This is a genomic window from Mycolicibacterium iranicum, from assembly GCF_002101705.1.
GTDB lineage: Bacteria > Actinomycetota > Actinomycetes > Mycobacteriales > Mycobacteriaceae > Mycobacterium > Mycobacterium iranicum.
Map to the genome: position 1 here is coordinate 339,933 of NZ_LQPC01000026.1, position 54,614 is coordinate 394,546.

Annotated in this window: 61 protein-coding genes (2 of these 61 cut by a window edge); 36 read left to right on the plus strand and 25 right to left on the minus strand. The window is 66.9% G+C overall.

Going from position 1 to position 54,614, the window contains the following annotated elements:
• From AWC12_RS09135 to AWC12_RS09175, 9 genes are all read left to right on the plus strand, one after another.
• Positions 1 to 169, plus strand: the final stretch of a protein-coding gene (locus AWC12_RS09135) for a prolyl oligopeptidase family serine peptidase (RefSeq protein ID WP_085173720.1). 1,859 nt of this gene lie to the left of the window's left edge; the window shows 169 of its 2,028 coding nt (coding positions 1,860-2,028); its start codon lies off the left edge, out of view; its stop codon occupies positions 167 to 169.
• Between the two features lies 1 nt (position 170).
• On the plus strand, positions 171 to 824 hold the full coding sequence (locus tag AWC12_RS09140; RefSeq protein WP_085173722.1) for an LpqN/LpqT family lipoprotein: 654 nt from the start codon (positions 171 to 173) through the stop codon (positions 822 to 824).
• The gene (locus AWC12_RS09145) at positions 821 to 1,141 is read left to right on the plus strand and encodes a hypothetical protein (protein WP_024446121.1); all 321 of its coding nucleotides are present in this window, start codon (positions 821 to 823) and stop codon (positions 1,139 to 1,141) included. Before AWC12_RS09140 ends, AWC12_RS09145 begins: the two co-directional genes overlap by 4 nt.
• 73 nt (positions 1,142 to 1,214) lie before the next feature.
• The gene (locus AWC12_RS09150) at positions 1,215 to 1,697 is read left to right on the plus strand and encodes a YkgB family protein (RefSeq protein WP_085173863.1); all 483 of its coding nucleotides are present in this window, start codon (positions 1,215 to 1,217) and stop codon (positions 1,695 to 1,697) included.
• A gap of 1 nt (position 1,698) precedes the next feature.
• A complete protein-coding gene (locus tag AWC12_RS09155; protein ID WP_085173724.1) occupies positions 1,699 to 2,334 on the plus strand; it encodes an RNA polymerase sigma factor in 636 nt (211 codons plus the stop codon).
• On the plus strand, positions 2,331 to 2,573 hold the full coding sequence (locus tag AWC12_RS09160) for an anti-sigma factor family protein (RefSeq protein WP_024446124.1): 243 nt from the start codon (positions 2,331 to 2,333) through the stop codon (positions 2,571 to 2,573). The genes AWC12_RS09155 and AWC12_RS09160 overlap by 4 nt, the downstream gene beginning before the upstream one ends.
• Positions 2,574 to 2,625: 52 nt before the next feature.
• Entirely contained in the window at positions 2,626 to 3,537 is a 912-nt protein-coding gene (locus tag AWC12_RS09165; RefSeq protein ID WP_085173726.1) for a crotonase/enoyl-CoA hydratase family protein, read from the plus strand.
• A gap of 40 nt (positions 3,538 to 3,577) precedes the next feature.
• The gene (locus tag AWC12_RS09170) at positions 3,578 to 5,089 is read left to right on the plus strand and encodes an FAD-dependent monooxygenase (RefSeq protein ID WP_085173728.1); all 1,512 of its coding nucleotides are present in this window, start codon (positions 3,578 to 3,580) and stop codon (positions 5,087 to 5,089) included.
• Complete coding sequence (locus tag AWC12_RS09175) at positions 5,086 to 5,682, plus strand: TetR/AcrR family transcriptional regulator (RefSeq protein ID WP_085173730.1); 597 nt, start codon at positions 5,086 to 5,088, stop codon at positions 5,680 to 5,682. Before AWC12_RS09170 ends, AWC12_RS09175 begins: the two co-directional genes overlap by 4 nt.
• 4 nt (positions 5,683 to 5,686) lie before the next feature.
• On the opposite strand, the gene AWC12_RS09180 is transcribed toward AWC12_RS09175, so the two are convergent.
• The 8 genes from AWC12_RS09180 to AWC12_RS09215 form a co-directional block, all read right to left on the minus strand.
• The gene (locus AWC12_RS09180; RefSeq protein ID WP_085173732.1) at positions 5,687 to 6,328 is read right to left on the minus strand and encodes a DedA family protein; all 642 of its coding nucleotides are present in this window, start codon (positions 6,326 to 6,328) and stop codon (positions 5,687 to 5,689) included.
• 45 nt (positions 6,329 to 6,373) lie between these two features.
• A complete protein-coding gene (locus AWC12_RS09185) occupies positions 6,374 to 7,228 on the minus strand; it encodes a hypothetical protein (protein ID WP_085173734.1) in 855 nt (284 codons plus the stop codon).
• A 35-nt stretch (positions 7,229 to 7,263) separates the two neighbouring features.
• A complete protein-coding gene (gene ppk2 / locus AWC12_RS09190; RefSeq protein ID WP_085173865.1) occupies positions 7,264 to 8,142 on the minus strand; it encodes a polyphosphate kinase 2 in 879 nt (292 codons plus the stop codon).
• 66 nt (positions 8,143 to 8,208) lie between these two features.
• A complete protein-coding gene (locus AWC12_RS09195) occupies positions 8,209 to 9,738 on the minus strand; it encodes an aldehyde dehydrogenase family protein (RefSeq protein ID WP_085173735.1) in 1,530 nt (509 codons plus the stop codon).
• Between the two features lie 9 nt (positions 9,739 to 9,747).
• Positions 9,748 to 10,236 carry a phosphatase PAP2 family protein gene (locus tag AWC12_RS09200; RefSeq protein WP_234813898.1) on the minus strand — a complete coding sequence of 163 codons (489 nt, stop codon included), beginning with the start codon at positions 10,234 to 10,236 and terminating at the stop codon, positions 9,748 to 9,750.
• A gap of 83 nt (positions 10,237 to 10,319) precedes the next feature.
• Positions 10,320 to 10,823 carry a mycothiol transferase gene (locus tag AWC12_RS09205; protein ID WP_272937878.1) on the minus strand — a complete coding sequence of 168 codons (504 nt, stop codon included), beginning with the start codon at positions 10,821 to 10,823 and terminating at the stop codon, positions 10,320 to 10,322.
• A gap of 10 nt (positions 10,824 to 10,833) precedes the next feature.
• Positions 10,834 to 11,808 (minus strand): hypothetical protein, encoded by a 975-nt coding sequence (locus tag AWC12_RS09210; protein WP_085173739.1) that lies wholly within the window; start codon positions 11,806 to 11,808, stop codon positions 10,834 to 10,836.
• A gap of 3 nt (positions 11,809 to 11,811) precedes the next feature.
• Entirely contained in the window at positions 11,812 to 12,201 is a 390-nt protein-coding gene (locus AWC12_RS09215) for a VOC family protein (protein WP_085173869.1), read from the minus strand.
• A gap of 22 nt (positions 12,202 to 12,223) precedes the next feature.
• On the opposite strand from AWC12_RS09215, the gene AWC12_RS09220 reads away from it, so the two are divergent.
• Entirely contained in the window at positions 12,224 to 13,948 is a 1,725-nt protein-coding gene (locus tag AWC12_RS09220; protein WP_085173741.1) for an N-acyl-D-amino-acid deacylase family protein, read from the plus strand.
• Positions 13,945 to 14,499, plus strand: a complete 555-nt coding sequence (locus tag AWC12_RS09225; RefSeq protein ID WP_085173743.1) for a carboxymuconolactone decarboxylase family protein — start codon at positions 13,945 to 13,947, stop codon at positions 14,497 to 14,499. Before AWC12_RS09220 ends, AWC12_RS09225 begins: the two co-directional genes overlap by 4 nt.
• Here AWC12_RS09225 and AWC12_RS09230 read toward each other — a convergent pair.
• A complete protein-coding gene (locus tag AWC12_RS09230) occupies positions 14,491 to 15,303 on the minus strand; it encodes an SDR family NAD(P)-dependent oxidoreductase (RefSeq protein WP_085173745.1) in 813 nt (270 codons plus the stop codon). The two genes, AWC12_RS09225 and AWC12_RS09230, sit on opposite strands and share 9 nt — an antisense overlap.
• Positions 15,304 to 15,335: 32 nt before the next feature.
• Between AWC12_RS09230 and AWC12_RS09235 the strand changes: the two genes are divergently transcribed.
• Positions 15,336 to 15,707 (plus strand): hypothetical protein, encoded by a 372-nt coding sequence (locus AWC12_RS09235; RefSeq protein WP_024446138.1) that lies wholly within the window; start codon positions 15,336 to 15,338, stop codon positions 15,705 to 15,707.
• Here the strand turns inward: AWC12_RS09235 and AWC12_RS09240 are convergent.
• The gene (locus AWC12_RS09240; protein ID WP_234813899.1) at positions 15,697 to 16,698 is read right to left on the minus strand and encodes a zinc-binding alcohol dehydrogenase family protein; all 1,002 of its coding nucleotides are present in this window, start codon (positions 16,696 to 16,698) and stop codon (positions 15,697 to 15,699) included. The two genes, AWC12_RS09235 and AWC12_RS09240, sit on opposite strands and share 11 nt — an antisense overlap.
• A 103-nt stretch (positions 16,699 to 16,801) precedes the next feature.
• On the opposite strand from AWC12_RS09240, the gene AWC12_RS09245 reads away from it, so the two are divergent.
• Positions 16,802 to 18,121, plus strand: coding sequence for an MFS transporter (locus AWC12_RS09245; protein WP_085173871.1), 1,320 nt, complete (start codon positions 16,802 to 16,804; stop codon positions 18,119 to 18,121).
• A 116-nt stretch (positions 18,122 to 18,237) separates the two neighbouring features.
• Here the strand turns inward: AWC12_RS09245 and groL are convergent, their stop codons facing one another.
• Both groL and AWC12_RS09255 read right to left on the minus strand, forming a co-directional pair.
• A complete protein-coding gene (groL, locus tag AWC12_RS09250; RefSeq protein ID WP_024446141.1) occupies positions 18,238 to 19,863 on the minus strand; it encodes a chaperonin GroEL in 1,626 nt (541 codons plus the stop codon).
• A 195-nt stretch (positions 19,864 to 20,058) separates the two neighbouring features.
• Positions 20,059 to 20,625 carry a TetR/AcrR family transcriptional regulator gene (locus AWC12_RS09255; protein ID WP_085173749.1) on the minus strand — a complete coding sequence of 189 codons (567 nt, stop codon included), beginning with the start codon at positions 20,623 to 20,625 and terminating at the stop codon, positions 20,059 to 20,061.
• Positions 20,626 to 20,727: 102 nt separating this feature from the next.
• Between AWC12_RS09255 and AWC12_RS09260 the strand changes: the two genes are divergently transcribed.
• A complete protein-coding gene (locus AWC12_RS09260) occupies positions 20,728 to 21,639 on the plus strand; it encodes an SDR family NAD(P)-dependent oxidoreductase (protein ID WP_085173750.1) in 912 nt (303 codons plus the stop codon).
• A 10-nt stretch (positions 21,640 to 21,649) separates the two neighbouring features.
• Here the strand turns inward: AWC12_RS09260 and AWC12_RS09265 are convergent, their stop codons facing one another.
• Positions 21,650 to 22,783, minus strand: a complete 1,134-nt coding sequence (locus tag AWC12_RS09265; protein WP_085173752.1) for a PE-PPE domain-containing protein — start codon at positions 22,781 to 22,783, stop codon at positions 21,650 to 21,652.
• A gap of 101 nt (positions 22,784 to 22,884) precedes the next feature.
• Between AWC12_RS09265 and AWC12_RS09270 the strand changes: the two genes are divergently transcribed.
• The 3 genes from AWC12_RS09270 to AWC12_RS09280 all read left to right on the plus strand — a co-directional run bounded on the left by AWC12_RS09270 (position 22,885) and on the right by AWC12_RS09280 (position 26,373).
• Positions 22,885 to 23,394, plus strand: a complete 510-nt coding sequence (locus AWC12_RS09270) for a cupin domain-containing protein (protein WP_024446145.1) — start codon at positions 22,885 to 22,887, stop codon at positions 23,392 to 23,394.
• Between the two features lie 91 nt (positions 23,395 to 23,485).
• Complete coding sequence (locus AWC12_RS09275) at positions 23,486 to 25,189, plus strand: DEAD/DEAH box helicase (RefSeq protein WP_085173754.1); 1,704 nt, start codon at positions 23,486 to 23,488, stop codon at positions 25,187 to 25,189.
• Between the two features lie 110 nt (positions 25,190 to 25,299).
• Positions 25,300 to 26,373 (plus strand): helix-turn-helix transcriptional regulator, encoded by a 1,074-nt coding sequence (locus AWC12_RS09280; protein ID WP_085173757.1) that lies wholly within the window; start codon positions 25,300 to 25,302, stop codon positions 26,371 to 26,373.
• Here AWC12_RS09280 and AWC12_RS09285 read toward each other — a convergent pair.
• The 4 genes from AWC12_RS09285 to AWC12_RS09300 form a co-directional block, all read right to left on the minus strand.
• A complete protein-coding gene (locus tag AWC12_RS09285) occupies positions 26,363 to 27,700 on the minus strand; it encodes an NAD(P)/FAD-dependent oxidoreductase (RefSeq protein WP_234813901.1) in 1,338 nt (445 codons plus the stop codon). The two genes, AWC12_RS09280 and AWC12_RS09285, sit on opposite strands and share 11 nt — an antisense overlap.
• Positions 27,701 to 27,776: 76 nt before the next feature.
• Positions 27,777 to 28,268, minus strand: a complete 492-nt coding sequence (locus AWC12_RS09290; protein ID WP_085173761.1) for an SRPBCC family protein — start codon at positions 28,266 to 28,268, stop codon at positions 27,777 to 27,779.
• Positions 28,269 to 28,298: 30 nt separating this feature from the next.
• Positions 28,299 to 29,231, minus strand: coding sequence for a TIGR03621 family F420-dependent LLM class oxidoreductase (locus tag AWC12_RS09295; protein WP_024446150.1), 933 nt, complete (start codon positions 29,229 to 29,231; stop codon positions 28,299 to 28,301).
• Positions 29,232 to 29,234: 3 nt separating this feature from the next.
• Entirely contained in the window at positions 29,235 to 30,050 is an 816-nt protein-coding gene (locus AWC12_RS09300; RefSeq protein ID WP_085173763.1) for an HAD-IIA family hydrolase, read from the minus strand.
• Between the two features lie 106 nt (positions 30,051 to 30,156).
• Here AWC12_RS09300 and AWC12_RS09305 point away from each other — a divergent pair, with 106 nt between their 5' ends.
• Positions 30,157 to 30,927: a MerR family transcriptional regulator gene (locus AWC12_RS09305; RefSeq protein ID WP_085173873.1), complete on the plus strand. Its 771-nt coding sequence runs from the start codon at positions 30,157 to 30,159 to the stop codon at positions 30,925 to 30,927.
• Here the strand turns inward: AWC12_RS09305 and AWC12_RS09310 are convergent.
• Together AWC12_RS09310 and AWC12_RS09315 are read right to left on the minus strand one after the other, a co-directional pair.
• Entirely contained in the window at positions 30,909 to 32,312 is a 1,404-nt protein-coding gene (locus tag AWC12_RS09310; protein ID WP_207576405.1) for a PH domain-containing protein, read from the minus strand. The two genes, AWC12_RS09305 and AWC12_RS09310, sit on opposite strands and share 19 nt — an antisense overlap.
• Before the next feature lie 29 nt (positions 32,313 to 32,341).
• A complete protein-coding gene (locus AWC12_RS09315; RefSeq protein WP_024446154.1) occupies positions 32,342 to 32,824 on the minus strand; it encodes a PH domain-containing protein in 483 nt (160 codons plus the stop codon).
• A 36-nt stretch (positions 32,825 to 32,860) separates the two neighbouring features.
• Here AWC12_RS09315 and AWC12_RS09320 point away from each other — a divergent pair, with 36 nt between their 5' ends.
• The 6 genes from AWC12_RS09320 to AWC12_RS09345 all read left to right on the plus strand — a co-directional run bounded on the left by AWC12_RS09320 (position 32,861) and on the right by AWC12_RS09345 (position 39,339).
• Positions 32,861 to 33,778, plus strand: a complete 918-nt coding sequence (locus tag AWC12_RS09320; protein WP_024446155.1) for an SDR family NAD(P)-dependent oxidoreductase — start codon at positions 32,861 to 32,863, stop codon at positions 33,776 to 33,778.
• 8 nt (positions 33,779 to 33,786) lie between these two features.
• Positions 33,787 to 34,983 carry a molybdopterin molybdotransferase MoeA gene (gene moeA / locus AWC12_RS09325; RefSeq protein WP_165762789.1) on the plus strand — a complete coding sequence of 399 codons (1,197 nt, stop codon included), beginning with the start codon at positions 33,787 to 33,789 and terminating at the stop codon, positions 34,981 to 34,983.
• 19 nt (positions 34,984 to 35,002) lie between these two features.
• On the plus strand, positions 35,003 to 35,701 hold the full coding sequence (locus tag AWC12_RS09330; RefSeq protein WP_085173771.1) for a phosphatidylserine decarboxylase: 699 nt from the start codon (positions 35,003 to 35,005) through the stop codon (positions 35,699 to 35,701).
• Positions 35,701 to 36,567: a CDP-alcohol phosphatidyltransferase family protein gene (locus tag AWC12_RS09335; protein WP_036464870.1), complete on the plus strand. Its 867-nt coding sequence runs from the start codon at positions 35,701 to 35,703 to the stop codon at positions 36,565 to 36,567. Before AWC12_RS09330 ends, AWC12_RS09335 begins: the two co-directional genes overlap by 1 nt.
• A 1-nt stretch (position 36,568) precedes the next feature.
• A complete protein-coding gene (locus AWC12_RS09340; protein ID WP_085173773.1) occupies positions 36,569 to 38,737 on the plus strand; it encodes an AAA family ATPase in 2,169 nt (722 codons plus the stop codon).
• A gap of 158 nt (positions 38,738 to 38,895) precedes the next feature.
• Positions 38,896 to 39,339, plus strand: coding sequence for a DUF1707 domain-containing protein (locus AWC12_RS09345; RefSeq protein WP_085173775.1), 444 nt, complete (start codon positions 38,896 to 38,898; stop codon positions 39,337 to 39,339).
• A 34-nt stretch (positions 39,340 to 39,373) separates the two neighbouring features.
• Here AWC12_RS09345 and AWC12_RS09350 read toward each other — a convergent pair whose 3' ends face one another.
• Positions 39,374 to 40,870: a potassium/proton antiporter gene (locus AWC12_RS09350; protein WP_085173777.1), complete on the minus strand. Its 1,497-nt coding sequence runs from the start codon at positions 40,868 to 40,870 to the stop codon at positions 39,374 to 39,376.
• A gap of 31 nt (positions 40,871 to 40,901) precedes the next feature.
• Between AWC12_RS09350 and AWC12_RS09355 the strand changes: the two genes are divergently transcribed.
• From AWC12_RS09355 to AWC12_RS09395, 9 genes are all read left to right on the plus strand, one after another.
• Positions 40,902 to 41,597 (plus strand): potassium channel family protein, encoded by a 696-nt coding sequence (locus tag AWC12_RS09355; RefSeq protein ID WP_024446161.1) that lies wholly within the window; start codon positions 40,902 to 40,904, stop codon positions 41,595 to 41,597.
• Positions 41,598 to 41,643: 46 nt separating this feature from the next.
• Positions 41,644 to 44,514 (plus strand): Na+/H+ antiporter subunit A, encoded by a 2,871-nt coding sequence (locus AWC12_RS09360; protein WP_024446162.1) that lies wholly within the window; start codon positions 41,644 to 41,646, stop codon positions 44,512 to 44,514.
• Positions 44,511 to 44,981, plus strand: a complete 471-nt coding sequence (locus AWC12_RS09365; protein ID WP_024446163.1) for a Na(+)/H(+) antiporter subunit C — start codon at positions 44,511 to 44,513, stop codon at positions 44,979 to 44,981. The genes AWC12_RS09360 and AWC12_RS09365 overlap by 4 nt, the downstream gene beginning before the upstream one ends.
• Positions 44,978 to 46,585, plus strand: a complete 1,608-nt coding sequence (locus AWC12_RS09370) for a Na+/H+ antiporter subunit D (RefSeq protein WP_024446164.1) — start codon at positions 44,978 to 44,980, stop codon at positions 46,583 to 46,585. Before AWC12_RS09365 ends, AWC12_RS09370 begins: the two co-directional genes overlap by 4 nt.
• Positions 46,586 to 46,671: 86 nt before the next feature.
• Positions 46,672 to 47,208: a Na+/H+ antiporter subunit E gene (locus AWC12_RS09375; protein ID WP_024446165.1), complete on the plus strand. Its 537-nt coding sequence runs from the start codon at positions 46,672 to 46,674 to the stop codon at positions 47,206 to 47,208.
• Complete coding sequence (locus AWC12_RS09380) at positions 47,205 to 47,492, plus strand: monovalent cation/H+ antiporter complex subunit F (RefSeq protein WP_085173779.1); 288 nt, start codon at positions 47,205 to 47,207, stop codon at positions 47,490 to 47,492. Before AWC12_RS09375 ends, AWC12_RS09380 begins: the two co-directional genes overlap by 4 nt.
• A complete protein-coding gene (mnhG, locus tag AWC12_RS09385) occupies positions 47,489 to 47,857 on the plus strand; it encodes a monovalent cation/H(+) antiporter subunit G (RefSeq protein WP_085173781.1) in 369 nt (122 codons plus the stop codon). Before AWC12_RS09380 ends, mnhG begins: the two co-directional genes overlap by 4 nt.
• Positions 47,838 to 48,578 (plus strand): SAM-dependent methyltransferase, encoded by a 741-nt coding sequence (locus AWC12_RS09390; protein WP_024446168.1) that lies wholly within the window; start codon positions 47,838 to 47,840, stop codon positions 48,576 to 48,578. Before mnhG ends, AWC12_RS09390 begins: the two co-directional genes overlap by 20 nt.
• 81 nt (positions 48,579 to 48,659) lie before the next feature.
• Positions 48,660 to 48,950, plus strand: coding sequence for a type VII secretion target (locus AWC12_RS09395; protein WP_036464873.1), 291 nt, complete (start codon positions 48,660 to 48,662; stop codon positions 48,948 to 48,950).
• 6 nt (positions 48,951 to 48,956) lie between these two features.
• On the opposite strand, the gene AWC12_RS09400 is transcribed toward AWC12_RS09395, so the two are convergent.
• Genes AWC12_RS09400 through AWC12_RS09420 form a run of 5 tightly spaced genes read right to left on the minus strand, consistent with a single transcriptional unit; the run spans position 48,957 to position 52,219 of the window.
• Complete coding sequence (locus AWC12_RS09400) at positions 48,957 to 49,589, minus strand: LON peptidase substrate-binding domain-containing protein (protein WP_085173783.1); 633 nt, start codon at positions 49,587 to 49,589, stop codon at positions 48,957 to 48,959.
• A gap of 3 nt (positions 49,590 to 49,592) precedes the next feature.
• The gene (locus AWC12_RS09405) at positions 49,593 to 50,723 is read right to left on the minus strand and encodes a glutamate--cysteine ligase (protein ID WP_110808604.1); all 1,131 of its coding nucleotides are present in this window, start codon (positions 50,721 to 50,723) and stop codon (positions 49,593 to 49,595) included.
• A complete protein-coding gene (sodC, locus tag AWC12_RS09410; protein WP_024446172.1) occupies positions 50,704 to 51,402 on the minus strand; it encodes a superoxide dismutase[Cu-Zn] in 699 nt (232 codons plus the stop codon). The genes AWC12_RS09405 and sodC overlap by 20 nt, the downstream gene beginning before the upstream one ends.
• A 10-nt stretch (positions 51,403 to 51,412) precedes the next feature.
• Positions 51,413 to 51,868: a LytR C-terminal domain-containing protein gene (locus AWC12_RS09415; protein ID WP_085173787.1), complete on the minus strand. Its 456-nt coding sequence runs from the start codon at positions 51,866 to 51,868 to the stop codon at positions 51,413 to 51,415.
• A 42-nt stretch (positions 51,869 to 51,910) separates the two neighbouring features.
• On the minus strand, positions 51,911 to 52,219 hold the full coding sequence (locus AWC12_RS09420; protein ID WP_024446174.1) for a nucleoid-associated protein NapA: 309 nt from the start codon (positions 52,217 to 52,219) through the stop codon (positions 51,911 to 51,913).
• Between the two features lie 148 nt (positions 52,220 to 52,367).
• On the opposite strand from AWC12_RS09420, the gene AWC12_RS09425 reads away from it, so the two are divergent.
• The 3 genes in view from AWC12_RS09425 to AWC12_RS09435 are tightly spaced (at most 4 nt apart) and all read left to right on the plus strand, a layout consistent with a single transcriptional unit that may run on beyond the window.
• Entirely contained in the window at positions 52,368 to 52,961 is a 594-nt protein-coding gene (locus tag AWC12_RS09425; RefSeq protein ID WP_024446175.1) for a peptide deformylase, read from the plus strand.
• Positions 52,962 to 52,964: 3 nt separating this feature from the next.
• Positions 52,965 to 53,864, plus strand: coding sequence for an N-acetylglutamate synthase, CG3035 family (locus AWC12_RS09430; protein ID WP_085173789.1), 900 nt, complete (start codon positions 52,965 to 52,967; stop codon positions 53,862 to 53,864).
• 4 nt (positions 53,865 to 53,868) lie between these two features.
• A protein-coding gene (locus tag AWC12_RS09435; RefSeq protein WP_024446177.1) for an exodeoxyribonuclease III crosses the window boundary here: on the plus strand, positions 53,869 to 54,614 show its 5' portion. 79 nt of this gene lie beyond the right edge of the window; only the first 746 of its 825 coding nucleotides appear in the window; its start codon is at positions 53,869 to 53,871; its stop codon lies off the right edge, out of view.

Below are 54,614 nucleotides of genomic sequence, written 5' to 3' on the forward strand. Positions count from 1 at the left end.
TCCCGGCCATGCGAGGAAGATGACCGCCGCTCTCGAGGCGGCCGGGCACCCGGTCAGCTACTACGAGAACATCGAGGGCGGTCACGCCGGCGCGTCGGACAATCCGCAGATCGCCTTCCGGTCCGCCCTCGTCTTCGAGTACCTGCTGCGCACCCTGAACGGACACTGACATGACCAACTGGACAACGCTTTTCGGCGCCACTGCCGCGTCAGCTCTGCTGCTGACCGGATGCTCCCAGAACATCACCGGAACCGCCGTGACAGCGGTGGCCGGCGCCGGCGATATCAGTGCGGCCGGGGGCGACGAAGCGCAGTGCACCACCGTCGATGCACCGCTCGACGACATTCCCAGCGAGGACGACAGTGAACCACTGCTGCGCATCCCGGTGCCCGACGGTTGGGAACGCAACTCGATGATGGACAGCGAAATCATCCGCTACACCATCGTTTCGACCGATCTCATCAGCAACGACTTCGCCCCCAACGCCGTCGTCACCCTCGAGTCGGTGCGCGGTATCGAGGCACCCGAGGACGTGTTCGAAGAAAACCGGGCAAACTTGGAGAACGGCCTCGGCGCATTCGATCTGAAACCCGTCAGCAACACCACCTGCGGATTGCCCTCCGAGACAACTCATTACGTTGCTCCGCCGATGGGTCCGGCACCGGAGCGGCCGATCATCATGCATGCCGTGGTCGCCGAGGACAGAGGGTCCACCTTCCTCGCCACACTCACCATCCAGACCACCAATCCCACCGATCCGAGGTACGTCGCCGACTCACAGGAAATCATCGACGGGTTCCAAATGCTGGTGCCGGGATCATGAGCACGTGGTCGTACGCACTGCTCGGCGCGGGCGCACTCGCGCTCGTCCTGGGAGCCGCCCTACCCGGATGGGACACTCCCACCCTGCCCAAGCGTGCGGTCAAGCGGCGCATCTACTGGGCGGGGACCGCTACCGGGGTCGTTCTGGTGTTCCTGGGCGGCCTGCCGGACCTTCAGAGTTCGGTCGCATTCGTGGTCGCCGCGCTCATTCTGATGGTGGGCTCGGCGTATTTCCGGACCCCGAACATCAAAATCGGCGGCACGATCTATTCGGCATACGAACCGCATCGGCAACCCGACCCGCCGCCGGCGGTGTAACGCTCGGCGCGCTTCTCGGCACTACCCGGTGATGGCTTCGCTGCCCGGCGGGGCCCGCTCCGAGAGGATCGCCATGACCGCCACCACCAGAACCTCGCTCCCCACTCGCCTCTCCCAACTGGAGGGCGTCAGCGGCGCGCTCGCCCGCTACGGACTCGTCGTCGTCCTCGCCTGGATCGGCGCGCTGAAGTTCACCGACTACGAGGCGCAGGGCATCGCACCGCTTGTCTCCAACAGCCCATTCATGAGCTGGGTTTACGAGATCTTCTCCGTCGGCACGTTCTCGGCGTTGCTCGGCGTTCTTGAGCTCGCCACCGCCGCGCTGATCGCCGTCAAGCCGTGGTGGCCCCGGCTGTCGGCGGTCGGCAGCGCGATCGCGATCGGCCTGTTCGTCGCGACGCTGAGCTTCCTGTTCACCACCCCCGGCGTTTTCGAGGCCTCCGCAGGCGGCTTCCCCGCCCTGTCCTCGACCGGCCAGTTCCTCATCAAGGACGTCGCGCTCCTGGGAATCGCGGCATGGACTTTCGCCGACGCGCTGCGGAGTTCACACTTCTGACATGACGAGCACGTCGACCGACGAGGCCGACCTCATCGCCGCACTCCGAGCGCGCGATGAGGTCGCCTTCGCGACTCTGGTCGATACTCACACGCCGGCGATGCTTCGGCTCGCGCGCGGCTACGTGCCCAATCACGCGATCGCCGAGGAGGTCGTCCAAGAGGCATGGCTCGCCCTGCTCAAGGGTCTGGACGGATTTGAAGGTCGATCATCCTTGCGCACATGGCTTTTCACGGTGCTGATCAATATCGCCAAGAAGCGCGGCCTCCGGGAGCGCAGTGATGCCGACGTCGCGGTGCTCGCCTACACCGGCGGCACCGTTGACCCGGCACGATTCCGCGACAACGACGATCTCTACCCGGGCCACTGGAAACCCGACGAGATGCCGGTACCGTTCCCCGACACCCCGGAGGGCTCGGTGCTCGGCGACGAACTGCTGCGCATCACCCGAGGTGAGTTGGACAAGCTTCCCGAACGGCAGCGTGTCGTGGTGACGATGCGGGACATGCTCGATATGGACTCCGCGGAAGTCAGCGAACTACTGGGTATCACCGCTACCAATCAGCGGGTACTCCTGCATCGGGGACGCGCCGCGATCAGACAGGCGTTGGAGTGCTACGTGAAGGAGGAGATGTGACCGACTCACGTCCGCTCAACTGCAACGAACTCGTCGAGCTGGTGACCGACTACCTCGACGGGACGCTCGATCTGGAGACCCGGGCCCGGTTCGACGAGCACCTGATGGGCTGCGAGGGCTGCGACAACTATCTGCAGCAATTCCGCACCACCGTCGCCACGCTGGGCAAGGTGCCCGAGGACGCGCTGGAGCCCGCCTTCCGCGACAAGCTGCTCGACGCGTTCCGGGGCTGGCACTGACGCCACTCCCGGTGCTTGACTTCCCACTTCGAGGTGGGTCGACTACATATCCATGCCCGAAGCTGCGCCGCCCGAATTCGAGACCCTGCTCTACAGCACTCGCGAGGCAGTCGCGACGATCACGCTGAACCGGCCGGAGCGTCTCAACACCATCGTCCCGCCCATGCCCGACGAGATCGAGAAGGCGATCGGTCTTGCCGAACGTGATCCCTCGGTCAAGGTCATCGTGCTGCGAGGCGCGGGTCGCGCATTCTCGGGCGGTTACGACTTCGGGGGCGGTTTCGGCCACTGGGGCGAGTCGATGAACACCGACGGCCAGTGGGACCCGGGCAAAGACTTCGCGATGGTCAGCGCCAGAGAGACGGGACCGACGCAGAAGTTCATGGCGATCTGGCGCGCCTCCAAACCCGTGATCGCGCAGGTTCACGGCTGGTGCGTCGGAGGCGCCAGTGATTACGCGCTGTGCGCCGATCTCGTTGTCGCCAGCGACGACGCCGTCATCGGCACCCCCTACGCACGAATGTGGGGCGCCTATCTGACCGGCATGTGGCTTTACCGGCTGTCGCTGGCGAAGGTGAAGTGGCACTCCCTGACCGGTGAACCGCTGACCGGAAAAGAAGCCGCCGCAGTGGAATTGATCAACGAGTCGGTGCCGTTCGAGCGACTGGAATCCCGTGTCGCCGAGATCGCCGCGAAGCTGTGCTCGATTCCGCTGTCACAACTTCAGGCGCAGAAGCTGATCGTCAACCAGGCCTACGAGAACATGGGCCTGGCGTCGACACAGACCCTCGGCGGGATCCTCGACGGACTGATGCGCAACACCCCGGAGGCGCTGGACTTCATCGACACCGCCGCTCGGGACGGTGTGCGCGCGGCCGTCGAGCGCCGTGATGGCCCGTGGGGCGATTACAGCCAGGCGCCGCCGGAGAGGCGCCCCGACCCGTCGCACGTCATCAACCCGTGATCCATTTACGTTACGCACCCGTTTCGTTTATGCTCGTTCCATGGTGGACGTGGATGTCCTGGTGGCGGGCGCGGGCCCGACCGGATTGACGGCAGCGTGTGCGTTGCGGTTGCATGACCTTTCCGTACTGGTCGTCGACGGCGCTTCGGCGCCTGCGACTACCTCGCGAGCGAACTTTCTACACGCCCGCGGATCCGAAGTGTTGTCTCGCATAGGTGCCCTCGGTGATCTGCCCGGGAAATCGCTGCGGGCGATGCGCATCACCAACTACCTCGGCAACCGCCCGCTGATGACGTTGGAGTTCGGCGACCCCCATATGCACACCGCCGCGCCTCCGATGGTGATCTCGCAGGCCAAGATCGAGGGTTCGCTGCGGTCCCGCTTGGCCGAATTGGGCACCACACCGCTATGGGGAAACGGGCTGACGAAATTGCAACAGCGCGACGATCACGTCGTCGCCACCTTGGAAGACGGTACAAGCGTCTCAGCGCGATGGGTCGTGGGCTGCGACGGTACCTCCAGCCCCACGCGCAGACTGGCCGGAATCGCCTTTCCCGGAGTCAAAGTCACCGAACGGTGGCTACTCGCCGACATACATCTGGACTGGGATGTCGACCGGGGCGGCACCTCGGGTTGGATCCACCCCACCGGCTTGCTCGGCGCGATGCCGATGCCCGACGAACAGGGCCGCGGCAACCTCTGGCGAATTTTCGCCTACGATCCGAGCCTGACCGAAAAGCCCAGCGAGAGCCAGATTCTCGACAGGATGAAGGCTCTCATCCCGCAACGTAGTGGCCGCACCGTACGCATCGGCGACGCCGAATGGCTCTCGAACTTCACCGTGCACCGCAGGCTCGCCGACCGGTACCGGCAAGGGCGCGTTCTGATCGCCGGTGATGCGGCCCACGCCCATGCACCCTTCGGCGGGCAGGGAATGCTGACCGGTATCGGCGACGCCGAGAACCTCGCCTTCAAGCTCGCGCTGGTGACACGCGGACTGGCCGCGGACCCACTCATCGACACCTACGAAGCCGAAAGGCGACCGTTGGCAACAGAAGTGCTACGCGGAACGAGCATGGTGACTCGTGTCAACGTGTCGGGCAATCCCGTCGGACGCTTCCTGCGCGACCATGTCGCCGCAAGGGTTTTCAGCCTTGCGCCGCTACAGCGGTGGATCACCTACACCGCGTCACAGCTCTGGGTGAGCTACCGCAAGGGACCTCTCGGGGGTGGCGGCGCCAGACCGCGACCGGGCGACCGGATCGGCGATATTGAATGCACACGCCCGGAAGGATTTTCGACAATGCTCCACCACGAGCTCGGGGGAGGCTGGGCACTGCTGAGCCCACCCGGCGCGCCACCCGACTTCACCGACTTCGCCCGACGGCGCCTGGGCCAGTTCGTCGGCACCCTTGATTTCGCCGGGAGCGAGGTCATGCTGGTACGGCCCGACGGCCACCTGGCGTGGCGAGGAGATCCCGATCGACCGGACAGCGTAGGCGCCCTTGATGACTGGCTCCACCGAGCGTTGACGACCGGCTCGACCCGGTGAGTCCGCGCGGGCGGCCGCGGGACTCTGGCGCTGACGCGGCCATTCTGCGGGCAGGTCTGGAGCTCTTCATCGACTTCGGCATCGAGGGCACCAGCATGGAGCAGATCGCGAAGAAGGCAGGTGTCGGCAAGCCGACGCTTTACCGCCGATGGGCGACGAAAGAAGAGTTGATTGCCGCGGCGATGGAGTCCCTCATCGTCGAAGAATCCGGTTGGACACTGCGCGACGTCGAAGCCACGGAGTCGCCTTACGAACTCGTCGAAGCAGCTCTGGAGCGGGCCGCCCAGACGACCACGACTCCCCAGTACCGGGCCCTGGTCGCCAGGGTCTATGGCTCGGCCGTCACCCATCCGGACTTGATGGCCATCTACTGGCGCCGGTTCATCCTTCCGCGGAGGCGACACGCGGCAGCCCTACTCGAACGGGCGCGGGAACTGGGGACGGTTGCGGCGCACGTCGATGTCGAGGTCGCCATCGACATGATGGTCGGGGCCGTCACGTATCGGATCCTGCAGCCCGAACCGCCCGACGTCGAGGAAATGCGTCGATACCTACGGGCTGTCTACCGCCAGACCGGTTTGCTGCCCGTGTAGTCGGTCACCCCTGGCTGACTTGTGACCGGCGGCGAAGACGGGAGACGACGAAGCGCCCGATCAGCACGGCGATCACGGCCAGCACGATGTACTGCAGGCCGGACGCATAGGGCTCGACGAGGTGCCAGTTGGCACCCAGTCCGTAGCCGAGGCCGATGAACACGCTGTTCCAGATCAGGCTGCCCAGTGTCGTCAGCGCGGTGAAGACCAGGAAGTTCATTCGTTGCACACCTGCGGGCACGGAGATGAAGCTGCGGAAGAACGGCAGCATCCTGCCGAAGAAGACGCCCTTGGTGCCGTGGCGGGCAAACCACTGCGTGGACTTGTCGATGTCCTCCTGATCCACCAGCGGGAGCTTCGTGGCGAGCCTGCTCATCCGGTCATGGCCCAACCAAGCGCCGAGTAGGTAGATGACCCAGGCGCCGACCACCGAGCCGATGGTGGTCCAGATGATCGCTTCGACGACGGAGAGCCGGCCGAGACTCGCTGCGAAGCCGGCCATCGGCAGGATCACCTCGCTGGGCAGGGGCGGAAAGAGGTTCTCCAGGAAGATCGCCAACCCGGCGCCGACTCCGCCGAGCCGTTCCATCAACTCCACTGTCCAGCCGGCGAGGCCGCCGAGTTCGGCAGGAACTTCTGTCGACAACGAACGGCCTTCCTCCGGCGAGTGCTGCGGGTACTTCTTTCCACCCTAGCGATCGCTGCTGCTATGCAGCACGCCGCCGATTATGGCGGCGATCACGCCGAGCACCACGAGGCCGCCGCCCGCCAGCAGCGTGACATTGAGCCACTGGTGCAGGCTGCCCTCGGCGTGGGCGACCATGACCTCGGCGACGGTACGGATGTCGCCGGTGGTGCGGCTCAGCGCGCTGTCGATGAAACGATGGCCGACCTCGATGGCCGCCCAGCCGGCCGCACCCACGAGCAGCGCTGAAACACCAAGGGCGGTAAGGGCTTTGCCGCGCGATCTGGCGGCCGCCAACATCAGGAGCGCGAACACGCCGGTGAGGACGGCGATCCCGATGCTGGCCCACGGACCCCAGGTGGCGAGCCAGCGCAGCTTTCCCGGCTGAAGCTCCTCGGCGTCCACCGTGATGGGGACCGTCAGCGTCGGGGGCACCTGCAGGTCGAGGGTGCCCAGCGTCGCGGAGAACGACGGGTCCGACAGCATCGGCGCGACGTCGATGAGCCACTGGTCGGTGGAGTTACCGCTGGGGACGGCGCCGGTGAACATCCATCGGTGTGCGATGCGGTTGGCCTGCGCGAACTGACCGGGGAACCCGGCATTGCGGGTGTAGGAGTCGGCCACCGTGCGCACCAGCTCGGGGTTGAGTTCATAACCGTTGCCTTCGCCCAGCGCGATCACCTGGGTGGTCAGCTCGCTGGCCATCGCGTCCTGCAGCCGGCTGTCCCTGGCCGCCGACGTCGCCAGCGATGCGTACCCGTCCTCGCTGATGAGTGTCGACTGCGCCCACACCGCCGGCACCGCCACCGCCAACGCGGCTGTCGTGACCAGCCACAGCAGCAGCGTGGCGAGAAACCGCACGGCGCGCGTCCTTTCCGATCGGGACGCGGACCGGTTCAGTCGGACAGTGCGCGTCCCACGATGAGTGGATCGGGCCTGCCGATCAAGTCGTGGTCCTTGTTGTCGTAGTCGAATTTACTCAGCACGTAGCGCATCGCATTGATGCGGGCGCGCTTCTTGTCGTTGCTTTTGACCACGGTCCACGGCGCGATCTCGGTGTCCGTGCAGGCGAACATCTCTTCTTTGGCCGCGGTGTACTCATCCCATTTGTCCAGCGAGGCTAGGTCGGTCGGCGAGAGTTTCCACTGCCGGACGGGGTCGACCTGGCGGATGGTGAAACGGGTGCGCTGCTCGTTCTGGGTCACCGAGAACCACAGCTTGGTCAGGCTGACCCCGTCGTTGACCAGCATCTGCTCGAACAGCGGAGCCTGCCGGATGAACTCGGCGTGCTGCTTGGGCGTGCAGTAGCCCATCACGCGCTCCACGCCCGCGCGGTTGTACCAGGACCGGTCGAACAGCACGAATTCCCCGGCCGCGGGCAGGTGGTTCACGTAGCGCTGGAAGTACCACTGGGTGCGTTCGCGCTCGGTCGGCTTCTCCAGCGCGACGACCCGGGCTCCGCGCGGGTTCAGGTGCTCCATGAACCGCTTGATAGTGCCGCCCTTGCCCGCCGCGTCGCGCCCTTCGAACACGATGACGTGCCGGTGGCCGTTGGCTTGGCTCCACTTCTGCAGCTTCAAGAGCTCGATCTGCAGCAGCCGCTTCTGCTCTTCGTACTCGGAGCGCTTCATCCGCTCGTCGTACGGATAGTTCTCCCGCCAGGTGTCGACGGCAACGCCGTCGGGCTGGATCAGCAGGACCGGGTCGTCGTCATCGTCGTCGACGACGGAGTAGGCGACGTTGTCAAAGACAGCCGCTTTGCCAGAAACATCCAGGGTCACTGGCAGAAGCTATCGACCGCTACGAAAATGCCGGTGACCGTGCGGTGAACGGGACGTGGACTATTTCGCGGATCTACGCGGTCCGATCAGGGCCATCTTGGTCATCAGGGTGTTCATCCGCTTGAGAGCCTTCAGCGAGTTGTTGTAGTAGTTGCCGCCCGCGCCGACCTTGGTGCGCGGCGCGACGACTGCTTCCTGACGACAGAACTTGCGGATGCCCTCAGCCCCGCCGAAACGGGCGCCCATGCCCGAGGTCTTCCACCCGCCCATCGGCGCTGTGGTGCACATCAGGTTCGAGATGACGTCGTTGATGTTCACCGCTCCGCAATCCAGCTGGAGGGCGACCGCCTTCGCGCGCTCGGGGTCGCCCGAGAACACCGCGGCCGACAAGCCGTACGGGCTGTCGTTGGCCAGACGAATGGCCTCGTCGACGCTGGAGACCTTCATGATCGGGAGGGTCGGGCCGAAGGTCTCCTCGGTCATGCACAGCATCGTGTGGTCGACGTCGACCAGCACGGTCGGCTCGTAGAAGCTGCCGGAGCCCGAGGCTCGTTTGCCACCGGTCAACACTTTCGCGCCTTTGGCCAGCGCGTCGGCGACGTGACGCTCGGTTACGGCAACCTGGCTGTCGTCGATCATCGCACCGAGGTGATAGCCCTCACCGGCGCCCAGCTTCAGCTTGTTCACGTCGTCGACGACGGCCGCGACGAACTGGTCGTAAACCGATTCGACAACGTAGACGCGTTCGACCGACACACACGTCTGGCCGGCGTTGAACATCGCGCCCCACACCGCGGCGTGCGCGGCAAGGTCGATGTCGGCATCTTCGAGGACGAGCATCGGATCCTTGCCGCCGAGCTCGAGGCTCACCGGGGTGAGCGTGCGCGCCGCGCGCTCCATCACTTTGGCGCCGGTCGCGCAGGAACCGGTGAACTGGACGAAGTCCGAGCTGTCGATGACGGCCTCGGAGACCTCCCGAGCGCCCTGCACCAACGCGAGTACCTCGGGAGCTCCGGAGTCGAGCCAGCCGCGCAGCAGCAGTTCAGCGGTCAGCGGAGTGCGCTCGGAGGGTTTGAGCAGCACCGCGCAGCCCGCGGCGAGCGCGCCGATGGCGTCCATCAGTGCGTTGGCAACGGGGTAGTTCCACGGCGCGATGATGCCGACGACGGGCCGTGGCCGGTAGTGAACGCTGATCTTCTTGATCGCCAGGAACGGCAGCGCCGCAGGCCGCGTCTCCGGCGCGAGCGCCTTCTCGATGTTCTTGATGTAGTACGAGGCGATCATGATGATCAGCGGCACTTCCTGTGCGGCGTCGGCCGCAGACTTGCCGGTCTCTTCGATCAGCAACCGCTCGATCTCCGCGCGGTGCTGCCCGAGCCATACCGCGTACCGGGACAGCACCTTCGCGCGGCCTTTCGGACCGCGGGCCTCCCACTCCTTCTGGGCAGCGCGTAAACCGGCCGCCACCTGCGCCACGTCGGCGGGATCGGTCCAGCGCACCGTGCCGGCCACAGCTCCGGTTGCGGGGTTCTTGATGGTCCCGGTGCCGGTGAACGAGGGGGGCGTGTCGAGATCGGACGTCGCTGTCATGGCCCCATGCTATCGAGGGCTGTGATCTACGTCGCCCTGGGGTTGACACCTGTCAAGTCCGGCGGCCCAGACTGCCATACAAACAAATGCGCTGCCGAGGAACAGCGCCCCGATCGCGTCGGTGAAGTAGTGATAGGTGACCGCTTGGCCGATCACGGCAAGCACCATGATCGCGGTGAACGTCACGATCGCCCACGTCGCGGCGCCGACCAGCAACACGGCCATCGCCAGCACCACGAACGCCAGCGTCGTGTGGCCACTCGGATAGCAGAGTTCGCCATCTTTGAGCCGGCCGAACGACCGCTTGGCCAACCTGGCGGCCATCACCGCCAGCACCGGTGCGATCGCCGTTGCCGCGGCCAATGTCCACCGACGCTGCAAGGCAGCAGCCACGACGACGACACCGCAGAGCGCCAGGATCACCCGCCCGTCGGTGAGAACCAGGAAATAGCCGAGTTGCGGGTGGTTCTGGCCGAGCGTCTGGAACCACTCGTCCACCGATGTCGAATCCTTGCCCAAGCCGAGGCCGAGCGCGATGAGGCCGGCCAGGCCGGCCAGCGGCCACCAGCGAATCAGCGACGTCAGCTGACGAGCCCCCGAATGTAGGCGGCCTGACCGAGGTGCTGGGCTGCGTCGTCGATGATGCTGACCAGCCGTGCACTGGCCGTCACCGGCGGCGTCCAGCGCTTGTCGATGACGCGTGCGAGTTCGTCTTCCGACACCGACGCCACGTACTCCAGCGACAGTTTGTGGACGGCGCGGTAGTAGCCCGCCAGCAGCGCAGCCGGCGCACGCACCTTGGCAACCTCGTCTGGGCTGTGGCCGTAGCCGTGCGCGTCGCGCGGCAGATCGAGACCGAACCGGTCCACCCAGCCGTCGCGGAACCACACCTGCTCCATTCCCGCGATGTCACAGACCTGGGCGTCCTGCATGCGGGCGGTATGCCAGATCAGCCACGTGATCGTGTTCGCCTCCGGCGTCGGCCGGTACAGGGCCACGTCGTCGGTCAGGTTCTCGGTCAGGTCGTCGACGTGCTCGACCTGCCGCGTGAACAGATCGCGCAGCAGTTCCCGGGCTGAATCCATGGTCGCCAAGCTACGCCGGGCGAAGGGCGTAGGCGACGTCATAGACGACGCTGCCCGGACACACCGCTGTGAAGGTCGCGGTCAACTCGCCGGTCAACTCGCGCAACGGGTTCGATGTGGCGTCGGCAGGAAGGGCCAGTGTCTCGGTTTCGGCCGCGGTCCCGGTGCGGCCATCTGCGCAGTCGGCGGGCAGCGGCACCATAGTGCGGACGAACGTCCCGTCGGCGAATTCGTACACACCGAGGAAGGCGTTGGTCTTGCCCGGCTCCCCCGGGATAGTCGCCGTCGTCACGCAACGGTCGGCGGTCCGCAGGCAGTTCGTCGCGACGCCGATGTCGGTGACTTGGCGCTCGCCGGGCGGATCCCCGCGCCGCGTCTTGGTGAGGGTGTAGCCGCCGCGGAACGCCGCCGCGGGCGAGACCTGCCGCGGCGGTTGCGCCGAGGGATCCGGCGCAGGGAACTCCGGCAGCGGATCGCCCGCGCGCGTCATGGTCGGGGTAAGCGTGCTGACCGACGGACAGTCACCGGTCCCCACCTGGGTAACGGTGGGTGCAAACGTCATGTCGGGGGCGATCGCGATGTCCCAGATGGCCCACGCATCCCCGGTGAACCGCTCGCCGTTGGGCCCGGTGCAGGCGGCGCTGTTCTCCGTGAAGTTGACCATCACCCACCGGCCGTCCACGTAGTCGGCGACGCGCGGGTTCTTCAGCGGCGCCGACGGATTGTTCGGATCGGTGATCTCACCGCCGGCCGCCACACAGCGATTTTCGTCGCACGACGATCGGAACACCCAGCCCGCCTTACCCTCGGTCAGACCGGAGGCCGGGGCTCCGTTAGCGGTGCCTGTGCCGTCGTATTCGACGATGAACGAACCGTCGAGATTCACCAGGGGCTCGACGGCTCGCCGCTGCGGCTCATCCTGCGCCGAGCAGCCGCCGAGCACCACGAACAAGACCGAGCCCGCCGCCACGACCCCCCAGCGCATACGTCAGCCCTTCGGTCCGCCGCCGTGGAAGACGGCTTCGACGTTGTTGCCGTCGAAGTCGCGCACGAACGCGCCGTAGTAGTTGTCGTGATACTCGGGCCACAGCCGCGGAGCGTGCAGTGACTCCGCGCCGGCCTCGATGGCCGCGTCGTAGAACGCTTGGACGGCTTCGGGCCCGGCGGCCTGAAACGCGACGTGGATCTCCCTGTTGGGTCCCGCAGCCTCAGCGGCGCTCATGTCCGCAATCCAGAAGTCCGGTTTGCCCTCGGTGCCGTAGCCGATGGCAACACCGACATCCATCTGCCGCGTGTAGCCCAGAGCGCCGAGAACCTTGTCGTAGAAGGCCTTCGACTTCTCCCAATCCGCACAGTTGATTCCGAAGTGGTCGATCATTGCCTCACCGTACATTCGGGGTATGACATACGACCTCGTCATTCGCGGAGGAACAATCGTTGACGGCCTCGGGGGCGAACCGTTCGTCGGTGATGTCGCCGTGCGCGACGGAGTCATCGCCTCTGTCGGTGCCGTGGAGGGCGACGCGGCCCGCGAGATCGACGCGACCGACCTGCTCGTCACGCCCGGGTTCGTCGACCTGCACACCCACTACGACGGGCAGGCGATCTGGTCGGACCGGATGACACCGTCGTCGGCGCACGGCGTGACCACCGCGGTCATGGGCAATTGCGGCGTCGGTTTCGCGCCGTGCCGTCCCGAGGACCACGACACCCTCGTCGACGTGATGGCCGGCGTCGAAGACATCCCCGGCGTCGTGATGATCGACGGCCTCCCCTGGACGTGGGAGACGTTCCCCGAGTTCCTCGACGCGCTGGACTCGCGACGACGGGATATTGATGTGGCCGCGTTCCTTCCCCACTCGCCGCTGCGCGTGTACGTGATGGGCCGGCGCGGTGTCGACCGCGAACTGCCGACACCCGAGGACCTCGCGATGATGCGCAAGCTCGCCGAGGAGGCCGTACGGGCGGGCGCGCTGGGCTTTGCGTCCTCACGGCTGACCCTGCATAAAACCGCGGGCGGGCAACCGATTCCGAGTTATGAGGCGCAGTACGAGGAGATCGAGGCGATCGCCCGTGGTGTCGATGACGCGGGCGGCGGGCTGCTGCAGTTCGTGCCCGACCTGATGGCAGGCGATTACGAGGGCGCGCTCAAAGCCGTGTTCGATGTCGCTTCCGAGGTGGGCCTGCCGGTGACGTTCACGCTCGCGATCGGCAATGCCGGCCCGCCGATTCACCTCGATGCGTTGCGGATGGTCGAGAAGGCCAATGCAAATGGAGGGGATGTCACGGGGCAGATCTTCCCGCGACCGATCGGGCTGGTGCTGGGTCTGGACCTGTCGGGAAATCCGTTCGTCATGTACCCGTCCTATCGCGAGATCGCCGACCTGCCGCTGGCCGACCGCGTCGCCGAGATGCGCAAACCCGAAGTGCGGGAGCGGATTCTGAACGACAAGCCTGCCAACGACGGCCATCCGCTGATGTTCGCCGCCCAGGCATGGGACTACATGTACCCGCTCGGCGATCCGCCGAACTATGAACCGGCGCCGGAGGATTCGATCGGCGCGCGGGCCCGCGCCCGCGGCGTCAGCCCGCTCGAGGAGGCCTACGACCGTCTGCTCGAGGACGACGGCCACGCCATGCTGCTGGTCACGCTGGCCAACTTCCGTGACGGCTCGTTGGATACGGTCGCCGAGTTGATCCGCCGTGACGACGTCGTGCTGGGCCTCGGCGATGGTGGGGCGCACTACGGAATGATCTGCGATGCAAGCTTTCCCACCTACATGCTGACGCACTGGGTGCGTGACCGAGAGTCGGGCCGACTGTCGATCCCGGAGGTGATCCGCGAGCTGACCTCGGTACCTGCGCGCGTGGCAGGGCTGGCAGACCGAGGCCGAATCGCGTTGGGCTACAAGGCCGATCTGAACATCATCGACACCGATGCGCTGCGCCTGCACAAGCCCGTCGTCGTCAGCGACCTGCCCGCGGGCGGACGCAGACTGGACCAGACCGCCGACGGCTACGTCGCCACGATCGTGTCCGGCGAAGTGATCGCCGAAAACGGCGTGCCGACCGACGCCCGCCCCGGCGTCTTGATCCGGGGCCGACAGCCCGCGTCGACGGCATGAGCCGCGTGGCGCCGCTGGCCCCTCCCTGGAGCGAGGAAGACGCGGCGGGCATCAACAGCTGGGGCCACCCCGATCGCAGCTACGAGCCGCTGCTGCTGGTCCGCTGCCTGCAACGGCATCCCGCCATGGCTGCCAAACTCCGCAAGCTCGGCGAGTCCCTCTACGTCGACACGAAGCTGCCACCGCGGGTCCGCACGATCGCGATCCTGCGGATCTGCGCTCTTGTCGGCTGCGCCTACGAATGGGGCGGGCAGGCAGCATTTTGGGGCCCGATCGCCGGGGTGTCCGACGACGAATGCGATGCACTGGTCACGGGTGCCGACGTCGGATGGTCGTCCGACGAGAAGACGCTGATCTCGGCCGTCGACGAACTAGAGCACACCGGGTCGTGGACGGCCAAGACCTGGGCTGCCTTGGGCCACAGCCTTTCCGACGAGCAGCGGATGGAGCTGCTGATTGCCGTCGGCTGGTATCGCACCATCTGCACGCTGTGCAACGGACTCGACCTGCCCACCGAGGGCTGGATGCGGAGCTGGCCGGTCTCAACGTGACTGTCGCAGCGCCGGATGCTGGTTCTTGATCAGCGGTAGCAGCAGCTTGCGCGGCAAAAACTCGAACACCCGGGCCGGAATTTCGTTCTGCCACCCCGGGATAACACTGCGTCCGCTCTCCAGCGCCTCGATGCCCTTCTTCGCGACATCACGCGACGGGATCCACAGGAACTTCGGGAACGCGGCGGCGAATGTGCGCTCATCCATCCCGGCGGTTTCGAGGAACTCGGTGCGCACCGGCCCGGGATGCAGTGCGGCGACGGTGACGCCGGTGCCTGCGAGCTCGCCGCGCAGCCCGTCGGTGTAGGACCGGACGAACGCCTTTGTCGCGGCGTAGCCCGACTGTCCGGGAAACGGCTGGAACCCCGCCGTGGAACCGACGTTGAGAATCGCACCGCGGCCTCGCGGCACCATCTGCTGCACGGCCCGGGTGGTCAGGTCGATCACGGCTTCGACGTTGACGCGCACCTGATTGATCTCGGCTTCCGGCGTGGAGTCGACGACCGGGCCGATGGTGCCGATACCGGCGTTGTTGATCAGGATGTCGGTGGTCAGGCCTCGCCGCTCGACCTCGGCGAGCAGATCGGCGCGGGCCTCGGCGTCGGCGACGTCACAGGCGATGACCTCGACGCGAACGGTTCCGGAGAGCTCGTCGGCGAGATCACGCAGACGGTCTTCACGACGGGCCACCAGGGTGAGGCCGTGTCCGCGGGCCGCGAGCTCGCGGGCCAGATCGGCGCCGATGCCCGAGGAAGCCCCGGTGACAACGGCGGTGGTGGTCGGTGACGGTGTAGGAAGCGGCATGTCTTCGAAAGCTACGCCGTACGCTCGGCCCCATGAGCGTCAAGGTCGATCTGGACATGTTGGCCGACACCCTGGGCGACTTTTCGTACGCCTATCTGGTCACGGTCGGCGACGACTACCGCGCCCATACCGTCGCGATCCAGCCGGTGCTGACCGGCGACGTCTTGCGCATCGGGTCGGTCGGCAACAGCACGCGCCGCAACGCGGCCGTCCACCCAGACGTCACCCTGGTTTGGCCGCCTCGCGAAACCGGTGGCTACACGCTGATCATCGACGGTCGCGCCGACGTCGCCGAGGAAGGACTGCGCATCACGCCCACCGGCGCGGTGCTGCACCGGCCTGCTCAGCCGGGCATCCCCACCGCATCCGGCTGCGGCGACGACTGCGTGCCGCTCAACGGGTGATGACGATCTTGCCGGTCATCCGGCCGGCCTTCACTTCGCGGTTGGCTTCCCGCAGCCCCGCCGCGGAGAAGTCCTCGATGGTCTTGGTGACCGTGGTGCGCAGCGTCCCGTTGTCGACGAGGTCGGCCGTTGCCGCGAGCAGCCGCTGCTGCTCGATCATGTCCGGCGTCTCGAACATCGATCGCGTGAACATCAACTCCCAGTGCCACGCAATGCTTTTCGTTTTCAACGCGACAAGGTCTAGTCCTTCGGGTTCATCGATGGCGGTGATGCGCCCGAACGGCTTGACGATCACCGCGTAGTCGTCGATGTTTCCCGCCGAGTACGGGGAAAACAAGAAGTCGACACCGCCGGGGGCGACCTTCAGCGTCTCCTCCCGCAGGTGACGGTGGTTGACGACGACGTCGGCGCCCATGCTCTGCGCCCACGCGCGTGACTCGTCACGACTGGCGGTGCCGATGACACGGACCCCGGTCAACGCCTTCGCGAGCTGCATCATGATCGAGCCGACACCGCCCGCGGCGCCCAACACGAGCAGATCGCCCGCCGACTCCCGCGTCAGCTCGAAGCGGTCGAACAGGGACTCCCACGCGGTGATGGTGGTCAACGGCAGAGCGGCGGCCTCGGCGAACGACAGCGACGACGGCTTGCGGGACACGATGCGTTCGTCGACGGCCTGGAACTGCGCGTAGCTCCCCGGCCGGTTGAGATCGCCGGCGTACCACACCTCGTCGCCGACGCTCAGCGTGCTGACGCCCGGCCCGACGGCCTCCACCACACCAGCGGCGTCATAACCGAGGGTCACCGGCTCGGAGCCCGGTGTGATTCCGGCCTGCACCTTCCAGTCGGCGGGGTTCACCGAGACCGCCATCACGCGCACCAGGACGTCACGCGCCCGCAGCTCGGGGAGGTCGATCGTGATGTCGTGCAGGCTCTCGTCGATGGAATCGGCGGCGAAGGCGCCAATCGCCGTCATCGTGGAAGTGGTCATGCCCACAGTGAACTCACCGACCGCAGCTTTTCTTCCGCCTGTTGCGATCACGGCGCGCAGAACTCTGGCCGAGGCCCCCGCAATTGTGCGGAGATGGATCCCCGTGACGGTGACGAACGCGCCCGACGAGGCGAGCGGACAGCTGACGGTGACCCCGCAGGCCCGAACGGCGCTGTGGGCGAGCCTCGTCGGCACCACCATCGAGTGGTACGACTTCTTCCTCTACGCCACGGCGGCGAGCCTGGTGTTCAATCAGGCGTTCTTCCCGGACCAGACGACTTTCGTCGGGACGCTGCTGTCCTTCGCGACGTTCGCGGTCGGGTTCCTGGTACGTCCCATCGGCGGCTTCGTCTTCGGCCATGTCGGCGACCGCATCGGCCGCAAGAAGACGCTCGCGTTGACGATGCTGCTGATGGGCGGCGCGACGGCGTTGATGGGGGTGCTGCCTACCGCCGCGCAGATCGGAGTGCTGGCGCCGATTCTGTTGCTGCTCTTGCGAATCGTGCAGGGCTTCGCCCTCGGTGGCGAATGGGCAGGCGCGGTACTGCTCGCCGTCGAACACGGTCCCGCTCGCAGGCGAGGCCTGTTCGGCAGCATCCCCCAGGTCGGCCTGGCGCTCGGACTCGCCTTGGGCACAGGCGTTTTCGCGCTGCTGCAGATCGCCCTACCAGACGATGCGTTTCTTGCCTATGGCTGGCGCATCGCATTCCTGTTCAGCATCGTGCTGGTGATCTTCGGCGTGGTGGTGCGCCTGAAGGCCAGCGAGACACCGGCGTTCGAGAAGGTTCGCGACAGCGACGACCGCGCCGCGGTTCCGCTCAAAGAGGTCTTCCGTCCACCCATCCTGAAATCCACTGTGCTGGGCATGCTCTCGCGGTGGGGTGAGGGCGCGGCATTCAACACCTGGGGCGTCTTCGCGATCTCGTACGCGACCGGCACGCTGAAGCTCGAGAAGGTCCCCGTGCTCGTCACGGTCACCGTCGCGGCGTTGTTGATGGCGGCGCTGCTGCCCGTGTCAGGGATCCTGGCCGACCGGTACAGCCCGAAGCGCATCTACGCGATCGGCATCACCGCCTACGCCGTGGCCGTCTTCCCGGTCTTCGCGTTGTTCGGCTCCAAGGACATCGCGCTGTACGCCGTGGGCATGATCGTGGTGTTCGGCATCATCCACGCCCTGTTCTACGGAGCTCAGGGCACGCTGTACGCGTCGCTGTTCCCCGCCCGCATCCGCTACACCGGGCTGTCGACGGTCTACCAGCTCTCCGGTGTCTACGCCTCGGGCTTGACTCCGCTGATCCTCACGGCGCTGATCGGTGCGGCGGGTGGCACGCCGTGGATCGCATGCGGCTATCTCGTCGCGACGGCAGTAGTCAGCATCATCGCGACGCTGGCGCTCAAACCCCAACCACTGCATACCCTTTGACGCGTCGAGTGCACGGTTTGTGACGCATTCTCCGAGTACGCCCGTCACAAACCGTGCAGTCGCGAATCGAAAAGGCCCGGCCCCGCGAACGGGACCGGGCCTCCTCAGGTGACTTCTTAGAAGTCCATACCGCCCATGCCACCGGTCGGGTCGCCCGCAGGTGCGGCGGCCTTCTCCGGCTTGTCGGCGACGACGGCCTCAGTGGTGAGGAACAGCGCCGCGATCGAGGCTGCGTTCTGCAGCGCCGAGCGGGTCACCTTCACCGGGTCGGCAACGCCGGCCTTGAGCAGGTCCTCGTACTCGCCGGTCGCGGCGTTGAGGCCGTGGCCCGCGGGCAGGTTGGAGACCTTCTCGGCGACGACACCGGGCTCGAGACCACCGTTGAAGGCGATCTGCTTGAGCGGAGCCGACAGCGCCACGCGGACGATGTTGGCACCGGTGGCCTCGTCACCGGAGAGGCCGAGGTCGTCCAGCGACGGAGCCGACTGCAGCAGGGCCACGCCGCCACCGGCGACGATGCCCTCCTCGACGGCGGCCTTCGCGTTGCGGACGGCGTCCTCGATGCGGTGCTTGCGCTCCTTGAGCTCCACCTCGGTGGCAGCTCCGGCCTTGATGACTGCAACGCCGCCGGCCAGCTTGGCCAGGCGCTCCTGCAGCTTCTCGCGGTCGTAGTCGGAGTCGCTGTTCTCGATCTCGGCGCGGATCTGCGAGACGCGGCCGGCGATAGCGTCGGAGTCACCGGCGCCTTCGACGATGGTGGTCTCGTCCTTGGTCACGACGACCTTGCGGGCCTTGCCCAGCAGCGAGACGTCGGCGGTCTCCAGGGACAGGCCGACCTCTTCGCTGATGACCTGGCCACCGGTGAGGATCGCCATGTCCTGCAGCATCGCCTTGCGGCGGTCACCGAAGCCCGGAGCCTTGACGGCGACGGACTTGAAGGTGCCGCGGATCTTGTTGACCACCAGGGTCGACAGGGCCTCGCCCTCGACGTCCTCGGCGATGATCAGCAGCGGCTTGCCGGACTGGATGACCTTCTCCAGCAGCGGAAGCAGGTCCTTGACGGTCGAGACCTTCGAGCTGACCAGGAGGATGTAGGGATCCTCGAGGACGGCTTCCTGGCGCTCGGCGTCGGTCACGAAGTAGCCCGAGATGTAGCCCTTGTCGAAGCGCATGCCCTCGGTGAGCTCCAGCTGGAGACCGAAGGTGTTGCTCTCCTCGACGGTGATGACGCCCTCGTTGCCGACCTTGTCCATGGCCTCGGCGATGAGCTCGCCGATCTGGGTGTCGCCGGCCGAGATCGCCGCGGTGGCAGCGATCTGCTCCTTGGTCTCGACCTCCTTGGCCGACTTCAGCAGCGTCTGGGTGACGGCTTCCACGGCCTTCTCGATGCCGCGCTTGAGGCCGAGCGGGTTGGCACCGGCCGCGACGTTGCGCAGACCTTCGCGAACCAGAGCCTGAGCGAGCACGGTGGCGGTGGTGGTGCCGTCACCCGCGACGTCGTCGGTCTTCTTGGCAACTTCCTTGACCAGCTCAGCGCCGATCTTCTCGTACGGGTCCTCCAGCTCGATCTCCTTGGCGATGGACACGCCATCGTTGGTGATCGTGGGGGCGCCCCACTTCTTCTCCAGGACGACGTTGCGGCCCTTGGGGCCCAGCGTCACCTTTACCGCGTCGGCGAGGCTGTTGAGGCCCCGCTCGAGGCCGCGACGGGCCTCTTCGTCATACGCAATTGTCTTGGCCATTGCGAAGTGTTCCTCCGGGATTGGGGATGCACGTCTCGTGGTCGGAAGCGGTGCCCGCGACGGACGACCGGGGCTGTGCTCGCAGATGCGGCCCCGACCTCACCGGTCCGACCTAGCACTCGCCGGTCGCGAGTGCCAACTGCATTCTTAGCACTCGACCTGGGAGAGTGCAAGGTCGAAACGGCCGGACCGGGACTATCGCCGCGGCCGCAGACCGTCCTCGATCACACGCTGCACACGGTCCGACACATCGCGGCCGTACAGCTGCGGGACCTTGCACATCACCAGAAGGGCCTTGACCTCCCGGACGCCGATGTCGCTACGAACGGTCCCGGCGCCCTGCGCCGCGGCCAGCAGCTCCCCCAGCACGCCGAGAAACATCTCCTCGGCACCAGGTGCCGCAGTCTCGAGATCCAGTCCGTAGCCGATAAGCGCGTCGACCAGCCCATGGTCGGTCGCTCCGTTGCGCACCATGTCGCGCAAGAACACGAACAGCGCGCTGCCTGGGCCTTCGGTCTCCAGCAGCGTGCGCGCATGCTCGGTGACGCGGCGCAGCCGATCCTCGACGACCGCCGCGAAGAGCGCCTCTTTGGTCGGGAAGTGCCGGTACACCGTTCCGGCGCCGACGCCGGCCCGGCGCGCGATCTCGTCGATCGGGACACCGAGCCCGTCCGCGGCGAAGGTGTCGTAGGCGACCTCGAGAACGCGGGCCCGGTTGCGCGCAGCATCTGCGCGCAGGGGCCGATCGCGAGCTGAGGTCACGCGGTTTCCCTTTCAGCGAACACAAACCGGGGCGTGCGTTCCGTATAGTCGACGGCAACCGGGGCGGTTGCCCCGCTTACCCATTCTACGAGGAGACCCGACATGACCGATTGGACAACGGCAGACATCCCCGACCAGTCCGGCCGCACTGCCGTCATCACCGGCGCCAACACCGGGCTCGGCTTCGAAACCGCCAAGGCCCTGGCCGAAAAGGGCGCACACGTCGTGATCGCGGTGCGCAACACCACCAAGGGAGGCCAGGCCGCCGCGCGCATCAGCGGAGACGTCGAGGTCCAGGAGCTCGACCTGACGTCGCTGGCCTCCATCAATGCCGCCGCTGACGCGCTGAAGTCCCGCTTCGACAAGATCGACCTGCTCATCAACAACGCCGGCGTCATGACCACCCCGAAGGGCACCACAAAGGACGGTTTCGAGCTGCAGTTCGGGACGAACCACCTCGGTCACTTCGCGCTCACCGGCTTACTGCTCGACGCTCTGCTCGATGTCGACGGCGCCCGCATCGTCACGGTCAGCAGCAACGGCCACAAGATGGGCGGCGCCATCCACTGGGACGATCTGCAATGGGAGCGCAGCTACAGCCGGATGGGCGCCTACACCCAGTCAAAGCTGGCCAACCTTCTCTTCACCTACGAGCTCCAGCGGCGACTTGCTCCCCGCGGAAAGACGATCGCCGTGGCCGCCCACCCCGGTACGGCGACAACCGAGCTGGCGCGCAGCCTCCCCCGTCCCATCGAGCGCGCATTCCTGGCGGCAGCGCCGAAACTTTTCGCGCAGACTCCTGACGGAGGCGCACTGCCCACACTGCGAGCCGCGACCGACCCCGGCGTCCTCGGCGGTCAGTACTACGGACCGGACGGCATCGGCCAGCAGCGCGGCGCGCCCGTCGTCGTCGCCTCCAGCGCACAGTCCTACGACGTCGAGCAGCAACGTCGGCTGTGGGAGATCTCCGAGGAGTTGACCAAGGTGACCTTCCCGGTCCCCGCAACATCCTGAGCGGAACGCATCACTCGTCCGCAGACGCCTCGTCGGCCGCCGTGTCGTCCGTGTCCGTGTGGTCCGTGTCAGCGTCGTCGGTATCGGTATCTGTGACGTCTGCCGGCTCCCCTGCATCCGAGTCATCGACAGACGCCGAAGAGGCCAGATCGTCCACGGCGGGCTGCTCGTCTGCTGCGGCCCGTCGATCATGCGTGCGCTTGTCGCTCTGCCGGTCATCGCGCGCGAGGTCTTCGTCGACCTCCGAGGGCGGCGGCTCCTCCTGGCCGTCTCGGCGAATCCTGCCGTCGGACAGGTAGGGACGTGAGTCGCCAGGCCGGTCGTGGCGGCGATAGCCGGCGTCGACGATGGGACGCAGTAAGCCGTCGGCCACATCGACCAGGCAGTCCGGCACGCCGAGGTCACGGAACGGGCGCGTCAGCGGAAGATGCGGAGTCGGCACGAAATACGTCGTGACCGAGCCGTCGACCGTCACGTTCTGCGGCGGCACATCGGCAAGGTCGAGACCCCACCCTGCTATCCCGTGCACGTAGATCAAGCCCATCAGCGCATTGGCGGTGGAGATCAGATTCCACGGCCGGTCTGGAGGATCGGCCCAGGGGTCGTACTCGCCGATCACGATCGACGTGGGGTACGGCGACTGCTGGATGCGCTTGATCCGGTAGTTGAGGAACGGGATGTAGGTGCCCTCACGGAAGTACTCCGCGACGCCCGCCTCCGGGGAAGCCAGCAGAACGAATCTGACGTCGTCCGGAGACGGGGGATGCGCGCTGTCGGCCAGCTCGGCTGCGAGCCTCGACGCCACCATGCTTCCCATCGATTCGCCGATCACGACGACGTCCCCGTCGACACCGCGCACAACGATCTCGGCACTCTCGACACCGCCCGCGAGCGCGCGTTCCGTCGCCAGGGGGTCTTGCGAGTAGTCGACCACCACCGGCGATGGGTCGTCGTGCATGTTGATGCCGATATAGCGGTAGCTGAGATCAAAGAGCGGATAGAACGGATTGATCGGCTTGAACAGGGTTGCCCCCGGGATCAGCACAGCTTCCTCGGCGGCGACTGGGCCGGCCGGTCCCGCGCCGACGAGCAGCAGGAAGAGCAGTGCGATCCCCCGCACCAGCGATGTGCGCGATATGGCCATGGCACGCTCTCCTGGTCCGCCGAATCATCGGCTACACACTGCAATCTACGCCTGCGTCAAAAGCCGTGGGGACCAGCGCCCGGTGGATATGCTGCACACCGATGTCGCTCTGGGATCTCAACCACATTCCGCCGTATCCGCCGCCCCGCTTCACCGCCGACGAGCCGGAGAAGAGCGCGTGGCTCAAACGCGGTGACGAGCCGGCCGACCATTCGACGTTCGGACTGGTGAACTACCACTACCTGGCCAAGCAGCAGGAGACCGGTGGCGACTACGGCCTGTATCGCGTCGAGATCGCTCCGAAGGGCGGCGGACCGGGGCCGCACTTCCACCGGTCGATCTCGGAGGCCTTCTACGTGCTCTCGGGCACCGTGCGCCTCTACGACGGCACCGAGTGGGTCGACGGCAACGCCAACGACTACCTCTACGTCCCGCCGGGCGGGATCCACGGATTCCGCAACGAGGGCGACGAATCGGTCTCGATGCTGATGCTCTTCGCGCCGGGCGCGCCCCGCGAGTACTACTTCGAGGGCCTGTCACAGATCGGCGAGCTTTCCGACGAGGAACGCCAGGAGTGGTTCATCAGGCACGACAATCACTGGGTCGACTAGCGCCACAGACACGCCGCGCACGGACACGCCGCGAAAGTGCGATCACGGAAGCGCTTGGCCTAGACTGCATTCCGGTCGGAAGGAGTCGTGGGTGCGGGCTGATGCAGCGCCCAGCACCCAGGCGTTGCGGGGCTGGCAGCGGCGAGCGCTGGTCAAATACCTGACCGCCAAACCGCGAGACTTCCTTGCGGTGGCCACCCCCGGTGCAGGAAAGACCACCTTCGCGCTGCGCATCGTCTCCGAACTTCTGGCCGAGGGCACCGTCGACGCGGTGACGATCGTGGTGCCGACCGAGCATCTGAAAGTTCAGTGGGCGCAGGCCGCGGCCCGACAGGGCATCGCCTTGGACCCCAAGTTTTCGAACTCCAATTCTCAGACGTCGTCGGAGTACCACGGCGTCGTCGTCACCTATGCGCAGGTGGCCAGCCACCCGACGCGGCACCGGGTGCGCACCGAGAACCGCAAGACTCTCGTCGTGTTCGACGAGATCCACCACGGCGGCGATGCCAAGAGTTGGGGCGACGCGATCCGCGAGGCGTTCGACGACGCGACTCGGCGGCTGGCGCTGACGGGGACGCCGTTCCGCAGCGACGACAGCGCGATCCCGTTCGTCAACTACGAGACCGGACCCGACGGCTTCGCCCGTTCGAAGGCCGACCACACATACGGGTACTCCGATGCCCTCGCCGACGGCGTCGTGCGCCCGGTGATGTTCATGGCGTACTCGGGTGAGGCGCGGTGGCGCGACAGCGCCGGCGAGGAACACGCAGCACGCCTCGGTGAGCCGCTGACAGCAGAGCAGACCGCGCGGGCCTGGAAGGCGGCGCTCGACCCCAAGGGTGAGTGGATGCCCGCGGTGATCGCGGCCGCCGACAAGCGACTGCAGGGCAAGCGCCAGCACGTGCCCGATGCCGGCGGCATGATCATCGCCACCGACCAGACGGCAGCCCGCGCGTACGCCGACCTGCTGACCAAGATCACCGGTGAAGCGCCGACGGTCGTGCTCTCCGACGACAAGGGTGCCTCCGACCGCATCTCCCAGTTCGCGGCAGGGACCTCGCGGTGGCTGGTGGCGGTGCGCATGGTGTCCGAAGGGGTGGACGTGCCGCGGCTGTCGGTCGGCGTCTACGCCACGAGCGCGTCGACGCCGCTGTTCTTCGCGCAGGCGATCGGCCGGTTCGTCCGGTCGCGCCGTGCCGGCGAGACCGCGAGCATCTTCCTGCCATCGGTCCCGAACCTCCTGCTGCTCGCCAGCGAGATGGAGGCTCAGCGCAACCACGTCCTCGGCAAACCGCATCGGGAGAATCTCGAGGACGACCCGCTCGACGCTGAGCTGGCCGCGCAGAAGCGCGACGAGGCCGGCGAAGAGGAGAACAAGGTCGAGTATCTCGGCGCCGACGCCGAACTCGACCAGGTGATCTTCGACGGCTCGTCGTTCGGCACCGCGACGCCCGCGGGCAGCGACGAAGAGGCCGACTATCTCGGCATCCCCGGGCTTCTCGATGCGGCCTCGATGCGAGACCTGTTGCGCCGCAGGCAAGATGAACAATTACAGAAGCGCACCGAGTCGGGTGCGCAGGTGCCGAAGTCGACGCACGGGCAGTTGCGCGACCTTCGCAGTGAGCTCAACACGCTGGTCTCGCTGGCCCACCACAGGACGGGCAGGCCGCACGGCTGGATCCACAACGAACTGCGCCGCCGCTGCGGCGGACCACCGGTCGCCGCCGCCACGCGAGAGCAACTGCAGGAGCGCATCGAAGCGGTGCGGGTGCTGCAGAGGGAGCTAACCGCCTGACGCCTTCGGTGGAGATTCGTCGATCACGTTAAATTTCACCCGTCGCTCTTGCGTTCTTCCAGTTCAGCAGGTCTATATTCATCTGGGGCGCGCTGTGCGTGGGGGTGGAAATGATCACGATCGAACAGTTTTCGCGAATAGTCACGGCGGTTCACGACGCCGCCGTCGAGCCTGCCCGGTGGGTCGACGCGATGTCGCTGACTCGAACCGCACTGAACGGCTCTGGGTGCGGCCTCATCACCGGCGGTTTGGATCGCGACATCGCCAGCTGCAGTGTGCCGGACACCGAAGCCCTTGAGACATACGCGGCGCGCTTCCGCTCGCTCGACTATGTGCTGGATGCCGTGGAATCCGGTCCGCTCGGCCTGGTCCACAGCGGCGAGCGGTTGGTAGCCCTCAATCCGCGCTCGGAGTTCCACGCGGACTGGATGCGTCGATTCGCGATGGACGACGGTGTGTTCGTCCGCCTCACCGGCGGATCCCGACCTCGGACTTTCCTGGTTGCCGCGCCGCGACGGGCAGAGTCGTTCGCCACTGCCGAAAACGTCAGAGCCATCAACGCATTGGTACCTCATCTACAAATGGCACTGCGCACGCAGCAATCGTTGGCCGATCTTCGTACCGATGCTCTGACCGGCCTGCATCCCGTCGACACCTTCACCGCCCCCGCCATGGTTGTCGACGCGGATATGACGGTTAAGCACCTGAACTCCGCGGCCGATGCTCTATTGCGCTGCAGCACAGCCATTGTCGTCAGATCTGGGCGGGTGCATCTGTCATCACCATCGGCCGATATCACATTCCGGCGCGCTGTGTCGCGGGCCGTCGGCCCCACACGGATCGGTCACGCGTTCGCGGTACCCCGCGCAGAATCGATCCGTCCGCTGATCGTCCATGCGCTGCCCTTGACGATGGACGACGAGCGCCGGGCGCTGGTCGTTGTCGTCGATCCCGATCTGCACCGTGAGCCACCAAAAAGCGTTCTGCAACAGCTCTTCTCGCTAACGGACTCGGAGGCCGAGGTGGCGCTGCGGATCAGTCGCGGGCGTGGCCTTTCGGACATCGCCGACGAACTGTCGCTGTCGACGGCGACAGTCAAGACACATCTGCAGCACGTCTACCAGAAGACCGACACCCACCGGCAGTCCGAGCTCACCCGCCTTGTGTTGACGCTCATGCCGTAGCGGAAAATGCTACCGGAGAATGTGATTCGCTGTAGCGTCGCTGACTTCGCGCAACCCTGAGCATCATCGCAGGCCGTATCAGTCTGCTGGGCGGTTCGAGCATGCCGATGACGAGGAGAAACTGTTCGAGCACCCACGGATCGCTCTCAGCTGTCGTCAGGACGCGCTCGATATAGGCGTTGGTGACTTTCGACGCGTACGTCCGCCGTCCTTCGACTTCGGGCAAGGCCAGATCCGATCCGACCGCTGTCCGCCACGCGACGCGAACCGTGCGCGCGGCAGCGCGGGGGAAGCGCCGGTGCACATCACGGGCGCCCTTGCGGAGGCAATCCCGCAGCGTCATGGCCTCAATGGCCGCTACGGTCATGCCTTGACCGTAGATCGGGTTGAAGCTGCACACGGCGTCACCGACCACCACGAGCCCCCGCGGCCTCTTGGCAAGCCTGTCGTAGCGCCTCCAGCGGTTCGCCGGAAACCGATGCAGCGCAACTTCAGCCAGCGGTTCGCCGGCGCGCAGAGCGGCGAAGACATCGGCAGGCACGAGACGTTCGAGAAATTCCATGAGCTCGTCGACGCTCGCCGGCGGCTGAGCCCCACTGCCGAGTGTTCCTGCGCCGACCACCCACGTGTCGCCTTCACAGCGGAACATCGCATACCCATAGGGACGCCCGGCGCGGAACAGGTCGAAAATCGCATATGCCCTCAACAATCCGTCCGGGATACGCATCGGCATGCTGACGTAGCTGACGTTCACCGTGAGCCGGTCTTCGCGCGGGCGCGGATATCCCATCTGCTCGAGGAATACCGGGGTCCGCGAGCCGCGGCCGGTGGCGTCGACGACGAGGTCGGCGTAGAGGTCCGTGGTCGTGCGGTCCTCCCGGCTCGTGACGCGTGCGCCGATCACCTCACCGCCTGCCGAGATCAGCATGTCGAGATCGTGACGGTCGAGGACGCTGAGTGTTGGCAGCGCCAATACTCGTCGTCGCACCTGCCATTCCAGGAACGGGCGGCCCGCGTAGTAGTTCACCAGCCCGTTCGGATTGGGCAGCCGTCCAGTCCGCATGAGCGGGTGTCCGCCGAATTGGCCGCGGAAGCGGGACAGGTCGCCGTCACGCCACACGTGGGCACCACCGGCGATCATCTCGTCGCCGATGCCCGGGAACAGTTCTTCAAGGATCACCCCGCACCGGGCAAGCAGCGCGTGCGGCTGTCTGCTCTGCGGCACCCCGCGCCGCGGTTCCGGGGTGTCGTCGAGCTCGTCGCGTTCGACGATGGTGACCCGCTCGTAGAACTCCGTCAGTACCCGCGCCGCCAACAGCCCCGCCATGCTCGCGCCCAACACCACAGCATGTCCACCCCGATTGACCATGTCTCCATGAGGCGCCGCGAAGGCGCGAAGTGCATCAACCGAACGGATGAGATTTCGCTGCGACCGTCAACTCTTGGAGGTTTCGCAGTGAGTTCTCCAGATGCTGAACGGGAAAGGGCGGGAATTCGATGTGCTCCCGCAGCATCGGCGGCACCGCCGACCAGTCGTAGCTCAGCGTCACACGCGTTTGATCCGGGTCGACCGCCTCCAGGTCATATCGCCACGTCCAGCCACCGAACTCGACAACACCGTCCGTGCCCTCCTGCCCCGGTTCCCAGGCGATCGTCCGGTTCGGCTCGAAGGCGATGACCTTGTTCGCCATCTCGTAGTGCCCGTCGGGATGGTTGTCGTGGTACATGCCGATGCGGAACATCTGGCCCGTGTGGGTGAGCAGCTCACCGTCGAGCGAGTCACGCACCCAGCCGGTGCCGTCGATCGCGGCGTGGCGGGAAGGGTCGGCCAGCACGGCGAAAACCGCGGAGGCCGGCGCGTCGACGGTCGTGCTCACATTCATGGTCTCGGTCATGTCGGATCAGACCGTGCGCCAAGGTGAAACTCATCGCAGCAGCGAGATGACCTCGGCGATGTCGGGCAACGCAGAAGCTCGCCCGGGCAACTCGTCGAACACCGTCCAGTAGCTGATGCCGAACTCTTCGCGGCGCGCTGCCAGCTGTTCGGCCATCTGCTCGTGGTTGCCGATCAAGAGAAACGGTGACGACAGCAGCGCGTCGGGATCGGCATCGAACGCCTCGGCGAGATCGGCGGCGGCTCTTGGTGGGTCATCGGTGACGACGACGGCCTGGACCAACGCGTTCAATTCGATGTCGCCGAAGCGATCCCCCGCCGCCTCGCGGACGACAGCGATCCGGTCGGCCAGTCCCGCGCCATCGAAGTGGCTGAGCCGCACCTTCGTCGCGTCGTGGTTGTGGGTGATCCCGGCGAAGCCGACGATGTCTGCCACGCGCCCGGCAAGTTGAAGCACGCGGGTGCCGTTGCCGCCGATGAGGATCGGGACCCGTCGGTCGGGAACGGCGACGATCTCACCCGCCTGCGCATGCACCCGATAGTGGTCGCCGTCGAAATCCACGGACTCCCCGGCCAGAAGCGCGCGGACGACGGTGACGGACTCGACGAGCCGCGAAACCCTGGTGCCGCCGCGCTCGAACGGGATTCCCGCCGCGTCGTATTCGGACTTCATGTGCCCGGCTCCGAGACCGAGTTCGAATCGTCCGTCGGACAGCGTTGCCAGACAAGCGGTTTCACGTGCAGTCTCGACGGGGTGACGGAAGTCGTTGTTGAGCACCAGTGTTCCGACGTGCAGGCGGGTCGTCACCGCCGCAGCTGCCGCCGCGGCGGTGAAGGGTGCCACGAACGGTGCGAGATGGTCGGCGAAGGTCAGCACATCGATGCCGGCATCCTCGACGCGCTGCGCGAAAGCCCGCGCCTGATCGCCGGTGCGCGGCACAGCGGTGGTGAGGCCGAACCGCATCGGCTAGAGCCCGAGCAGCGCAGGCAGGTCAGCCACCGAATCGATGACGTGGTTGGGCTGCATGGCGAACTCATCTGCAGCCCAACGATCCAGGGTGTCCTGCCTGAACTTGCCGGTACGCACCAGCACGCCGGTCATACCGACCACCTGGCCGGCGAGCACGTCATTGTTGAGGTCGTCACCGACCATGTACATTTCCTCGGCGTCGACCCCGAGACGGCTCGTCGCGGACAAGAAACCCTCCGGGGCGGGCTTGCCGACGGCGGTGGCTTTACGGCCTGAGGTCTGTTCCATGCCGATCAGGTACATGCCGGTGTCCACGCGCAGACCATCGGTCGTCGTCCAGGCGGTGCTGCGGTGCATCGCCACCACCGGCACGCCCTGGGCCATCCAGTCGTACACCCACGACAGCGTCAGGTGGCTGTACTCGGGTCCGGCGCCGCCGAGCAGCACCACGTCCGGCGGCTCGGGCGCACGCGCACCGGTGAACTCACTGGAGTAGACGATGTCGATGCCCGGCATGTCCTCGTCGATCTGGCCGCTGTTGACCAGGAAGCAGCGGGCATCTGGGTAGCGGCTGCGGACGTAGTCGGCCGTCAGCACCGCCGCCGTGATCACCTCGTCGGAGCGCACCGCCATCCCCGCGTCGGTCAGCAGATCGGCGATCTGGGCACGGGTCTTGGTGGTCGTGTTGGTCAGATATGCGCACGCGATCTGGTTGTCCGCCAACGCCCGCAGGGCTTCCGCCGCACCCGGAATCGGCTTCCACGAGGTCACGAGCACACCATCGATGTCGAACAGCACTCCACCGATAGCCATGGTGCGACAGTAAACGGCAGGCGGGCGCACGCAACTCGGGACCCGCAGACTTGACCCTCACGCAACGTGAGGCACCAGCCTGGTGGACATGACGCGGGAGATGCGGATGGACGAACTGACAGTGGGCGACGTCGCAGCGCGATTCGGGATCACGGTCCGGACGCTTCACCACTACGACGACATCGGGTTGTTGACGCCGAGTCGGCGGAGCGCCTCGGGTTACCGGGTGTACACCTCGGCGGACCTGACCCGGTTGTCCCAGATCATCGTCTACCGCCGGCTCGAGATGTCTCTCGACGAGATCGCCTCCGTGCTGGACGAGGGCGATGAGGTCAGCCATCTGCGCCGCCAGCGCGAACGCGTCATGTCCCGACTCGACGAGTTGACCGACCTCGTTGAGGCAATCGATCAAGCATTGGAGAAAGCGATGACGAACACCCCCATGACCGATGACGACATGCGCGAACTGTTCGGTGAGGGCTTCGACGACTATCAGGCAGAGGCCGAGCAGAAGTGGGGCGACACCGACGCGTGGAAGGAGTCGCAGCGACGGGCGAAGTCGTACGGCAAAGAAGATTGGATTCGCATCAAAGCCGAGGGTGAAGCTGTGGAGAAGGCCCTGGCCGACGCGTTCCGCGCCGGGCTACCTGCCGACTCCCGGGAGGCGATGGACGCCGCCGAGCAGCACCGGCTGCAGGTGAACCGGTGGTTCTACGACTGCCCGCCGGATTTCCATCGCAACCTGGGCGACATGTACGTCAGCGACCCGAGGTACAAGGCCACCTACGATGAAACCTTCGGGTTACCGGGGCTGGCGAGGTATTGCCGCGACGCGATTCACGCGAATGCCGACCGTATTCAGGGACGCGCCCACTGACTCGCGCCCACCCACGGTGACGTGGTCGCCGCGATCGTCCAGGCGAGGTCTGCGGGCACATCGATCAGCTCGTAGCGCTTCACACCGGCTGCGGTCGCGGCGACCAGCGTGGCCACACCCGCCCGCCGCTGAAACAGCGTCTGGCGCACCGTCCACCCGACGATGCCTGCCGCGGCCACGCAGTCGCGGCGGCGATCGAGGCTGCCGGAGCGCGCGACCAGCCAGCCGTCGCCGATGCGGTGCCCGAGCGATCGCGCGCGGTCGAACGCCAGGAAGCAACAGAACACCGCGACCGCCGCCAGCACCAGCCACGCCCACAGCGGCGTGGACGGCCACACCGCCAGGCCCACCGCGGCGACGGCCGGAACGGCGAGAGCCCTCGTCCAGCGCCGACGCGTCGCCGCCGGGCCGTGCATCGTCAGCGGTCCCGTCACCGCATCCGGCTGGTCGATGAGCTCGATCAGCACCGTCTGGGCGGTGTCGCGGGGGCAGGCCGGGAGCAGCTGGGACGCCTCGCCGGCTCCTGCCACACCCGTCATCACGGCATCGAGGCGGGCGCCTCCAAACAATCGCACCAGCAGGGGTTCTCGCAGCGAACCGCCGCGCAGCCTGCGCATGTCGAAGGTGTGCTCGCGCACCCGAACCAAGCCGTGTGACAAATGGAGGACTTCGGCGTCTCGTCGAAGCGTCAGGTTCCCGTAGGTGACAAGCGACTGCGTCACCGACAGCGCCACCGACGCCAGCAACACCACGGTCACCCCGGCAGCGACCGCCGCAACCACACCCAGATCCTGCGCCGCGTCCTCCCCGACCCGGATCAGACTCGAGTCACGAAGGGCGCCAAGCACTCCCGCCTGCGTGATGACTCCGAAAGCGGCCACGATCATCGCCAGCCCGGTGAAGTTCAGCGGACTGTAGCGCAGCCACGAAGGTTGCCAGCGGGCCAGCACCCGGCCCGGCGCATCCGAGGAATCGGGAACGACGAGCGAGTCCGCCAGCAGCACGGCTTGCAGCTGCGCCACCTCTGTCGCGGCGACCGCGTCGAGCTCGAAAGCGGTGTCCCCCCTGGCCTCCTGGCCGGTGCTGACCTTGAGCACCGTCAACCCGAGCAGTCGGTGCAGCAGCCGCGCGTCAGTGGACACCGACCGAATCCGGTTGCGGGGCACCGACAGCACGTTGCGCTGCAGCACGCCGGTGCGCAGCTGGACGTCGTCGGGGCCGATGCGGTAGGTCGTGGTGAACCAGCGGGCCAATCCGTAGGCGACGATGAGCGCGATGCCGCCGATCGTCCACATCGGGTTCCCCGTCGCGGACCCCAGCACGAGGGAGCCGATCAGAACCGGGATCTGGCGCAACACCTCATGGACCGGATGCACGAGCAGCATGCGCGGGCTCAGCCGGGACCATTGCGGGTTCACGTGGCGTCCTCGGCCCCCAGCGCCGCGATGTCGGTCAGCCGTGCCACCACCTGATCGGCGACGTCGACATCGAGCGCGACGATGCGCACGGCGCCGGCCGACGACGCCGTCGTCACCGTCACGTTGGCCAACCCGAACAGCCGGTCCAACGGTCCCCGGTACGTGTCGACCGTCTGCACCCGCGAGATCGGGGCGATCCGGCGTTCCTGAACGAGCCACCCCGATCGGGTGTAGACCGCCGTCGGGTCCAGCTCCCACCGGTGCACGCGATAACGCCACAGCGGTGCGACGACGACCGCCACGGCCACCCCGACGAGGGTGGCGACGGCGACGAGCGCGTGGAGCCAGGGCGTCCGCCCGTCGAGAACGAACCACACGACCTGCGCCACGACCGCGACCGTCCAAGGAATGGCTGCCCCGATGGCCCAGACAAGCGGCGCTTTCCGGCTCGGCGGGTGCGCCGGTTCGACCAGGTGCACGCCTTCGACACTAGAACGTCTCCGTAAGTTGATCTCATGACCAACAAATGGACCGCCGCCGACGTACCCGACCAGACCGGCCGCACCGTCATCATCACCGGCGCCAACACCGGGATCGGCTACGAAGCCGCCCTGGTGCTCGCCGGTAAGGGCGCCCGCGTCGTCCTCGCAGTGCGCAATGCAGGCAAAGGCCAGAAAGCGCTCGACGCGATCGCCCGGAAGCACCCCGGCGCGGCCGTGACGCTGCAGGAGCTCGACCTGTCGTCACTGGCCAGCGTCCGCAACGCCACCGATGCGCTGCGCGCCGCCCATCCACGAATCGACCTGCTGATCAACAACGCCGGCGTGATGTACCCGCCCAAGCAAGTCACCCGCGACGGCTTCGAACTGCAATTCGGAACCAACCACCTCGGGCATTTCGCTTTCACCGGGCTGTTGCTGGACAACCTGCTCGAGGTACCCGGGTCGCGGGTGGTGACGGTCGCGAGTATCGCCCACAACATCAGGGCCGGTATCCACTTCGACGACCTCCAGTGGGAACGGTCGTACAACCGCGTCGCCGCCTACGGGCAATCCAAGCTCGCCAACCTGATGTTCACCTACGAACTGCAGCGCAGGCTCGCCGCCAAAGGCGCGCCGACCATCGCGGTCGCAGCCCACCCGGGCATCTCCAACACCGAGCTGATGCGCCACATCCCCGGCTCGGGCCTCCCCGGCTTCGCGCAGCTGGCCGGCCTCGTCACCAACAGCCCGGCGGTCGGCGCCCTCGGGACGCTGCGGGCCGCCACCGACCCCGCCGTGACGGGTGGCCAGTACTACGGACCGTCGGGATTCCGCGAGTTGGTCGGCCACCCCGTGCTCGTCGAGTCGAACGCCCAATCGCACGACGTCGCGGTGCAGCAGCGCTTGTGGACGGTGTCCGAGGAGCTGACCGGCGTGAAGTTCGGGATCTGATGCCCGCGATGCGCTCAGTCGACGAGCATCGGCGCGTGGTCGCCGACCTGATCACCGCGCGGCCCGCGGCGCAGGTTCCGATCGCCGACGCGCTCGGTCTCGTTCTCGGCGCGGACGTCGTCGCGCCGTTGTCGCTTCCGGGCTTCGACAACTCCGCCATGGACGGCTACGCCATTCTCACCGAGGACATCGCGTCGGCCACCGACGAGAATCCGGTACGCCTGCCCGTCGCCGAGGACATCCCCGCCGGCCGCACCGACATCCCCACGCTGGCCCCGGGTACCGCGCACCGCATCATGACCGGTGCCCCGCTGCCGGCGGGTGCCACGTCCGTCGTCCCGGTCGAGTCCACCGATGGTGGCGTCGACACCGTGACGATCCGCGCGAGCACGAAGGTCGGCCAGCACATTCGCCGTGCCGGTGAGGACGTCACCTCCGGAACGACGGTGCTAAAAGCAGGGCAGGTGGTGACCCCGGCTGCCCTCGGGCTGGCGGCCGCGTTGGGCCTGGCCGAGCTGACGGTCCTCCCGCGCCTGCGGGTTCTCGTCATGTCGACCGGAACCGAACTGGTCACGGCAGGGCAACCCCTGAAGCCGGGGCAGATCTACGAGTCCAACGGGGTGATGCTCGCCGCCGCCGTGCGCGACGCGGGCGCCGAGGTCATCGCATCACCGATGAGCGACGACACCGTGGGCGCGTTCCGAGAGACGCTGCGAACCCAGGCCGGGGACGCTGATCTGATCATCACGACCGGCGGTGTCAGCGCGGGCGCCTACGAGGTGGTCAAGGACGCCCTGGGCCAGGGCGCCGTCGAGTTCGTCAAGGTTGCGATGCAGCCGGGAATGCCGCAGGGCGCGGGAACGGTCGACGGTGTCCCGATCGTCACGCTGCCCGGGAACCCGGTGAGCTCGCTGGTGTCGTTCGAGGTGTTCGTCCGTTCCGCACTGCGCGCCGCGATGGGGCTGACCCCCCACGAACGGCCCCGCCGCGCCGCCACGCTGACCGAGGACCTGACGTCGCCGCGCGGCAAACGGCAGTTCCGTCGCGGTGTGTTCGACCCCGTCGCCGACACCGTGACCAGCTACGGCCCGCCGGCGTCGCATCACCTGCGCTGGCTGGCTTCGGCGAACTGCCTGCTGGAGATCGACGAGGACACCGCCGAGCTCGCCGCCGGGTCACGTGTGCAGGTGTGGGACCTGCGCTAGCCGTAGACTCGCTGACACCATGGCCAGACGCCCCGACCTCAAGACAGGACCAGCGCGCCTGGCGGCCCTGGTTCGCACCACCGTTCCCCCGATGCACCCCGCCGGGTTGCCGTTCGTCGGCGCGAGCCTTGCCGTGGCGCTCGCCGGTCGCAGGACCCGCTGGTTGCGCAACACCGGCCTCGCCGCAGCCGCCGCCAACGCCGCGTTCTTCCGTCACCCGCCGCGCGTCGCGCCGACCCGCCCCGGTGTCGTCGTTGCCCCGGCCGACGGACTCATCTGCCTGATCGAGGAAGAAGTCCCACCGAGCGAACTCGGTCTTCCCGCAACACCTTTGCCCCGAATCAGCATTTTCCTGTCGCTCTTCGACGCGCACGTCCAGCGCGCCCCGCTCGCCGGTGAGGTGGTGGCCGTCAAGCATCGTCCCGGTCTGTTCGGCTCCGCCGAGCTGGCCGCCGCGAGCGCCGACAACGAACGCAACAGCGTCGTCATCCGTAGCCCGGAGGGCGCCGAGGTCATCGCCGTGCAGATCGCGGGTCTCCTGGCCCGCCGCATCGTGTGCGACGTGCGGCCCGGCGAGAAGGTCGAACTCGGCGAGACCTACGGGCTGATCCGCTACGGCTCCCGGCTCGACACCTACCTGCCCGCGGGATCCCGGATCCTGGTGTCAGTCGGGCAGCGTTCAGTGGCCGGCGAGACCGTGCTGGCCGAGCTGCCCTGATGCGGGCGCGCCTCAAGACGCCGGTCGTCAGCGTCAAGATCCTGCCCAGCGCGATGACGGTCGCCGCCATCTGCCTGGGCCTGAGCGCGGTGAAGTTCGCGCTGGACGACCGGCCCACCGAGGCGATGGCGTTCCTCGCGATCGCCGCGATCCTCGATGCGCTCGACGGCAGGCTCGCCCGCGCGCTGAAGGCCACGTCCAAGATGGGCGAGGAGATCGATTCGCTGGCCGACGCCGTGAACTTCGGCGTCGCACCGGCGTTCATCGTCTACGGCACGCTGCTGTCGACGTCGCGCATCGGCTGGATCGTTGTGCTGCTGTACGCCGTCTGCATCGTGCTGCGGCTCGCCCGCTACAACGCGATGCTGTCGGTCGACCAGCCCGCGTACGAGAAGAAGTACTTCACCGGCATGCCCGCACCGGCGGGCGCGATCGGTGCGATCGGCCCACTGGCGGCAAAGATGCAATTCGGTGAGGGCTGGTGGACTTCCGAGCCCGCCGTCGTGATCTGGATGATCGCCGTCTCGCTGCTGGTCGTCAGCACGCTGCCGATGCGCAAGATCCACACGTTCTCGGTGCCGCCCAACATGGTGGCTCCCCTGCTCGCCCTGCTCGCGATCGGCGTCGCGGCCTCGATCCTGTACGGCTACATCGTGATCCTGGTGATCATCGTCGCCTACTTCCTGCACATCCCGTTCGCGTTCCGCACCAAGCGTTTCCTCGCCGCGCATCCGGAGATCTGGGATGAGAGGCCGCGCCAACAGCGTGCTGTCCGCCGCGCGATCCGCCGCACTCACCGGATTCAGCGGGCCCAGCCGCGCCGGTCGATGATGCGTCTGGGGCTGCGCCGACCCCCGCGAGGGTGACGTGCCCGATCTAGTTCTCACGGCCCGTCTCAACACCTCAGCGCTGGACTCGCGCCGCGGCGTGGTCCGGCTGCATCCTGAAGCCATCGCCGCGCTCGGCATCCGGGAGTGGGACGCCATCTCGCTGACCGGTTCGCGCACCACCGCGGCGGTGGTTGGCATCGCCCCCGCCGGCACCCCTACGGGCACCGCACTTCTCGACGATGTCACGTTGTCGAACGCGGGTCTGCGTGAGGACACCTCGGTGCTCGTAGCGCCCGTCACCGTGTACGGCGCACGCTCGGTGACGCTGAACGGCTCCCGCCTGGCCACCCAGTCGATTAGCGCGGCGACGCTGCGGCAGGCGCTGCTGGGCAAGGTGATGACGGTCGGCGACACCGTGTCGCTGCTCCCCCGCGACCTCGGGCCCGGCACCTCCACGTCGGCGGCGAGCGCCGCACTGGCCTCTTCGGTCGGCATCACGTGGACGTCGGAGCTGCTCACCGTCACCGACGTCGACCCGGCGGGACCCGTGAGCGTCCAACCTAATTCGCTGGTCTGCTGGGGCGATGCGACCGCGCCCGCTCGGCAGGAAACCGCCAGCGCGGCGCACGTCGTGGAAGCCGACGCCACGCAACCCGCCGTCAGCTACGACGACCTCAAGGGCGCCCATTCTCAGGCCGGGCGACTCACCGAGTGGCTCAAGCTCGCCCTAGACCAACCCGAGCTTCTCGAAAAGCTCGGCGCTGCAGCCAATCTGGGTGTCCTGGTGTCCGGACCCGCCGGGGTGGGCAAGGCGACGCTGGTGCGGACGGTCTGCGCGGGTCGGCGCCTCGTCGAACTCGACGGTCCAGAGGTCGGCTCGCTGCGACCCGAGGACCGCCTCGCCAATGTGTCCTCCGCCGTCGCCACCGTGCGTGACGGTGGCGGGGTGCTGGTGGTCACCGACATCGACGCGCTGCTCCCGATACCTGCGGACCCCGTTGCGACGCTGATCCTCACCGAGCTGCGCTCGGCCGTCGCCACCCGAGGTGTGGCGTTCGTCGCGACGTCGGCCCTGCCCGACAGTGTCGATCCCCGCCTGCGCGCACCGGACCTGTGCGACCGCGAACTGGGCTTGAGCCTGCCCGACGGAGCCGTCCGCGAACAACTGCTCGAGGTGCTGCTGCGCGACGTCCCCGCATCGGATCTCGACCTCGGCGAAATTGGCGAGCGCACACCAGGATTCGTTGTCGCCGACCTCGCCGCACTGGTGCGCGAGGCGGCCCTGCGCGCGGCCGCGCGGGCCAGCGAGACCGGTGACGACCCGGCGCTGATCCAGGAGGATCTCGTCGGCGCGCTCGGCGTGATCCGGCCGCTGTCCCGGTCGGCCGCCGAGGAGGTGTCAGTCGGCTCCGTCACCCTCGAGGACGTCGGGGACATGGCCGAAACCAAGCAGGCACTCACCGAGGCGGTGCTGTGGCCGCTGCAACACCCGGAGACCTTCCAGCGCCTCGGCGTACAACCGCCGCGTGGTGTGCTGCTCTACGGACCACCCGGATGCGGTAAGACCTTTGTCGTTAGGGCGCTTGCGAGTTCGGGCCGCCTCAGCGTGCACGCCGTGAAAGGCGCTGAGCTGATGGACAAATGGGTCGGCTCTTCCGAGAAGGCGGTGCGGGAGCTCTTTCAGCGCGCCCGCGATTCGGCGCCGTCGCTGGTGTTCCTCGACGAGATCGACGCGCTGGCGCCGCGGCGGGGCCAGAGCTTCGACTCCGGGGTCACCGATCGCGTGGTGGCGGCCATGCTGACAGAACTCGACGGCATCGAGCCGCTGCGTGACGTGGTGGTGCTCGGCGCCACGAACCGTCCCGACCTGATCGATCCGGCGCTGCTGCGGCCCGGCCGGCTGGAGAAGCTGGTATTCGTCGAGCCGCCCGACGCGGAGGCGCGCACGCAGATCCTCAAGACTGCGGGCAAGTCTGTGCCACTGGCCGCTGATGTCGATCTGGAGACCCTCGCAGGCGAGCTCGACGGATACAGCGCCGCCGATTGCGTGGCGCTGCTGCGCGAGGCCGCGCTGACGGCGATGCGCCGGTCGATCGATGCAGCCGACGTCACCGCGGGCGATGTGGCGAAAGCCCGCGAGACCGTCCGCCCCTCGTTGGACCCGGTGCAGGTGGAGTCGCTGCGGAGCTTCGCGGAGTCCCGCTAGGCCTTCGGCGCCAGCTTCGCCGAGCGTGCGGTAGCGGCGAAGTTTCCAGGCCATCAACGCCCTGGACGCACACTCGGCGCACAGTCACGACAAATCTTGACACTGCCTAGTTATGGTGACATCGTCTTAACTAGTCATTGTCAAGATTGGGAGGAAGCATGGCCACCGCAATCCCGACCTCAATCCGCACGGGTGATCGCGAGCGCGAGGAGACCGCCGACCTTCTCGGCCAGGCGCTAGCCCAGGGCTACCTCGACATGGCCGAATACGAGGCGCGGCTGCAGCAGGTGTACGACGCCCACACGACACCCGACCTGCGCCAGCTGACCGTCGACCTGCCTGTTGCCGAGCTCCGTCGCAACGATCCGCGGCGCAAGGCGGCCAAGCTGGCGGCGGCGCGGCGCGGCATCCACCTCCACCTCGCCGCATATGTGGCCATGGTCGTCATCGTGTTGACCGTGTGGCTGGCCGTCGGCATGGGCACCGGCTCCTGGTACTTCTGGCCGATCTGGCCGATTCTCGGCGCGGGCATCGGCCTCCTGAGCCATGCACTACCGATTCGCCGCGGCTTCCCGGCCTGCCCGGGGTTCAAGGCGCACTAAGCCGGGTCAACAACCGTGCGCTCGGCGCAACGCCTCAAGCCTGGTCGCCGTACTCGTCGAACCAGTAGGCGAGCTTGCCGCGACGGCTGACGGCGCGCAACCGCCGCTCGGCGAGGTCGCGCGTCGCCGTCGTCGTCACGATCAACAGCTCGTCGCCGATGGCGAGCCGCGTCACGCGCTCAGGGACGAACGGCTGCCCAGCCCGGATGATCAAGGTGATCACACTCGGATCGGGAAGCCGCAACTCCAGCACCGTGACGTTGTGCAGGCGCGATCCCGGCAGCACGGTCATCGTCAGCAACTCGGCCCCCAGTACATCCAACGGCGCTGCGTCGACCTGGATTTCGCGGGTGGTGTCACGTGGGATGAGGTTCAGGCGTTCGGCCACCAGGCGCAGGCTGGGTCCCTGGATGACGGTGTAAAGCACCACCAGGATGAACACGATGTTGAGCAGCCGCGTGCTGTCGGGCACTCCCGCCACGATGGGGTAGGTGCACAGCACGATGGGCACGGCCCCGCGCAGGCCCGCCCACGACAGGAACACCTGCTCGCGCCACGGCACCCCAAACCCGATGAGCGACACGAGAACCGACAGCGGCCTGGCCAGCAGCAGCAGGACCAGTCCGGTGACGACGGCAGGCACCACCTCGGCGAGCAGCTCGTCGGGAGACACCAGCAGGCCGAGGATGACGAAGACGCCGATCTGGGCGAGCCAGCCTGACCCCTCCGCAAACGATCGGGTGGCCGAGCGGTGCGGCAGGTTCGAGTTCGCGAGCACCACGCCCGACAGGTACGCAGCCAGGAAGCCGCTGCTGTGCACCGTACCTGCGGCCGCGAAAGCCACCATGCAGAGCCCGAACGTCGCGAGTGGATACAGACCGGCGGCCGGCAATGCCATGCGGCGCAACGTTATCGCGCCGAGGAAGCCGAAGGTCAGACCGATCGCGGTCCCGATCACCAAATCGTACAACAGCGTTCCGGCAATCGTGACCGGGTCGAGGTTCAACGGCGTCGCGCTGAAGAGCAGTACCAGGACCACCGCGGGCGCGTCGTTGAAACCCGATTCTGCTTCCAGTAATCCGCTGAGTCGGCGCGGCAGAGGGACCACCCGCAACACGGAGAAAACCGCCGCGGCATCCGTGCTGGAGACCACGGCGCCCAGCAGCAACGCCAGTTGCCAGTCCATGCCGAGCAGCCAGTGCACGGCGGCGGCGGTCACCAAGGTGCTGACGCCGACGCCGACAGTGGCCAGAACCCCGGCGGGCGCGAGGACTTTTCGGATGTCGTTGAACCGGGTTGTCAGACCGCCTTCGACGAGGATGACCGCGAGCGCGGCGGTGCCCAGATCCTGCGCCAGTTGGGCACTGTCGAACTGCAGCCCGAGTCCGTCCTCGCCGACAAGCACACCGACTCCGAGGAACAGCAATAGGCTTGGCAGGCCGACCCCGGTGGCCAGCCGCGTCGCAGCGATGCTCGCCAGCAGCACGAGGCCGCCGAGGAACAGCGCCACGTAGAGCTGGTGCAGGGTCACGGGAGTGAGTAAAGCAGGGAAGGGGGGCCCGATGCGTGTCGCGATCGCAGGCGCGGGTGCGGTCGGTCGTTCCGTGGCGCAGGAGCTCGTCGACTACGGCCACAAGGTCCTGCTCATCGAGAAGGACTTCCACCGCTACGAGCCCGACACCGTGCCCCACGCCGAATGGCTGTGGGCCGATGCGTGCGAGGTGTCCTCGCTCGAGGAAGCCGAGATGCAGATCTGCGACGTCGCGATCGCCGCCACCGGTGACGACAAGGCCAATCTCGCGATGGCCCTGCTGGCCAAGTCGGAGTTCGGCATCGATCGCGTCGTCGCCCGGATCAACGACGCCCGCAATGAATGGCTCTTCACGGAGGCCTGGGGCATCGACGTCGCCGTGTCGACCCCGCTGGCCCTCGTTGCCGCCATCGAAGGCGCGATCGACGTCGGCCACCTCATCCGGCTGATGGCCCTGGGCCGAGACTCCAGAGGCGACCTCGGTCAGAGCGCGACGAACGTCGCGAAGTTCACGCTCCCCGACGACAGTCCCCTTGTTGCGCAGCGGGTGCGCGACCTCGCGATGCCCGACGACAGCGCGCTCGTCACGCTGCTGCGCGGCAAGCACTTGATGGTCCCCGGCCCAGAGGACGTCCTGCGGGCCGGAGACGAGCTGCTGTTCGTGTCGGCGTCCGGCGTCGAAGAGCGCATCAAAGAACTCGTGACGCGCACCCGTAGACTGGAGTGACTCCAGAGTCAGTACGGCTGACTGCCGCCCACGACGAGACGGAGCCATGCTCGCCATCCTCGCTGCCCATGCAGTCGCCGCCGTGTTGGCACCGTTGCTTGTGTACCGCTGGGGTCGGATGGCCTTCTATCCGCTGGCGCTGGTTCCTGTCGGCTCGCTGATCTGGGTGGTGCTCAACTGGCCGGCGAAAGGCCACGCCCACACCGTCGACGTGCCATGGGTCCCCGGTCTGTCGATGGACATCACGCTGCGATTCGACTCGCTCGCCGCGATCATGAGCGTGCTCGTCCTGGCCATCGGCGGCCTCGTCCTCTTCTATTGCGCCGACTACTTCAACCATCACGACGGACATACCGAGAAAAGGCTGCCGAGCTTCGCCGCCGAGCTCGTCGCGTTCTCCGGGGCGATGTTCGGCCTGGTCACCAGCGACAACATGCTGGTGCTCTACGTGTTCTGGGAGATCACGACGGTCCTGTCGTTCCTTCTGGTCGGGCACTACGCCGAACGGGCGACCAGCCGCAGGTCCGCCACCCAGGCACTCCTTGTGACGACGTTCGGCGGACTCGCGATGCTCGTCGGCATCATCGTGATCGGCAACATCGCGGGCACCTTCCTGTTGTCGGAGTTGATCGCGAACCCTCCGACCGGTCTCGCCGCGTCGGTGGCGGTGGTGCTGATCCTGATCGGCGCGTTGTCGAAGTCGGCGATCGTGCCGATGCACTTCTGGCTGCCCGGTGCGATGGCGGCTCCCACGCCGGTCAGCGCGTACCTGCATGCCGCCGCGATGGTGAAGGCCGGCGTGTACCTGATCGCTCGCATGACGCCCGGCTTCGCCGACGGGCCTGAGTGGCGCCCGACCGTAGTCACGCTCGGTCTGCTGACCATGTTGCTGGCGGGCTGGCGAGCCATCCGCGAATACGACCTCAAGCTCATTCTGGCGTTCGGCACGGTCAGCCAACTGGGCCTCATCACCGTCATGGTCGGCTCGGGCGGCAGCGAGATGATGCTGGCCGGGCTCGCCATGCTGTGTGCCCACGCCATGTTCAAGGCCGCGCTGTTCATGGTCGTCGGCATCATCGACCACGCCACCGGCACCCGCGACATCCGCAGGCTCGCCTGGCTCGGGGACCGCAGCAAGGCTCTGCTCGTGGTCGGCTGCGGTGCCGCGGCGAGCATGGCGGCGCTGCCGCCGTTCTTCGGTTTCGTCGCCAAGGAGGCAGACTTCGAGACGGTGCTGCACAGCCCGTACCTCGGTGCCGCGTCCCCGTTCGTGCTGGCCGGCATCGTCCTCGGATCGGTGCTGACGACCGTGTACACCCTGCGCTTCGTGTTCGGCGCGTTCGCCCGCAAGGGTCTGCCCCACCCGAGCACCCGCGTCGAGGAGATGCACCGACCGGAACCTGCCTTCCTCGTTCCGCCTGCGATCCTCGCCGCGGCGGGATTGCTGTTCGGCCTGTGGCCCAAACCGCTCGACCGGGTCCTGTCCGACTACAGCGACACCGTGCCGGACCCCAGCGGCTACGACGGCCACTACTACCTCGCCCTGTGGCACGGCGTGAACCTGCCGCTGCTGCTGTCGGTGTTGGTGCTGGCGACGGGTATCGCGGTGTATTTCGGACGCAAACGCCTACGCCGTGCACGCGCGGATTTCGTGCCGCTCGGCAATGCCGATCGCATCTACGATGCGGTGCTGCGCGGCGCCGATGTGTTGTCGGTGCGTCTGACTGCCGTCACGCAGCGCGGCTCGATCCCCGCGACCCAGGCGGTCATCCTGACGACGTTGGTGCTGCTGCCGGTCGCCGTGCTGACGTTCGGCGCACGCGACCGTCCGCAATTCGAGCTGTGGAACTCGGCACCTCAGGTCGTGGTGGGTGTCCTGATGTTGGCGGCTGCGCTGGCCGCGACCGTCATGCGCAATCGCCTGGCCGCGGTGCTGATGGTCGGCGTGACGGGCTACGGCTGCGGGGTGATCTTCGCCCTGCACGGAGCGCCTGATCTGGCGCTGACTCAGTTCCTGGTCGAGACACTGACTTTGGTGATGTTCGTGCTCGTCCTCAGAGTGCTTCCCGCCGAGACCGGCGGCACCGACATCAAGCGGTTCCGTGTGCCCCGCGCGCTGCTTGCGCTCGCGGTCGGTGCGACCGTCACCACCCTCGCGGCATTCGCGATGGCCGCCCGCAGCGGCAGGCCGCTCGCGGACCTCATCCCGGAAGCCGCCTACGAGCGGGGGCACGGGGCCAACGCCGTCAACGTGTTGCTCGTCGACATCCGCGCCTGGGACACGATGGGCGAGGTATGTGTCCTCCTCGTGGCGGCCACCGGCGTCGCGTCGATGGTGTTCCGGCACAGACGTTTCGGCGCCGCGCCTCGGGTGGCCGACGCCGGTCAGCCCGATATCGGCAGGCTCGGACCCGGTACGCGGAACAGCCCCGCCGCCGGCGACATCACGTGGCTGCGCGGCAGCGGGCTGCGCGACCCGCGGCACCGATCCCTGGTTCTGGAGGTTGCGACCCGGCTGATCTTCCCGGTCATGATGGTGTTGTCGGCGTACTTCTTCTTCGCCGGTCACAATGTGCCCGGCGGCGGCTTCGCCGGCGGGCTGATGGCCGGCCTGGCACTGGTGTTGCGCTATCTGGCCGGTGGACGCTACGAGCTGGGTGAGACTTTGCCGCTCGACGCGGGCAAGATCCTCGGTGCGGGACTGACATTGGCCGCAGGCACCGCGTTCGCCTCACTGCTGATGGGTGCACCCGCGTTGTCGTCGGCGCTGATCCAGGTCGACGTGCCCGTGCTCGGGACGGTCAAGTTCGTCACCGCGCTCATCTTCGACCTGGGCGTGTACCTGATCGTGGTCGGGCTGGTGCTCGACGTGCTGCGCAGCCTCGGAGCACGCATCGACGAGGAGGTGAAGAAATGACGACATACGTTGTGGGGCTCGTCATCATCGGCGGCCTGACCAGCGCCGGGGTCTATCTGCTGCTCGAACGTCACCTGACCCGAATGTTGTTGGGACTGCTGCTGATCAGCAATGCGATCAATCTCCTTCTCCTGGCCGCCGGCGGCCCCACCGGCAACCCGCCGGTGTACGGCAGGACGAGCGGGGACCAGACGGCGACAGCAGATCCGTTGGCGCAGGGCCTGATTCTCACCGCCATCGTCATCACGATGGGTGTCGCGGCCTTCGTGCTGGCGCTGACCTACCGCTCCTACCGGCTGAACACCATGGAGGAGGTCACCAACGATCCCGAGGACGCGCGGGTCTCGCAGATGACGGGCACCGAGGTCGGCGAGGAGATCGAGGGGCGACTCGAACCCGACCCCGCCATCGACACCGATCTTCCCGACGAACTCGATGCGCTACCGGGACATCAGGGTTCACGATGATCGGCAGCCATCTCGCTCCCGTGCTGGCGCCTCTCCCGGTGCTGGTGCCGATGATCGCCGCGGCGATGACACTGTTCGCCGGACGCATGCCGCGGCTGCAGCGCGCGCTCACCGTGCTCGCGTTGACCGTCGTGCTCGTGGTGTCGGCGATGCTCGTCCATCTCGCCGACCGCGACGGCACCATCGCGCTGCAGGTCGGCGGATGGGGTCCGACGGAACCGGGTATGGGCCCGCTGGGCATCACACTCGTCATCGACCGGTTGTCGGCCCTGATGCTTGTGGTCTCTGCGATCGTGCTGCTGGCGGTGGTCTTCTACGCGATCGGGCAGGGTATTCGCGATGGCGATGAGCGCCAGCCAGTTTCGATCTTCCTCCCGACGTATCTGGTGCTGGCGGCAGGCGTCTTCATGGCGTTCTCGGCCGGCGACCTGTTCAACCTCTTCGTCGGTTTCGAGGTGCTGCTGAGCGCGAGCTTCGTGCTGCTGACGATCGGCGCCAGCAAGGAGCGGGTCCGGGCGGGCATCTCCTATGTGATGGTCTCGATGGTCTCGTCGTTGATCTTCCTGTTCGGCATCGCGCTGGTCTACGCCACCACCGGCACGTTGAACCTGGCGGAGCTGTCGGTGCGCCTGGAGGGCGTCCCGGAGGGCACCCGGATGGCATTGTTCGCCGTTCTGCTCGTGGCTTTCGGCATCAAGGCTGCCGTCTTCCCGCTGTCGACCTGGCTGCCTGACTCGTACCCGACCGCGCCCGCGCCCGTCACCGCCGTCTTCGCCGGCCTGCTCACCAAAGTCGGTGTGTACGCAATCATCCGCGCACACTCGCTGCTGTTCCCCGGCGGCGGAATGGATGACGTGCTGCTCGTGGCCGGTCTTCTGACTATGCTCGTCGGTATCTTCGGCGCGATCGCGCAGAGCGACATCAAGCGGCTGCTGTCGTTCACGCTCGTCAGCCACATCGGTTACATGGTGTTCGGCATCGCCCTGTCCAACGATCTCGGCATGGCGGGGGCCATCTATTACGTGGCGCACCACATTCTGGTCCAGACGACGCTGTTCCTGGTGGTGGGTTTGATCGAGCGACAGGCCGGCGCGTCGACGCTGCAGCGCCTCGGCGGACTTGCCGCTGCCAGCCCGGTGCTGGCGTTCGTCTTCGTCGTGCCCGCCCTCAATCTCGGTGGGATCCCGCCGTTTTCGGGATTCATCGGCAAGGTGGCGCTGCTGGAGGCCGGCGCCCAGGTCGGGTCGTCGCTGGCATGGCTTCTGGTGGCAGGCAGCGTGATCACGAGCTTGCTGACGTTGTACGTCGTGGCGCGGGTGTGGACGAAAGCGTTCTGGCGGTCCCGTGCGGACGCACCCGAGGGCCATCTCTCGGCGGCCGCACCGTCGGCGCTTCTCGCTGACGGAGAGGACATCGAGTTGGTCGACCGCGACGACGTCGGGCGGATGCCGGTCGGGATGCTGGTTCCGACGGGGGCGCTGATCGCGGTGGGTCTGATGCTGACGGTGATGGCTGGGCCTATCTTCGCCTACAGCAGTCGTGCGGCCGACGAGGTGCTCGACCGAGGGCAGTACATCAGCGCGGTCCTGGGGGACTTCCGATGAGCGCTCGCGCGAAGAGAATGAAGCCGATGAGCGCTCGCGCGAAGAGCATGAAGCCGATGAGCGCTCGCGCGAAGAGCATGAATCGGATGCGGACGAACGCGCTGCGCGTCTGGATGATCTGCTGGCTGATCCTGATCTGGGTGTTGTTGTGGGGCACCGTCTCTGCGGCCAACATCCTGTCCGGGCTCGCGGTGGCGCTGGTGATCACGCTGTTGCTGCCGTTGCCGCCCGTTCCGGTGGAGGGCAGGTTCCATCCGCTGTCGCTGACCAGGCTCGTCGTGACCGTCGCCTACTGGCTGCTGGTGTCGTCGGTTCAGGTCGCGGTGCTGGCGCTCAAACCTGGCCCGCCTCCGCTGACGGCCGTGCTGCGTGCTCATCTGGACATCAAGTCGGACCTGGTGCTGGCGCTTGCGGTCAACATCATGAACCTGACTCCGGGCAACATCGTCCTCGAGATCGACCAGGCGCGCCGAATGATCTACGTCCACGTGCTCGACGTCGGATCTGACCGTACCGTCAACCGCTTCTACCATCAGGTCGACAAGCTGCAGAAGCTGTTGGTGGCCTCTTTCGAACGCGACGAGGACTGGAAACCGTCGGCCGACAAGGAGGTGGAGGCATGATGTACGTCTGGATTGCGGCGGGCGTGATGCTCTCGCTCGCGGCGCTGGCCACCATGCTTCGGATGCTGCTGGGCCCCACCACGTTGGACCGGCTGGTCGCGCTCGACACCCTCGTCGCCGTGACGATGTGTGCGATCGGAACGTGGGCGGCGTTCAGTCTCGACACGACCGTCACGTACAGCCTCACTGCCCTCGCCTTGATCACCTTCGTGGGTTCGGTGAGCGTCGCCAGGTTCCGCGTCCCGGACGTCCCGGACGCCACCGAGCAGACGGCCGAGCGATGAGCGTCTCCGACATCGTCGCTGCCGGCCTGATTCTCAGCGGGTCGGCACTTGCCCTCACCGCAGCGATCGGGGTCGTGCGATTCCCCGACACCCTGTCTCGAATGCACGCCGCGACCAAGCCTCAGGTACTGGGCCTGCTGTTGGTGCTGGCGGGTGCCGCCGTCCGACTCAGAGGCAACATCGACGTCGGCATGCTGATCTTGACCGGGCTGTTCACGCTCATCACCGCACCAGTGATCGCCAACCGGGTCGGCCAGCTCGCCTATCGGGAGCAGAACATTCGTGACGACCTTGTGACCAGGGACGAAATGCATGATTTCTCCGCCGAACGGGAACTCCGAGGCAATGACGGTGATGGACGGTGACCATCCGGCAGTCGATGCCGGCGTAACGCGCACAGCGCTGAGCGTCACCATGGCGCGCGCGCGGGAGACGATGTCCCGCCTCCCGTTGTTCACCGACCCGTACGCGCAGATTCTGCTCGACGCAGTCGGCACCGCCGAGTCACCCGCCTCGATGCAGGACCACTCGTCTGCCGCAGCGCGCACAAAGTGGTTCGACGAGTTCTTTCTGACCGCGAGCTCCGCGGGCGTCTCGCAGGTTGTCATCCTCGCCCCGGGCCTGGACACGCGGGCGTGGCGGTTGCCGTGGCTGAACGACACCGTCATCTACGAGGTCGACGAGCCGCAGGTGCTGGAGTTCAAGGAGCGGGTCCTTGCGGCATCCGGGGCGACTCCTACGGCGCGACGCGTCGCGGTGCCGTTCGAGTCACGCGAGCACTGGCCGAAATCGCTGACGTCGTTGGGCTTCGACCACACCGAGCCGACAGCGTGGGCCGGTGAGGGGCTACCCGCCGGGCTTCCCGCCCAGACGCTGACCCGGATCCTGGAGAAGGTTGAGCTCTACAGTGCACGCGGCAGTCGTATTGCCGTCGAAGTCGGTGCGGACATGCCGATCGATGTCTCGTGCTGGCTGTGTGAGCGCCACTGGGAGGTCGGCACGACCCCCGCCGAGGAGCTGATGAACCGGTACCACCGCGCGCCTGCCACCGAGGACGTCCTGTTCCTCGACGGTCGCAAGCTCTGACGAAAACTGTTCCGCGAGAGCGCGAACGATCACAAGAATGGTGCGCCGGCGCCCCGCGAACCTGAGGTAGCGTCGAGTTCTATGACACTGATGGTCAATCCGGACATCCTGCGGGCATTCGCGGGACAGGTCGAGTCAACATCAGCGGTGATCCGCGAGGCGGATGTCGGCACCACGGTGTCCACCGCGGCCGACGGGCTTCCCGGATCGACAACGCAGTGGGCGACGAAACTTGTTGGCACGCACGTCGGCGAGCAGGCCAGGGCGATCGCGGACAACGTCGCGAAAATGGGCACGGCGGTGCGAGGTACCGGTGATTCCTACGAGGTGACGGACACCGACCTGGCCGGGAACTTCAAAGGTATCTTCTGACGGAAATCATTCCGACAGCTGGAATTCGACCATCGCGATGACGGTGTCCACCGCCTCCGACAGCGCGGTCACCCGTTCGGCAACGGTCGGCGCGGCCAGCACCGCGTAACGATCGGCCTGTCCGATCGGGAGTCGGGTGGTCAACGCGTACAACCATTGTGAGGCATCGCCCGATTCGTCGGCCCCACGCACGATATCGCGGGCATTGACCTGCGCTCCCCGCGCGGTCGCGATTCTCTCGAACAAGCCCACCATCCGGTCCTCGATGTCGCGGATCGCCGCGAAGTCGACCGGCTCACCCGGCTCGTCGGGCCACACCTCGATCACCGCCCGCGGGTACGGATCATCCGGCAGCCACTCCAGGATTCGGATCCTCTCCCCCAGAACGCATTTCATCCGGTAACGGCCAGACCCCATGTCGGCGTACTCGGCAATTCGCGCGAGCACGCCCACGTCGCTGCGAGAATCCCCGCCGCCCACCTCGCGGCCCGCCGCGATCAGCACCACCCCGAAGACCGGGTCCTCGGACGCCAAACACGTTCGCACCAGCGCCGAATACCTGGGTTCGAAGATCCGCAGCGGCAGCACCTCGCCCGGCAGCATCGCCATTTCGAGGGGGAACATCGGCAGTGTCGGCATTCGCTACAGCACCAACTCTGCTACGAGAGCATCGACCACGGCCCGAAGATCACCGTCATGCTCCTCGGCGACACGGCGCTGGCGCTGATAGGACGCTCCGTAGCGGTAGATATCAGGAATGCGCGCGAGCTCGTCAACACAGTTGAGCCGCTTGGCAATCGGCTGCAGTCGCTCCACCACATCGTCGAGATCTTCGGTGACCAACCGTTCATTGCTGTCGGCGTCGAGAATGATGATGGCGTCGAGCCCGTAACGCGCAGCACGCCACTTGTTCTCCTGAACGTGCCACGGAGGCATCACCGGCAGCGATTCGCCGGCGTCGATCCGCCGGTCCAGGTCCACGATCAGGCAGTGGGTCAGCGCCACCAGAGCCGACAGTTCGCGCAGGTTGGAGACCCCGTCGAAGATCCGGACCTCGATGGTGCCCAGATGAGGTGAAGGCCTGATGTCCCAACGGATCTCGTTCATGTGATCGATGATCCCGGTCTTTTTCTGGTCGCTCACAAACTGTTCCCACTCGCGCCACTCCTGAAAGTGGAACGGCAGCCCGGCGGTCGGCAGCTGCTGGAACATCATGGCCCGGTTGCTGGCGTAGCCGGTGTCCTCTCCGTCCCAGAACGGTGAGGACGCCGACAGAGCCAGCAGATGCGGGTACTGGTGAAGCAGGGAAGTGATGATCGGCATCACCTTGTGCGCCGAGGACACCCCGACGTGAACGTGCACGCCCCAGATCGTCATCTGCCGTCCCCACCACTGGGTCCGCTTGATCAATTCGGCGTAGCGCGGGGCGTCGGTCAGCTTCTGCGCCGACCAGTCCGCGAACGGATGCGTTCCGGCGCAGAACAACTCCATTCCGCGCTCCCGCACGATGTTGCGCACCGGCCGCAGCGTGACGGCGAGGTCGTCCATCGCCTGACTGGTGTTCTCGCAGATACCCGTCACGACTTCGACGGTGTTGCGCAGCAGCTCTTTGTGCACACGCGGGTTCTCGCCGATCTCGGCGATCACGGACGCGGCTTCGTTGCTCAAATCACGAGTCTGGGCGTCGACGAGCGCGAACTCCCACTCGACACCCAGGGTCGGCCGTGCCGACCCGGCGAAATCAATCCGGCTGCTAAGACCCGGTGATGACACCACAGGCCACCCGCGCTCCGGCGTCGCCGGTCGCCAGGGTGGTCTGATCCGGTGGCGGCGCACCGTCGACCTGCTGGTAGCGCTCCGGCGGGATGTTGGCGAAGTTGTCGGCCTTCTCGTGGATGATGATCGAGGTGCCTGCGCCGTTCATCAGCTCTTCTGCAGTGAACGCATCGGTGGTGGTCACGAGCTTCGCGGAGCCGTCCTCGCGGACCTGCAGCGACGAGAGGTCACCGCTGGCGGGATGGCCGGTACGGCCCGCCACCTGGAAGTGACCGCCCGCGGAGTTGAAGTTCGCGGGGGCGCCCCCGGTCGGGGCGACGGAGTTCGGTTCGCACTTGCCCACCGAGTGGATGTGCATTCCGTGGAAGCCGGGCTCCAGCTGGCCGGCGGCGGTGGTCTCGACAGTGACGGTGGCGTATCCGTCGGAGAACACGATCTCGGCGTTGGCCACCGTCGTACCGTCCGCGAGGTTCAATTCGGCGGTCAGCGTCTGCCCACCGCCCTGAGTGGCCTCGCCTTCGGACTCCCCGGGCCCCGCCGACGGCGACGGCGATCCGGTCCATACCGATGGTGTGGTGCCGGGGGTGTCCGAGGGCACCTCTCCGGGAGGGGCACACGCACTCAACGCAAGTGCGGGCACCGCGAACAGGGTGGCGGCAGCGACGGACCTGAGCATGTGCAAGAGCCTAGCCGGTGACCAGGACGACCACGCCCGGTGGCTGCTCAACAAGCGCAGGCACCCGCGGCGCCACCGGCGCTTCGAGCAGTCGGCCGACTTCCTCGGCGGCCTGTTGCTCGCCTTCGGTCTCGCCGAAGTACACCGTGGTCACTGTCACGTCCGGCACCTCGAGGTTGCCGGTTTCGGCCACGTTCCAATCGGCGTCGCGCAGCCTCGTGGCGAGGCCTTCCGCGGCGCCCTCGACGGTCGAGATGTTGAAGACGCGCACTTCGGGCCTGGCTGGCGCCGCGGGCGTCGTCGTCGTGGTCGTCGTCGTGGTGACGGTCGTCGAGCTCGCCGACGACTCATCGTCGCCGGAGCTGCTCAGAGCCTGGAACCCCACGAGTAGGAAGACGACGCCGAGGAACAACAACACCATCACGATGGCGCGGAGGGGCAGTCCCGAGGACTCTCGCTGGTTCATCGGCGCCTACTGTATCGCGGGCCGTGGTGAGGCCCGGTTGCCTTACGTGACGTCGAATCCAAGGCGGCGAGCAGCCCGGGCCTTCTGCCTGCTGGCACGCAGCCGGCGCAGGCGCTTCACCAGCATCGGGTCCGCGGCGAGCGCTTCCGGCCGATCTACCAGCGCGTTGAGCACCTGGTAGTAGCGCGTCGCCGACATCGAGAAGAGCTCCTTGATGGCGTCTTCCTTGGAGCCTGCGTACTTCCACCACTGGCGCTCGAAAGCCAAGATGTCATGCTCGCGACGGGTCAGACCGTCGGTGGGCTCGGTGCCGTCCCCAGAACGTTCAGCCCGCGCGATGGCGCCGTCCATATCGCTTCTTGGACCCTTCCGGAAATCGAAATGACATAGCTGTGGTTTGCGCGAGTATTCAATCACGGTTGGATCACGTAGACGGTCATCAATCGCCGCGAGTCGGCAGCGAAACTCCCGGGTCACGCTCTCCCTTAAGCTCCTGAGCATGGCTGTACGACCGATCCGCATCGTGGGAGATCCCGTCCTGCACACCGCGACCGAACCGATCCCCGTCGGCGAGGACGGCTCGCTGCCGGCTGATCTGGCAGATCTCATCACCGATCTGTTCGAGACGATGGACGCCGCTAACGGAGTCGGTCTGGCAGCCAACCAGATCGGCGTCAACAAACGCGTCTTCGTCTACGACTGTGCCGACGCCCGCAAGAAGACCACCCGCAGGCGCGGCGTCGTCGTCAACCCGGTGCTGGAGACCTCCGAGGTGCCCGAGACGATGCCTGATCCCGACGACGACGACGAAGGGTGCCTGTCGGTGCCCGGCGAATCGTTCCCGACGGGCCGCGCGGATTGGGCGCGGGTGACGGGGCTGGACGCCGACGGAACGCCGATCACCATCGAGGGCACCGACCTGTTCGCGCGGATGTTGCAGCACGAGACCGGCCACCTGGACGGCTTCCTGTACCTGGACCGGTTGATCGGGCGGAACGCGCGTAGCGCCAAGAAGGCGGTCAAGAGCCACGGTTGGGGTGTGCCCGGCCTGTCCTGGATGCCCGGCGAGGATCCCGACCCGTTCGGCCACTGACCGGTGACCGATCTCCCCGCGGTCGGGACGCGAGTCAGCCTGCGCTATCGACTCCCCACCGACGAGGCTCGACCGATGACCGACGTCGTCGGCCACATTGTCGATACCGGCGGCGAACTCGGTCGTTCGGTGCGGATCCGGACGCGACACGGTGACATCGTCGACGTGGCCCGAGAGGACGTGCTGGCCGTGCGCGTCGTCCCGGAGATGCCGGTGCGCACTGGCGAGATCCGCAACCTCGAGCACGCCGCCGCGCTGGCCTGGCCGGGAACCGAGCACCGATGGGTCGACGGATGGCTGCTGCGATTCGGCGGTGGAGTCACACGGCGTGCGAATTCAGCTGTTCCGCTTCGCTATTCGTCGGTCACCGAGATCGCCCAGACTCTCGACATCTATACGGCACGCGGCCTGCCCGCGCTCGTGTCGGTGCCCGACAGACTGCTTCGACTGCCTGCCGGTATCCCCACCGAAGCCGAGAACCTGGTCATGACAACGGATGTCGCACCCTCGGTGGAGGTCCCCGTGGCTGCCGGTCCCGATTCGTCATGGTTGACGCTGTATGAGCGGGATGTCCCTGTCGACATCCTCACTGCCGTCGTCAACGGCGAGGTGGGCTTCGGCCAGCTTTCCGGCGCGGCCGTGGGACGCGTTGCGGTAACGGACGCGCCGGACGGTACCCGATGGGCGGGGCTGTCCGCGGTGCACGTGTCCGAGAGCGCACGCCGGCGAGGCTTGGCTCGGGAACTCTGCGCGGGTTTGCTGACGTGGGCTTTCGGGCGCGGCGCCACGCGCGCCTACGTTCAGGTCGTCACCGAGAACGCCGCTGCGCGTGCGCTGTACGAGTCGATGGGCTTTCAGGTGCACCACCGCTCGCGCTATGTCCGCGCCGAAGACCTACTGTGAAGCCATGCGTCTGGCCACCTGGAACGTCAACTCCATTCGCGCCCGTGTCGACCGCGTCACCGACTGGCTGGAACGCGCCGAGGTTGACGTTCTGGCGATGCAGGAGACGAAGTGCTCCGACGACCAGTTCCCGACGATGCCGTTCGCAGCGCTGGGCTATGACGTCGTGCACTGCGGCTTCAACCAGTGGAACGGTGTGGCCATTGCGTCGCGGATCGGCATCGACGACGTCGAGGTGGGCTTCGAGGGTCAGCCGACGTGGAGCGACAAGCCGGAAGTAGAGGCCGCCGCGGAGGCTCGCGCGCTGGGTGCCACGTGCGGCGGGGTGCGGGTGTGGAGTCTGTACATCCCCAATGGACGCAGCGTCGACTCTCCGCACTATGCCTACAAGCTGGATTGGCTTGCGGCACTGCGCGACACTGCATCGTCGTGGCTGTCCGCGAATCCCGGGGCTCCGATTGCGCTCGTCGGCGACTGGAACATCGCGCCGATCGACGACGACGTGTGGGACATCTCGTTGTTCTCGGAAAGCACCCACGTGACACCGCCGGAGCGGGCGGCCTTCGATGCCGTCGTCGATGCCGGATTCACCGACGTAGTAAGACCTTTCACGCCCGGCCCGGGAACGTTCACCTATTGGGACTACACCCAGCTACGGTTCCCGAAGAACCGCGGGATGCGCATCGATTTCATTCTCGGCTCCCCCGCGCTGGCGGAGCGGGTCACCCACGCCGAAATCGCTCGCGACGA

What these genes read in the sequence shown, in the direction of transcription:
- AWC12_RS09140 (WP_085173722.1), top strand. Translation starts at nt 171, where the DNA reads ATGACCAACTGGACAACGCTTTTCGGCGCCACTGCCGCGTCAGCTCTG.
- AWC12_RS09145 (WP_024446121.1), top strand. Translation starts at nt 821, where the DNA reads ATGAGCACGTGGTCGTACGCACTGCTCGGCGCGGGCGCACTCGCGCTC.
- AWC12_RS09150 (WP_085173863.1), top strand. Translation starts at nt 1,215, where the DNA reads ATGACCGCCACCACCAGAACCTCGCTCCCCACTCGCCTCTCCCAACTG.
- AWC12_RS09155 (WP_085173724.1), top strand. Translation starts at nt 1,699, where the DNA reads ATGACGAGCACGTCGACCGACGAGGCCGACCTCATCGCCGCACTCCGA.
- AWC12_RS09165 (WP_085173726.1), top strand. Translation starts at nt 2,626, where the DNA reads ATGCCCGAAGCTGCGCCGCCCGAATTCGAGACCCTGCTCTACAGCACT.
- AWC12_RS09170 (WP_085173728.1), top strand. Translation starts at nt 3,578, where the DNA reads ATGGTGGACGTGGATGTCCTGGTGGCGGGCGCGGGCCCGACCGGATTG.
- AWC12_RS09195 (WP_085173735.1), bottom strand. Translation starts at nt 9,738, where the DNA reads ATGACAGCGACGTCCGATCTCGACACGCCCCCCTCGTTCACCGGCACC.
- AWC12_RS09205 (WP_272937878.1), bottom strand. Translation starts at nt 10,823, where the DNA reads ATGGATTCAGCCCGGGAACTGCTGCGCGATCTGTTCACGCGGCAGGTC.
- AWC12_RS09210 (WP_085173739.1), bottom strand. Translation starts at nt 11,808, where the DNA reads ATGCGCTGGGGGGTCGTGGCGGCGGGCTCGGTCTTGTTCGTGGTGCTC.
- AWC12_RS09215 (WP_085173869.1), bottom strand. Translation starts at nt 12,201, where the DNA reads ATGATCGACCACTTCGGAATCAACTGTGCGGATTGGGAGAAGTCGAAG.
- AWC12_RS09220 (WP_085173741.1), top strand. Translation starts at nt 12,224, where the DNA reads ATGACATACGACCTCGTCATTCGCGGAGGAACAATCGTTGACGGCCTC.
- AWC12_RS09225 (WP_085173743.1), top strand. Translation starts at nt 13,945, where the DNA reads ATGAGCCGCGTGGCGCCGCTGGCCCCTCCCTGGAGCGAGGAAGACGCG.
- AWC12_RS09230 (WP_085173745.1), bottom strand. Translation starts at nt 15,303, where the DNA reads ATGCCGCTTCCTACACCGTCACCGACCACCACCGCCGTTGTCACCGGG.
- AWC12_RS09235 (WP_024446138.1), top strand. Translation starts at nt 15,336, where the DNA reads ATGAGCGTCAAGGTCGATCTGGACATGTTGGCCGACACCCTGGGCGAC.
- AWC12_RS09240 (WP_234813899.1), bottom strand. Translation starts at nt 16,698, where the DNA reads ATGACCACTTCCACGATGACGGCGATTGGCGCCTTCGCCGCCGATTCC.
- groL (WP_024446141.1), bottom strand. Translation starts at nt 19,863, where the DNA reads ATGGCCAAGACAATTGCGTATGACGAAGAGGCCCGTCGCGGCCTCGAG.
- AWC12_RS09260 (WP_085173750.1), top strand. Translation starts at nt 20,728, where the DNA reads ATGACCGATTGGACAACGGCAGACATCCCCGACCAGTCCGGCCGCACT.
- AWC12_RS09265 (WP_085173752.1), bottom strand. Translation starts at nt 22,783, where the DNA reads ATGGCCATATCGCGCACATCGCTGGTGCGGGGGATCGCACTGCTCTTC.
- AWC12_RS09270 (WP_024446145.1), top strand. Translation starts at nt 22,885, where the DNA reads ATGTCGCTCTGGGATCTCAACCACATTCCGCCGTATCCGCCGCCCCGC.
- AWC12_RS09280 (WP_085173757.1), top strand. Translation starts at nt 25,300, where the DNA reads ATGATCACGATCGAACAGTTTTCGCGAATAGTCACGGCGGTTCACGAC.
- AWC12_RS09285 (WP_234813901.1), bottom strand. Translation starts at nt 27,700, where the DNA reads ATGGCGGGGCTGTTGGCGGCGCGGGTACTGACGGAGTTCTACGAGCGG.
- AWC12_RS09290 (WP_085173761.1), bottom strand. Translation starts at nt 28,268, where the DNA reads ATGACCGAGACCATGAATGTGAGCACGACCGTCGACGCGCCGGCCTCC.
- AWC12_RS09295 (WP_024446150.1), bottom strand. Translation starts at nt 29,231, where the DNA reads ATGCGGTTCGGCCTCACCACCGCTGTGCCGCGCACCGGCGATCAGGCG.
- AWC12_RS09300 (WP_085173763.1), bottom strand. Translation starts at nt 30,050, where the DNA reads ATGGCTATCGGTGGAGTGCTGTTCGACATCGATGGTGTGCTCGTGACC.
- AWC12_RS09305 (WP_085173873.1), top strand. Translation starts at nt 30,157, where the DNA reads ATGGACGAACTGACAGTGGGCGACGTCGCAGCGCGATTCGGGATCACG.
- AWC12_RS09310 (WP_207576405.1), bottom strand. Translation starts at nt 32,312, where the DNA reads ATGCTGCTCGTGCATCCGGTCCATGAGGTGTTGCGCCAGATCCCGGTT.
- AWC12_RS09320 (WP_024446155.1), top strand. Translation starts at nt 32,861, where the DNA reads ATGACCAACAAATGGACCGCCGCCGACGTACCCGACCAGACCGGCCGC.
- moeA (WP_165762789.1), top strand. Translation starts at nt 33,787, where the DNA reads ATGCGCTCAGTCGACGAGCATCGGCGCGTGGTCGCCGACCTGATCACC.
- AWC12_RS09330 (WP_085173771.1), top strand. Translation starts at nt 35,003, where the DNA reads ATGGCCAGACGCCCCGACCTCAAGACAGGACCAGCGCGCCTGGCGGCC.
- AWC12_RS09335 (WP_036464870.1), top strand. Translation starts at nt 35,701, where the DNA reads ATGCGGGCGCGCCTCAAGACGCCGGTCGTCAGCGTCAAGATCCTGCCC.
- AWC12_RS09345 (WP_085173775.1), top strand. Translation starts at nt 38,896, where the DNA reads ATGGCCACCGCAATCCCGACCTCAATCCGCACGGGTGATCGCGAGCGC.
- AWC12_RS09355 (WP_024446161.1), top strand. Translation starts at nt 40,902, where the DNA reads ATGCGTGTCGCGATCGCAGGCGCGGGTGCGGTCGGTCGTTCCGTGGCG.
- AWC12_RS09360 (WP_024446162.1), top strand. Translation starts at nt 41,644, where the DNA reads ATGCTCGCCATCCTCGCTGCCCATGCAGTCGCCGCCGTGTTGGCACCG.
- AWC12_RS09365 (WP_024446163.1), top strand. Translation starts at nt 44,511, where the DNA reads ATGACGACATACGTTGTGGGGCTCGTCATCATCGGCGGCCTGACCAGC.
- AWC12_RS09370 (WP_024446164.1), top strand. Translation starts at nt 44,978, where the DNA reads ATGATCGGCAGCCATCTCGCTCCCGTGCTGGCGCCTCTCCCGGTGCTG.
- AWC12_RS09375 (WP_024446165.1), top strand. Translation starts at nt 46,672, where the DNA reads ATGCGGACGAACGCGCTGCGCGTCTGGATGATCTGCTGGCTGATCCTG.
- AWC12_RS09380 (WP_085173779.1), top strand. Translation starts at nt 47,205, where the DNA reads ATGATGTACGTCTGGATTGCGGCGGGCGTGATGCTCTCGCTCGCGGCG.
- mnhG (WP_085173781.1), top strand. Translation starts at nt 47,489, where the DNA reads ATGAGCGTCTCCGACATCGTCGCTGCCGGCCTGATTCTCAGCGGGTCG.
- AWC12_RS09390 (WP_024446168.1), top strand. Translation starts at nt 47,838, where the DNA reads ATGACGGTGATGGACGGTGACCATCCGGCAGTCGATGCCGGCGTAACG.
- AWC12_RS09395 (WP_036464873.1), top strand. Translation starts at nt 48,660, where the DNA reads ATGACACTGATGGTCAATCCGGACATCCTGCGGGCATTCGCGGGACAG.
- AWC12_RS09400 (WP_085173783.1), bottom strand. Translation starts at nt 49,589, where the DNA reads ATGCCGACACTGCCGATGTTCCCCCTCGAAATGGCGATGCTGCCGGGC.
- sodC (WP_024446172.1), bottom strand. Translation starts at nt 51,402, where the DNA reads ATGCTCAGGTCCGTCGCTGCCGCCACCCTGTTCGCGGTGCCCGCACTT.
- AWC12_RS09415 (WP_085173787.1), bottom strand. Translation starts at nt 51,868, where the DNA reads ATGAACCAGCGAGAGTCCTCGGGACTGCCCCTCCGCGCCATCGTGATG.
- AWC12_RS09420 (WP_024446174.1), bottom strand. Translation starts at nt 52,219, where the DNA reads ATGGACGGCGCCATCGCGCGGGCTGAACGTTCTGGGGACGGCACCGAG.
- AWC12_RS09425 (WP_024446175.1), top strand. Translation starts at nt 52,368, where the DNA reads ATGGCTGTACGACCGATCCGCATCGTGGGAGATCCCGTCCTGCACACC.